The 50,113-nt window shown below is 73.4% G+C and carries 52 protein-coding genes (1 of these 52 running past the window's edge); 25 read left to right on the forward strand and 27 right to left on the reverse strand.

Going from position 1 to position 50,113, the window contains the following annotated elements; genetic code table 11:
• From kdpA to IMZ35_RS30935, 3 genes are all read right to left on the reverse strand, one after another.
• Window positions 1-990: the 5' portion of a potassium-transporting ATPase subunit KdpA gene (gene kdpA / locus IMZ35_RS22525; RefSeq protein ID WP_199443133.1), read on the reverse strand. 633 nt of this gene lie to the left of the window's left edge; only the first 990 of its 1,623 coding nucleotides appear in the window; it begins with the start codon at window positions 988-990; its stop codon lies beyond the left edge, outside the window.
• The gene (gene kdpF / locus IMZ35_RS22530; RefSeq protein ID WP_199443134.1) at window positions 990-1,091 is read right to left on the reverse strand and encodes a K(+)-transporting ATPase subunit F; all 102 of its coding nucleotides are present in this window, start codon (window positions 1,089-1,091) and stop codon (window positions 990-992) included. Before kdpF ends, kdpA begins: the two co-directional genes overlap by 1 nt.
• A gap of 336 nt (window positions 1,092-1,427) precedes the next feature.
• Window positions 1,428-1,742, reverse strand: coding sequence for a hypothetical protein (locus IMZ35_RS30935; RefSeq protein ID WP_307868617.1), 315 nt, complete (start codon window positions 1,740-1,742; stop codon window positions 1,428-1,430).
• Here IMZ35_RS30935 and IMZ35_RS30940 point away from each other — a divergent pair.
• Entirely contained in the window at window positions 1,687-1,944 is a 258-nt protein-coding gene (locus IMZ35_RS30940; protein WP_229373027.1) for a hypothetical protein, read from the forward strand. The genes IMZ35_RS30935 and IMZ35_RS30940 overlap by 56 nt on opposite strands.
• A 79-nt stretch (window positions 1,945-2,023) precedes the next feature.
• Here IMZ35_RS30940 and IMZ35_RS22540 read toward each other — a convergent pair whose 3' ends face one another.
• A complete protein-coding gene (locus IMZ35_RS22540) occupies window positions 2,024-2,980 on the reverse strand; it encodes a magnesium transporter CorA family protein (RefSeq protein WP_199443206.1) in 957 nt (318 codons plus the stop codon).
• A gap of 150 nt (window positions 2,981-3,130) precedes the next feature.
• On the opposite strand from IMZ35_RS22540, the gene IMZ35_RS22545 reads away from it, so the two are divergent.
• Complete coding sequence (locus tag IMZ35_RS22545; RefSeq protein WP_199443136.1) at window positions 3,131-3,889, forward strand: alpha/beta fold hydrolase; 759 nt, start codon at window positions 3,131-3,133, stop codon at window positions 3,887-3,889.
• Window positions 3,890-4,023: 134 nt separating this feature from the next.
• The gene (locus IMZ35_RS31525) at window positions 4,024-4,491 is read left to right on the forward strand and encodes a calcium-binding protein (protein ID WP_307868607.1); all 468 of its coding nucleotides are present in this window, start codon (window positions 4,024-4,026) and stop codon (window positions 4,489-4,491) included.
• Window positions 4,492-4,627: 136 nt separating this feature from the next.
• Here IMZ35_RS31525 and IMZ35_RS30950 read toward each other — a convergent pair whose 3' ends face one another.
• Window positions 4,628-5,077: an MmyB family transcriptional regulator gene (locus tag IMZ35_RS30950; RefSeq protein ID WP_307868608.1), complete on the reverse strand. Its 450-nt coding sequence runs from the start codon at window positions 5,075-5,077 to the stop codon at window positions 4,628-4,630.
• On the opposite strand from IMZ35_RS30950, the gene IMZ35_RS30955 reads away from it, so the two are divergent.
• Complete coding sequence (locus tag IMZ35_RS30955) at window positions 5,060-5,476, forward strand: SDR family NAD(P)-dependent oxidoreductase (RefSeq protein ID WP_307868609.1); 417 nt, start codon at window positions 5,060-5,062, stop codon at window positions 5,474-5,476. The two genes, IMZ35_RS30950 and IMZ35_RS30955, sit on opposite strands and share 18 nt — an antisense overlap.
• Window positions 5,477-5,559: 83 nt before the next feature.
• Here IMZ35_RS30955 and IMZ35_RS22560 read toward each other — a convergent pair whose 3' ends face one another.
• Both IMZ35_RS22560 and IMZ35_RS22565 read right to left on the reverse strand, forming a co-directional pair.
• Window positions 5,560-5,883 carry a Rossmann-fold NAD(P)-binding domain-containing protein gene (locus IMZ35_RS22560; protein ID WP_199443211.1) on the reverse strand — a complete coding sequence of 108 codons (324 nt, stop codon included), beginning with the start codon at window positions 5,881-5,883 and terminating at the stop codon, window positions 5,560-5,562.
• A gap of 128 nt (window positions 5,884-6,011) precedes the next feature.
• Entirely contained in the window at window positions 6,012-6,473 is a 462-nt protein-coding gene (locus tag IMZ35_RS22565) for a VOC family protein (RefSeq protein ID WP_199443138.1), read from the reverse strand.
• Between the two features lie 557 nt (window positions 6,474-7,030).
• On the opposite strand from IMZ35_RS22565, the gene IMZ35_RS22570 reads away from it, so the two are divergent.
• Complete coding sequence (locus tag IMZ35_RS22570; RefSeq protein ID WP_199443139.1) at window positions 7,031-7,330, forward strand: DUF1540 domain-containing protein; 300 nt, start codon at window positions 7,031-7,033, stop codon at window positions 7,328-7,330.
• Between the two features lie 18 nt (window positions 7,331-7,348).
• Here IMZ35_RS22570 and IMZ35_RS22575 read toward each other — a convergent pair whose 3' ends face one another.
• The 3 genes from IMZ35_RS22575 to IMZ35_RS22585 all read right to left on the reverse strand — a co-directional run bounded on the left by IMZ35_RS22575 (window position 7,349) and on the right by IMZ35_RS22585 (window position 13,467).
• A complete protein-coding gene (locus IMZ35_RS22575; RefSeq protein WP_199443140.1) occupies window positions 7,349-10,444 on the reverse strand; it encodes an amidohydrolase family protein in 3,096 nt (1,031 codons plus the stop codon).
• Between the two features lie 253 nt (window positions 10,445-10,697).
• Window positions 10,698-12,587 (reverse strand): sugar phosphate isomerase/epimerase and 4-hydroxyphenylpyruvate domain-containing protein, encoded by a 1,890-nt coding sequence (locus IMZ35_RS22580; RefSeq protein WP_438816892.1) that lies wholly within the window; start codon window positions 12,585-12,587, stop codon window positions 10,698-10,700.
• A complete protein-coding gene (locus tag IMZ35_RS22585) occupies window positions 12,577-13,467 on the reverse strand; it encodes a shikimate dehydrogenase (protein ID WP_199443141.1) in 891 nt (296 codons plus the stop codon). The genes IMZ35_RS22580 and IMZ35_RS22585 overlap by 11 nt, the downstream gene beginning before the upstream one ends.
• 115 nt (window positions 13,468-13,582) lie before the next feature.
• On the opposite strand from IMZ35_RS22585, the gene IMZ35_RS22590 reads away from it, so the two are divergent.
• Complete coding sequence (locus IMZ35_RS22590; RefSeq protein ID WP_199443142.1) at window positions 13,583-14,230, forward strand: TetR/AcrR family transcriptional regulator; 648 nt, start codon at window positions 13,583-13,585, stop codon at window positions 14,228-14,230.
• A gap of 220 nt (window positions 14,231-14,450) precedes the next feature.
• A complete protein-coding gene (locus IMZ35_RS22595; RefSeq protein WP_307868610.1) occupies window positions 14,451-15,794 on the forward strand; it encodes an MFS transporter in 1,344 nt (447 codons plus the stop codon).
• A 54-nt stretch (window positions 15,795-15,848) separates the two neighbouring features.
• Here IMZ35_RS22595 and IMZ35_RS22600 read toward each other — a convergent pair whose 3' ends face one another.
• The gene (locus IMZ35_RS22600; RefSeq protein ID WP_199443144.1) at window positions 15,849-16,265 is read right to left on the reverse strand and encodes a peptidase inhibitor family I36 protein; all 417 of its coding nucleotides are present in this window, start codon (window positions 16,263-16,265) and stop codon (window positions 15,849-15,851) included.
• Between the two features lie 226 nt (window positions 16,266-16,491).
• Between IMZ35_RS22600 and IMZ35_RS22605 the strand changes: the two genes are divergently transcribed.
• From IMZ35_RS22605 to IMZ35_RS22615, 3 genes are read left to right on the forward strand one after another with little or no spacing between them, the layout of a single operon-like run.
• A complete protein-coding gene (locus tag IMZ35_RS22605; protein WP_199443145.1) occupies window positions 16,492-16,935 on the forward strand; it encodes a helix-turn-helix domain-containing protein in 444 nt (147 codons plus the stop codon).
• The gene (locus tag IMZ35_RS22610) at window positions 16,932-17,435 is read left to right on the forward strand and encodes a hypothetical protein (RefSeq protein ID WP_199443146.1); all 504 of its coding nucleotides are present in this window, start codon (window positions 16,932-16,934) and stop codon (window positions 17,433-17,435) included. Before IMZ35_RS22605 ends, IMZ35_RS22610 begins: the two co-directional genes overlap by 4 nt.
• A complete protein-coding gene (locus IMZ35_RS22615; protein ID WP_199443147.1) occupies window positions 17,428-18,522 on the forward strand; it encodes an MAB_1171c family putative transporter in 1,095 nt (364 codons plus the stop codon). The genes IMZ35_RS22610 and IMZ35_RS22615 overlap by 8 nt, the downstream gene beginning before the upstream one ends.
• On the opposite strand, the gene IMZ35_RS22620 is transcribed toward IMZ35_RS22615, so the two are convergent.
• Together IMZ35_RS22620 and IMZ35_RS22625 are read right to left on the reverse strand one after the other, a co-directional pair.
• Entirely contained in the window at window positions 18,495-18,863 is a 369-nt protein-coding gene (locus IMZ35_RS22620) for a GNAT family N-acetyltransferase (RefSeq protein ID WP_199443208.1), read from the reverse strand. The genes IMZ35_RS22615 and IMZ35_RS22620 overlap by 28 nt on opposite strands.
• Window positions 18,864-19,016: 153 nt before the next feature.
• On the reverse strand, window positions 19,017-19,388 hold the full coding sequence (locus tag IMZ35_RS22625) for a YidH family protein (RefSeq protein ID WP_199443148.1): 372 nt from the start codon (window positions 19,386-19,388) through the stop codon (window positions 19,017-19,019).
• Between the two features lie 241 nt (window positions 19,389-19,629).
• Here IMZ35_RS22625 and IMZ35_RS22630 point away from each other — a divergent pair, with 241 nt between their 5' ends.
• Complete coding sequence (locus tag IMZ35_RS22630) at window positions 19,630-20,202, forward strand: choice-of-anchor C family protein (protein ID WP_199443149.1); 573 nt, start codon at window positions 19,630-19,632, stop codon at window positions 20,200-20,202.
• A 76-nt stretch (window positions 20,203-20,278) separates the two neighbouring features.
• On the opposite strand, the gene IMZ35_RS22635 is transcribed toward IMZ35_RS22630, so the two are convergent.
• The 3 genes from IMZ35_RS22635 to IMZ35_RS22645 are packed head-to-tail and all read right to left on the reverse strand — an operon-like array spanning window position 20,279 to window position 22,556.
• Window positions 20,279-21,280, reverse strand: a complete 1,002-nt coding sequence (locus tag IMZ35_RS22635) for an ABC-2 membrane transporter-related protein (RefSeq protein WP_199443150.1) — start codon at window positions 21,278-21,280, stop codon at window positions 20,279-20,281.
• Window positions 21,277-22,158 carry an ABC transporter ATP-binding protein gene (locus tag IMZ35_RS22640; protein ID WP_199443209.1) on the reverse strand — a complete coding sequence of 294 codons (882 nt, stop codon included), beginning with the start codon at window positions 22,156-22,158 and terminating at the stop codon, window positions 21,277-21,279. The genes IMZ35_RS22635 and IMZ35_RS22640 overlap by 4 nt, the downstream gene beginning before the upstream one ends.
• A gap of 5 nt (window positions 22,159-22,163) precedes the next feature.
• Entirely contained in the window at window positions 22,164-22,556 is a 393-nt protein-coding gene (locus IMZ35_RS22645; protein WP_307868612.1) for a GntR family transcriptional regulator, read from the reverse strand.
• Window positions 22,557-22,642: 86 nt separating this feature from the next.
• Here IMZ35_RS22645 and IMZ35_RS22650 point away from each other — a divergent pair, with 86 nt between their 5' ends.
• Window positions 22,643-23,098, forward strand: coding sequence for a GNAT family N-acetyltransferase (locus IMZ35_RS22650; protein WP_199443152.1), 456 nt, complete (start codon window positions 22,643-22,645; stop codon window positions 23,096-23,098).
• Between the two features lie 46 nt (window positions 23,099-23,144).
• Here IMZ35_RS22650 and IMZ35_RS22655 read toward each other — a convergent pair whose 3' ends face one another.
• Together IMZ35_RS22655 and IMZ35_RS22660 are read right to left on the reverse strand one after the other, a co-directional pair.
• The gene (locus IMZ35_RS22655) at window positions 23,145-26,237 is read right to left on the reverse strand and encodes a discoidin domain-containing protein (RefSeq protein ID WP_199443153.1); all 3,093 of its coding nucleotides are present in this window, start codon (window positions 26,235-26,237) and stop codon (window positions 23,145-23,147) included.
• Window positions 26,238-26,424: 187 nt separating this feature from the next.
• Window positions 26,425-28,068, reverse strand: a complete 1,644-nt coding sequence (locus tag IMZ35_RS22660; RefSeq protein ID WP_199443154.1) for a glycoside hydrolase family 27 protein — start codon at window positions 28,066-28,068, stop codon at window positions 26,425-26,427.
• A gap of 175 nt (window positions 28,069-28,243) precedes the next feature.
• On the opposite strand from IMZ35_RS22660, the gene IMZ35_RS22665 reads away from it, so the two are divergent.
• Window positions 28,244-28,927 (forward strand): HAD family hydrolase, encoded by a 684-nt coding sequence (locus tag IMZ35_RS22665; RefSeq protein WP_199443155.1) that lies wholly within the window; start codon window positions 28,244-28,246, stop codon window positions 28,925-28,927.
• A 9-nt stretch (window positions 28,928-28,936) separates the two neighbouring features.
• On the opposite strand, the gene IMZ35_RS22670 is transcribed toward IMZ35_RS22665, so the two are convergent.
• Genes IMZ35_RS22670 through IMZ35_RS22690 form a run of 5 tightly spaced genes read right to left on the reverse strand, consistent with a single transcriptional unit; the run spans window position 28,937 to window position 34,754 of the window.
• Complete coding sequence (locus IMZ35_RS22670) at window positions 28,937-29,950, reverse strand: alcohol dehydrogenase catalytic domain-containing protein (RefSeq protein WP_199443156.1); 1,014 nt, start codon at window positions 29,948-29,950, stop codon at window positions 28,937-28,939.
• 3 nt (window positions 29,951-29,953) lie between these two features.
• Complete coding sequence (locus IMZ35_RS22675; RefSeq protein WP_199443157.1) at window positions 29,954-31,222, reverse strand: aspartate aminotransferase family protein; 1,269 nt, start codon at window positions 31,220-31,222, stop codon at window positions 29,954-29,956.
• A complete protein-coding gene (locus tag IMZ35_RS22680) occupies window positions 31,222-32,649 on the reverse strand; it encodes a trehalose-6-phosphate synthase (RefSeq protein ID WP_199443158.1) in 1,428 nt (475 codons plus the stop codon). The genes IMZ35_RS22675 and IMZ35_RS22680 overlap by 1 nt, the downstream gene beginning before the upstream one ends.
• A gap of 24 nt (window positions 32,650-32,673) precedes the next feature.
• Entirely contained in the window at window positions 32,674-33,582 is a 909-nt protein-coding gene (locus IMZ35_RS22685; protein WP_199443159.1) for an SDR family oxidoreductase, read from the reverse strand.
• Complete coding sequence (locus IMZ35_RS22690; protein WP_199443160.1) at window positions 33,579-34,754, reverse strand: MFS transporter; 1,176 nt, start codon at window positions 34,752-34,754, stop codon at window positions 33,579-33,581. Before IMZ35_RS22690 ends, IMZ35_RS22685 begins: the two co-directional genes overlap by 4 nt.
• Before the next feature lie 118 nt (window positions 34,755-34,872).
• On the opposite strand from IMZ35_RS22690, the gene aroB reads away from it, so the two are divergent.
• The 5 genes from aroB (at window position 34,873) to IMZ35_RS22715 (ending at window position 40,374) form a co-directional block, all read left to right on the forward strand.
• Window positions 34,873-36,030, forward strand: a complete 1,158-nt coding sequence (aroB, locus tag IMZ35_RS22695; RefSeq protein ID WP_199443161.1) for a 3-dehydroquinate synthase — start codon at window positions 34,873-34,875, stop codon at window positions 36,028-36,030.
• A complete protein-coding gene (locus IMZ35_RS22700) occupies window positions 36,027-37,979 on the forward strand; it encodes a TIM barrel protein (RefSeq protein WP_199443162.1) in 1,953 nt (650 codons plus the stop codon). Before aroB ends, IMZ35_RS22700 begins: the two co-directional genes overlap by 4 nt.
• 4 nt (window positions 37,980-37,983) lie before the next feature.
• Complete coding sequence (locus IMZ35_RS22705; RefSeq protein WP_199443163.1) at window positions 37,984-39,081, forward strand: sugar phosphate nucleotidyltransferase; 1,098 nt, start codon at window positions 37,984-37,986, stop codon at window positions 39,079-39,081.
• 163 nt (window positions 39,082-39,244) lie between these two features.
• A complete protein-coding gene (locus IMZ35_RS22710; RefSeq protein WP_199443164.1) occupies window positions 39,245-39,418 on the forward strand; it encodes a hypothetical protein in 174 nt (57 codons plus the stop codon).
• Window positions 39,415-40,374, forward strand: coding sequence for a sensor histidine kinase (locus tag IMZ35_RS22715; protein ID WP_199443165.1), 960 nt, complete (start codon window positions 39,415-39,417; stop codon window positions 40,372-40,374). Before IMZ35_RS22710 ends, IMZ35_RS22715 begins: the two co-directional genes overlap by 4 nt.
• A gap of 159 nt (window positions 40,375-40,533) precedes the next feature.
• Here IMZ35_RS22715 and IMZ35_RS22720 read toward each other — a convergent pair whose 3' ends face one another.
• The gene (locus IMZ35_RS22720) at window positions 40,534-41,013 is read right to left on the reverse strand and encodes a MarR family winged helix-turn-helix transcriptional regulator (protein ID WP_199443166.1); all 480 of its coding nucleotides are present in this window, start codon (window positions 41,011-41,013) and stop codon (window positions 40,534-40,536) included.
• Between the two features lie 98 nt (window positions 41,014-41,111).
• Between IMZ35_RS22720 and IMZ35_RS22725 the strand changes: the two genes are divergently transcribed.
• Window positions 41,112-42,014 (forward strand): NAD-dependent epimerase/dehydratase family protein, encoded by a 903-nt coding sequence (locus tag IMZ35_RS22725; protein ID WP_199443167.1) that lies wholly within the window; start codon window positions 41,112-41,114, stop codon window positions 42,012-42,014.
• Window positions 42,015-42,474: 460 nt separating this feature from the next.
• Window positions 42,475-42,861, forward strand: coding sequence for a hypothetical protein (locus IMZ35_RS22730; protein WP_199443168.1), 387 nt, complete (start codon window positions 42,475-42,477; stop codon window positions 42,859-42,861).
• Window positions 42,862-43,143: 282 nt separating this feature from the next.
• On the opposite strand, the gene IMZ35_RS22735 is transcribed toward IMZ35_RS22730, so the two are convergent.
• Complete coding sequence (locus IMZ35_RS22735; protein WP_199443169.1) at window positions 43,144-43,317, reverse strand: CsbD family protein; 174 nt, start codon at window positions 43,315-43,317, stop codon at window positions 43,144-43,146.
• A 515-nt stretch (window positions 43,318-43,832) separates the two neighbouring features.
• Here IMZ35_RS22735 and IMZ35_RS31895 point away from each other — a divergent pair.
• The gene (locus tag IMZ35_RS31895; RefSeq protein ID WP_199443170.1) at window positions 43,833-44,342 is read left to right on the forward strand and encodes an SsgA family sporulation/cell division regulator; all 510 of its coding nucleotides are present in this window, start codon (window positions 43,833-43,835) and stop codon (window positions 44,340-44,342) included.
• 116 nt (window positions 44,343-44,458) lie between these two features.
• Entirely contained in the window at window positions 44,459-44,944 is a 486-nt protein-coding gene (locus IMZ35_RS22745) for a DUF3455 domain-containing protein (protein WP_199443171.1), read from the forward strand.
• A gap of 173 nt (window positions 44,945-45,117) precedes the next feature.
• Here IMZ35_RS22745 and IMZ35_RS22750 read toward each other — a convergent pair whose 3' ends face one another.
• Complete coding sequence (locus IMZ35_RS22750) at window positions 45,118-45,696, reverse strand: TetR/AcrR family transcriptional regulator (protein WP_199443172.1); 579 nt, start codon at window positions 45,694-45,696, stop codon at window positions 45,118-45,120.
• Between the two features lie 73 nt (window positions 45,697-45,769).
• On the opposite strand from IMZ35_RS22750, the gene IMZ35_RS22755 reads away from it, so the two are divergent.
• Complete coding sequence (locus tag IMZ35_RS22755; RefSeq protein ID WP_199443173.1) at window positions 45,770-47,083, forward strand: alpha-amylase family glycosyl hydrolase; 1,314 nt, start codon at window positions 45,770-45,772, stop codon at window positions 47,081-47,083.
• Here IMZ35_RS22755 and IMZ35_RS22760 read toward each other — a convergent pair.
• Window positions 47,067-47,645: a hypothetical protein gene (locus IMZ35_RS22760; protein WP_199443174.1), complete on the reverse strand. Its 579-nt coding sequence runs from the start codon at window positions 47,643-47,645 to the stop codon at window positions 47,067-47,069. The two genes, IMZ35_RS22755 and IMZ35_RS22760, sit on opposite strands and share 17 nt — an antisense overlap.
• 30 nt (window positions 47,646-47,675) lie before the next feature.
• Here IMZ35_RS22760 and IMZ35_RS22765 point away from each other — a divergent pair, with 30 nt between their 5' ends.
• Together IMZ35_RS22765 and IMZ35_RS22770 are read left to right on the forward strand one after the other, a co-directional pair.
• Entirely contained in the window at window positions 47,676-48,356 is a 681-nt protein-coding gene (locus tag IMZ35_RS22765) for a response regulator transcription factor (protein ID WP_199443175.1), read from the forward strand.
• Window positions 48,353-49,636, forward strand: a complete 1,284-nt coding sequence (locus IMZ35_RS22770) for a HAMP domain-containing sensor histidine kinase (protein WP_199443176.1) — start codon at window positions 48,353-48,355, stop codon at window positions 49,634-49,636. The genes IMZ35_RS22765 and IMZ35_RS22770 overlap by 4 nt, the downstream gene beginning before the upstream one ends.
• The last annotated feature ends 477 nt before the right edge of the window (window positions 49,637-50,113 follow it).

Here is a 50,113-nt window from a genome sequence, read left to right on the forward strand (position 1 = left end):
GACCGCGCCGGTGGACGTGGCCGTGGTGGTGTTGGCGAACAACGCGCTCGACGGGATGCCGAAGCGGAGTTCCTTGCCCTCCAGGGGGCGCAGGCCGCTCGCCTCCGCCGCCCAGATCACCCCGAGCACCGCCGTCCACAGCACGCCCATCACGCCGAGCAGGACGTGGCCCTGCCTGCGGTCGCCGACCATCGTGCCGAACGTGCGGGTCAGCGACACCGGGATCAGCAGGATCAGGAAGACCTCGATCAGGTTGGTCCAGCCGCTGGGGTTCTCGAAGGGGTGCGCGGAGTTGGCGTTGAGGACACCGCCGCCGTTGGTGCCCAGCTCCTTGATCGCCTCCTGGCTGGCGACCGGCGCGGTGGCGACGGTGTGCCCGTCGACGTCCACACCGGACTCCAGGCTCATCACCACGCCCGAGGCCACCAGCACGATCGCGAACACGAACGCCACCGGCAGCAGGACGCGCAGGGTGCCTCGGGTCAGGTCGACCCAGAAGTTCCCCAGCCGGTCGGCCCGGCTGCGGGTGAACCCGCGGACCAGTGCGACGGCGACCGCCATGCCCACGGCGCCGGACACGAAGTTCTGCACCGTGAGACCCACCATCTGCACGGTGTGGCCCATGACCGTCTCGGGCACGTAGGACTGCCAGTTGGTGTTGGTCACGAAGCTGATCGCGGTGTTGAACGCCGTGCTCGTCGGAACGTCGCCGCGCCCGTGGTCGAACGGGAGGACCGACTGGGTCCGTTGCAGGACGAACAGCAGGACCACACCGACGAAGGAGAACCCGAGCACGGCCCTGGCGTAGGTTCCCCACCTCTGCTCGGAATCGGGGTCGACCCGCGCGACGCGGTAGACCGCGCGCTCGATCCTCGTGTGCTCGGAGCCGGTGTAGACGCGGGCCACGTGGTCGCCGAACGGCCGGTGCACCACGGCCAGGGCGACCACCAGCACGCCGACCTGGAGCAGGCCGGCCGCGGTCGAGGACATCAGAACTTCTCCGGCCTGATCAGAGCGACGAACAGGTAGCCGATCAACACCAGGGCGAGCACGCCGCCGACGACGTTCGCCACCGTCCCCGTGCCGTTCACAACTTCTCCAGACCGCGCACCGTCAGCGCCAGCAACAGGAACACACCGATCAGCAGCAACGCGTAGGCCAGGTCGGCCACGACCGCGCTCCCTTCCGACTCCGAGCGGTTCACCCGATGAACCGCAACGCCGAAAGAGTGCGGCACGACGTGCGTCGTCCCGGATCGCCTGACGGGTCCTTGACGCCGTCACGCAGGACCTTTGCGCCGTGTTGACGGCCGAGCGACGTGGGTCACCCGGTTCCGCCGCCCGCGGACTCGCGCCGCGACCGCTGCTCGGTGGTGCCGCGCCGGGGAGGAGCGGACCCCGGTGCGCGGGTGCCCGGCCTCCGCCGGGTCAGCGCACGGTCGGCAGCCCGGCCGCGGTGGCGGCGATCGTGCGCCGCAACGTCGGCCGGAACGGCGGGAACACCCGTGCGATCTCCGGTTCGCGGTCGTACAGCTGCCGCAGCGCCTCCGGGGGGCGGGTCAGCGGGAACAGCTTCGCGACGAACGCGCTGGCGGCCATGACCAGGGAAGCTCCGTCAGCGCTGGTCAGCTGCGGGCAGGCGACGGCGATCTGCTGACCGACGGTGAAGTAGGTGTGCTTCGGCGCGATGACCTTCGACGTGTACGACCGGGTGATCGACGAGGTCCGCGGCCGGGCGACGATCCGGTGGGCGTGCCGGCTGGACCTGACCGGGACGCGCGGTCGGCGCGCGCTGCCGCCGCTGCGGTGGTTCGCCCGCCTCCGCCACGGCGGCCGTGTGCAGTGGCACGGCCCGGACGTCTTCCACGTGGACACCGCCGGAAGGATCACCGGCAAGTTCACCTGCGCGACCTTCCGCCTGCCGCTCTGGGAACGGGGGCACTGACGCCGATCGCGCCCACCGGGACGGACGTGGCGCGGGCGGGGCTCGCCGAAGTCCTCCGGAGGAGCGCCGGCGGTGACCTTCACAGCCAGTCGCGGCGCTTGAACATCGTGTACAGGCCGCCGGAGACGACGACCAGCAGCGTGGTGGAGGCCCAGAAGCCCCAGGGCTGCTCCGCGCCGGGATAGGGGACGTTCTGGCCGTAGAAGCCGGTGATCGCGGTGGGGACGGCGATGATGGCGGCCCATCCCGTCACCCTCTTCATGATCATGTTGAGACGGTTGCTCTGGATGTTGAGCTGGGTCTCGCGGATCGTGGCGACGAGTTCGCGCAACGACTCCGTCCACTCGGTCGCGCGCAGGACGTGGTCGTAGACGTCCTGGAAGTAGGGGCGCATCTGCTCGTCGACGAGGTGGTGGTCGCGGCGCATCACCGTGTTGACCACCTCGCGCATCGGCAGCACGACCTTGCGCAGCGTCACCAGCGACTTGCGCAGGGCCAGGGAGCGGCGCTGCACGTCGGTGTTGTCGACCTGCTCGGAGAACACGCTCTCCTCCAGGTCCTCGATCTGCCCGTCGAGGGACTGCACCGCCTCGAAGTGCCCGTCGACCACGTAGTCCAGCAGGCCGTGCAGCAGGAACCCCGTGCCGCCCTTGGCGAGTTCGGCGGAGCCGTTCCAGCGGGAGACGACGGCCTCGATGTCGAAGTGGTCGTCCTTGCGCACGGTCACCAGGGCGCGCGGGGTCAGGAACGCGGCCAGTTCCGAGGTCACCAGGTGCCCCGAGCCGGCGTCCAGGCGCACCGCGTAGGCGGTGAGGAAGGCGTGGGAGTCGTAGAGGTCGAGCTTGGGACGCTGGTGCTCGTGCACGGCGTCCTCCACGGCCAGGGCGTGCAGGCCGAGCTCCTCCGCGATCACCGCCAGGTCGGCTTCGGTGGGAGCGCAGAAGTCCATCCACACCGTGGCGTCCGGATCTCGCAGGTGCTCGGAGGTGTCGGCGACGGGGAAGTCCTCGGACTCCAGAACACCGTTGCGGTACAGACGCGTGCGTGCCACGGGAGCGGATCGTAGTCCCACCGGCGCACCACCCGGCACGACAGCACCCCCACGGCCGCGGACGAGGTCGGTGCGGTGCGACACGACCCGCCGCCGTGCTTGACGGGTCGTCGCCCGCTCGCCAGACTCCCGGCCATGACACCTCGCCCCGTCGTCGTCGGGACGGGCCCGCGGCACGTCCTCGCCCTGCACGGCTGGTTCGGTTCCGCGACCGGGTGGGGCCCGTTCGCCGAACTGCTGGACGGCGACCGGTACTCCGTCGCCTTCGTCGACTACCGCGGGTACGGCGCTCGACGAGGCGAGACCGGTTCCTTCACGCTCGCCGAGATCGCGACCGACGCCCTGGCCGCGGCCGACGGACTCGGGTGGTCGGACTTCGCGGTGATGGGCCACTCCATGGGCGGGACCGCGATGCAGCGCGTGCTGGCCGACGCGCCGGACCGGGTGCGCGGCCTGCTCGGCATCAGCCCCGTCCCGTCCACGGGTGTGCCGTTCGACGACCGGGGCTGGCAGCTGTTCAGCAGCGCCGCCGAGGACCCGGCGAGCCGGTACGCCATCGTCGACCTCACCACGGGCAACCGGCTGTCCCCGACGTGGATCGACCGCGTGGTGCGGTTCTCGCTCGCCCAGTCCGACGTCTCCGCCTTCGCCGCCTACCTGGATGCCTGGGCGAGGACCGACTTCGCCGACGAGGTGAACGGCAACCCCGTGCCGGTCCAGGTCGTGGTCGGCGAGCACGATCCCGCCCTCGGCGCGTCCGTCGTGGAGCAGACCTTCCTCCAGCAGTTCCCGAACGCGGCGCTCGAAGTGCTGCCCAACGCCGGGCACTACGCGATGTTCGAGACGCCGGTCGCGCTGCTGACCTGCGCCGAGCGGTTCTTCGACGGGCTCTGACGAGCAGGGGCACGCACCCCGCCGCGCGCTGGCCGCTGTCGCGCCACGCCGGCTGTCGACTCGTCACGCGCCCGTAACGCCGCGCGGAACACGCTGTGGTCGTCCGAATTCCGGGGGACGAAGTGGAGGACGACGTGCGACGTCGACAGCTGTACCCGATCCTGGCCGCGAGCATCCTGGCGCTGGGCGGTGTCGCCGGCGCGGGCAGCGCCTCGGCCGCCACCCCGTGCACCATCGGCCCCGGCGTGACGCAGAACGACACCACCGTGTTCGGTTCCGGCGGCAACGACACGATCGACTGCACCAGCGCCGATCCCGGCAAGACCGTCCACGGCGGCGGCGGCAACGACACCATCACCGGCACCGCCTACCGCGACACCCTCAACGGAGGCGACGGCAACGACACCCTCACCGGCGGGGTCGGCAACGACACCCTCAACGGAAACCTCGGCATCGACACGCTCAACGGCTCGGCCGGCAACGACACGCTCAGAGGCCCCGGCGGCGACTCCGCCGAGGACACCCTCAACGGCGGCGACGACACCGACTCCTGCGGTCCCGTCGGCGTTCCCCCGGACCTCCGCACCAGTTGCGAGTCGTAGCACCGGGGATTCGCGCAGAGGCTCACCCGGCCGTCACGTGTGCCGGCCGGGTGGGCCTCGTCGTCGCGGGCGGTGCGGCGGGGACCGGTGACGACCGGCGGCCGAGGTCCTCGACGGCGGCCCCGCACCCGGCTCGTCAGGGCGTTCCGCTCGCGGTGAAGCTCTCGGCTCCCAGCACGTTCAGCAGAGCCGGGGCCTCGGCGTCGCGAGATCCCGGCGGCGCGCTGTGGAGCACGAGACGCTGGTCCCGGTCGGCGAGTGCGAGTGCGTCGCAGTCGACGGTGATCTCCCCGACGACCGGGTGCCGGAAGGTCTTCCTGAGCATCGGCCCCGCGTGCACGTCGTGCCGCTCCCACAGCCGCGCGAACTCCGGGCTGCCGTCGCGCAGTTCGTCGACGAGGCCGGTCACCACGGGGTCGCACGGGTACCGCGCGAGCATCCGCGCCGCGGTCGACCGCGTCGAGGAGCTGTACGGACGGCTCGACGGTGCCTTCGACAACGGCGCGGCGCTCCAGCGGCCCGGCCGCTCGACACCACCGGCGACGAGGACGTCGACGAGCAGTTCGCGGTGAACTTCCGGGCGCACTGGACCGCCACGACCTCCGAGGCCGCGCTGATGCGGCGCAACGGCGGCGGGGCGATCGTCAACAACTCCAGCATCGGCAGCCGCCGCGCGAACCCGGAACTGCCCGCCTGCGGGGCCACGAAGCGCGCGCTCAACAGCATCACCGAGACCGCGGCCGTGACCCGGGCCCGCGAGGGCGTCCGCGTCGACGGCATCACGCCGGGTGGTACCGCGACGGCGATGTTCGACGCGTGGGAGACGGCCACCCCCGGTGTCGTCGCACGCGTCAGCGCGTCGACCCCGCTCGGCCGGATGGCCGAGCCGCGCGAGATCGCCGACGCTGCGGCGTGGCTGCTCAGCGACCGGGCGTCGATGGTGACCGGCGCGATCCTGCCGGTCGACGGCGGCCTGGGCGCCTGAGAGGTCCGTCCGGTTCGTGCCGCGGCGCCGAGCTCCACGAGCCGATGCGGCCCGTGGAGTTCCGCCGGCCGTCCGCGCGGAGGTCACCGGACGTGCATCGATCGCCACGCCCGGTGACCCCGCCACCAGGGGACGACGCCGTCGTCCTGGAAGAACGAGCCGGTCGGGCCGCCGTCTGGCGGGGTGGCGAGCCGGATCGCCGCGGCCGCGCCCCGCTCGGGGGTGCGGGGCGCCCGGAAGCCGGTGAAGGTGGGCGCGGACCACGAACTGCTGGGCGGCTCCTCGACGCCCACGCCGCCGAGCCCGGTGCGGCCGAGGTCGAGGTGCTGCTGTGCGGGATCGGCGAGCAGGGGCAGCTCGTGCGCGACGTCCCCGCGTCGGCCCGTGCCCGGCTGCGGGCGGGGCACGCCGCCGTCCCCCTGATCGACGCACCCGACGTCACCACCCCCGTCATCGGGCCGCCGCGCAGCCGCTCCCCCGCCCTCGCCGGGTTGATCCGCACGGCCGCCGGTTGCGAGACAGCGGTCGAGGCCCGTCAGTCCAGGCAGAACTCGTTGCCCTCGGGGTCGGTCATCACGATGTGACCGGCGCTCGTCGGAGGAGCGGGCTCGTGGCGGCTCACCCTCGTCGCGCCCAGCGCGACGAGCCGTTCGCACTCGGCCTCCAGCGCCGTCATCCGCTCCTCCCCCCGCAGCCCCGGAGCGGCGCGGACGTCGAGGTGGACGCGGTTCTTGGTGACCTTGTCCTCCGGCACCCGCTGGAAGAACAGCCGCGGGCCGCTCCCGTCCGGGTCCTCGACAGCCGAACTGGTGTTGCGCTGCTCCTCCGGAACGCCGAGCCGCGCGAGGAAGTCGTCCCAGGCGGCGAGCGGATCGGCGCCCTCGGGCAGGTCGACTCCGGGCGGGGCGGGGTGCACGTAGCGCAGCGCGTCGCGCCAGAAGGAGGACAGCGCACGCGGGTCGTGGGCGTCGAAGGTGATCTGGACCTGACGGCTCATCGGGTTGCTCCGTTCACAGCGGGGTCGTGTGCGGCCGGGACCAGCCTGGCACCTCCAGCGGACGGGAACGGTCCGCGTTCTCCGGGAGGACGGGCGGCGTGGACGGCGAGCGGGGTAGGACGGCGCGGGGTCCTGCCCCACGGCCCGGTCGCCTCCGACCGGCGCTGGTACCTCTGCGCCCGCGACCTCGACGCCGTCTCCTGCCCGTGCTCCGGGCTGGTCCCGGTGTGCGCGGACGTGCGCGCGACGAGCTGCTCTGACGAGCCGGTCACCGTGCCCGAGGCGTCCCGGCCGCGAACGTCGTCAGAACACCTTTCCAGCGGGAAAGGAGAACACGGCAGCACTGTTCCACGATCGGGTGAAATGAGATTTCCGCACGGTGATCCGCTACTCGGCCGTTGACCATGCACACCGGGCTTCACCTGCACCGACGCGACAACTGAATGACGTTGTGCGCATTTGTGAGGACAGCCTTTCCTCAGTGGTTCCGTGTTGCGACGGCACCACCGCGGTGTCACGGTTTCGTCCACTGACGCCCACCAACACGAGGAGCTGTCGTGACCACCACCGAAATGCCCGCGGTCAGCGAGTGCACCGTCACCGGGTGCTCCTACAACCACGACGGCTGTCACGCCTACGCGATCACCATCAGCGGCACGAACGGCGCCGCCGACTGCGGGACGTTCATCCCGCTGTCCAGGAAGGGCGGCCTGGAGAAGGTCGTCGCCCAGGTCGGCGCGTGCTCGCGGTCCGACTGCCGGTTCAACGCCGAGCTGGAGTGCACGGCGTCCGGCGTGCGCGTCGGACCGGGAGCCGACGCGCACCCGGCCAACTGCCTCACCTACAGCCCCGTCTGAGCGACGCCGGACACCGCCTCAGCCGTCCGCGCAGCAGGCGTGCCGGCCGGACTCGACCCAGTGCGGGTCGTGCCACCAGTGGCCCGCCTCCGCCCAGCGGTCGGGCAGCGGCGGCAGCACCTCGTTGCGCGGTGCGGTGCGTGCCACCGGCGTGGACTCGTAGGGGGCCAGCAGGTCGTCGACGGTGTGCAGTTCCCCGTCTGTCATGACCTGCCGCACGTCGGCCGCCGCCGCGATGTCGGTCAGCGGATCGCCGCCGAGGAGGGTCAGGTCCGCGTAGCAGCCCGGCGCGATCCGGCCGAGCGGCCGGTCCAGGACCTCGCCGGGGATGCGCGTGGCGGTGCTGAGGGCCTCGTGCGGGGTGAAGCCGCCGTCGACCATCGCCCTCAGGTTCAGGTGCGTGCTGATGGCGGTGGGCGTGAGCGGCGCGTCGGTGCCGGTGACGACGGTCCCGCCACCGCGCAGCACCCGCAGCGCGTCGGCGACCTGGGCCGACAGGATCGCCTGGTTCGCCGTCTGGTCGGTGGCCCGCGCCGCGGCCACGTAGGCCTGGAGCGAGGCGTACTCCCACGGCGGGTAGAGCGCGCGGACGCGCCGGTCGACGGCCAGGGCGTCGTCGCGGGCGACCAGCGGTTGCAGGACGAAGAAGGTCGGCGTCAGCGACGCTCCCGAGCGGACGAAGAGGTCGGTCACCTCCCCGTAGGCGCGGCCCAGCGGACTGACCGTGCGCGAGTAGCCGAGCCGGTTGGTCGCGCCGAGGTGCTCCATGCCGTCGCCGCCGAACGCGAGCGCCGGGTAGTGGTAGTGCGAGGTCACCGGCACCCCGCGGCGGTGGGCCAGCTCCACGACCCGCCGGTGCAGGGTCACCGGGAGCCGCACGTAGGCCTTCACCAGGTCGTAGTCCAGCGCCCACGCGCGTTCCAGCTCCAGCGCGAGCTGCCGCTCGTCGTGGGTGGGGCGCATGAAGTTGTAGTAGATCCGGGAGCCGTCGATCGCCTCGCCGGTGGCGAAGTAGCGCGGCCCCAGTCGTGCGCCCGACTCGATCGACTCGCGCTCCTCCACCATGTGGTAGGCCGGGCTGCCCGGCGAGCGGGTCGTCGTGATGCCCAGGGACAGCCACAGCCGACCCTGCCGGGCGCCGTAGGCGTAGCCCTGCAACTCGCGGTGGTGGTGCATGTCGACCAGGCCGGGGATCACCACGGAGTCCCGCGCGTCGACCACGCGGCCGTCGTGGCGCGTGCCTCCCGGAGCGACCGCCGCGATGCGGTTGCCCTCCACCACGACGTCGACGTCGTGCCGCAGCTCCCCCGCGACGCCGTCCCACATCCGGCCCGCGCGCACGACGGTGCGACCGCGGGGCCGCGCCGTGGTCCACGACAGGGACACCGGCACCGGCACGGGCCGCCCGCCCGCCGCCGGGACGAGCCGCAGACGCCCGTTGCTGAGGTAGAGCAGCCGCGTCGAGTCACCGCTCCAGCTCGGCGCGTCGGTGACCTCCTCGGTGATCTGCCGGGGCGGTCCCACCGGGGTGCCGTCCGGCCGCACGTCGACCACCTGCAGGACGCTGGCGACCACGAAGGCCATCCTGGTCCCGTCCGGCGACCACACCGGTCCGTCGTCCCCCCTGGTCTGGATCGACCGGCCGGGCAGGGTGTCGACGTAGCGGGACGCGCCGGTGGCGACGTCGACCAGCAGGATCTTGCTCAGGCCCTCGCGGAAGCGGGCCGAGAAGGGCACCACGGCCGCGAGGGCGATCGTCGTGCCGTCCGCGGACCACGACGGCCGTCCCGGTTCGAACGTCGCCGCGTGGACGCGGCGCACCGCCCCGGTCGCCACCTCGACGGTGTGCAGGGCGCCGGTCTGGTCGAGGAACGCCAGGTGGGTGCCCGTCGGCGACCAGCTCGCCGAGAGGACCGCCCGGTCGGGCAGGTCGGTGAGCTGGCGGTCCTCGCCGGTGGCGAGGTCGCGGACCCACAGGTCGAGCGTGCCGCCGCGGTCGCTGGAGTAGGACAGCCGCGTGCCGTCCGGCGACCACGCGGGGTCGCACTTCCAGGACGTGTCGCCGGTGAGCGGGCGGGGCGGCTCACCGATCGTCATCGTCCACAGGTCGTTGAGCGCGCGGAACGCGACGCGACGCCCGTCCGGCGAGAGCACCGGGCTGCCGATGCCGACCACGGGGCGGGGTGCCGCGGAGTCGACGTCGCGGTGCCGGCGGCGGTAGCGGGGCGGGGCGACGCTCACCGCGGCGGTGAAGCCGATCTCCCGCGCCGGGCCGCCCGCGAGCTCTCGGCCGCGGATGCGGCCGTCGGCGGTGTAGAGGAACTCGGTCCCGCGCCAGGACACCGGGAAGGGGAACACGTCCTCGCCGGTGACGACCGGGCCGCCGGTGCGCCACAGCTCGCTGCGCGCCGGTGCCGCCGCGGTGAACAGCACGTCGTCGCCGTCGGGCGTCCAGCTCGGCGCGCGGAAGGTCGTCCCGGCCGGCGCGGTGGCCAGCGTCCGCCGGTCCCCGGTCGCCACGTCGACCTCCTCGATCCGGGTGCCGCCGGAGACGAACGCGATCCGGCGGCCGTCCGGCGACCACGCCGGGTCGTACTCGTCCGCGGCGCCGCCGGGCAGCGCGGTGATCTCGCCGGTGGCGGTGTCGACGAGGTGCACGGCGTAGCGGCCGGAGCGGTCGGAGGAGCACGCGATCCGGCGGCCGTCCGGGGAGAACCGGGGTTCGCGGTGGTCGAACAGGCCGCTGGTGAGCTGCCGCGGCGCCGAGCCGTCGAGCGGCACCGTCCAGAGCTGGAAGGTGCCGTCCCGGTAGGACTGGAACACCAGCGAACGCCCGTCCGGCGCCCAGGAGGGCTGCGCGGCGTCGAACACGTCGTCGGTCAGCCGCCGGGCCCGGCCGCCCTCCGCCGGCAGCACCCACAGCACGCCGAACAGGTCGACGGCGATGCTGGCGCCGTCCGGCGAGAGCCGCGCGGCGAGGTTGGTGCCCTCGCGCAGCGGCAGGACCCGCTCGGACGAGCCCTCCTCCGCGGCACCCGCGTACGGGGCCGTGCCGAGCAGGACCGTCGCTCCCGCGACCCCCCTGAGCAGTTGTCGCCGACCGATCTCGACCATGACGATCCCCCGATCTCGCGCACGCCGAGCAGGCGGCCGACCACGTACCGTAGCGCGGGTGAGCGTCGGCGGGCCGGAAAATTCCGGTGCGCGCGGCAGATTCGGGCGTTCGGCGGATCGCGACCGGCCCGGCGGGCGGCGCTCTCCTCGCGCACGCGCGGGAGGTCGCCCGGCGCGACCCGCCGCCGTCGCGGCACGGCCGGTCACCGTCGCACGAGAACGGTCTGCCCGGCTCCGGCGTACGCCGGAGCGGTCATCCGCCGTCGCGGGCCAGCCTGCCGCGGCGGTGCGCGGCCATCCCCACGGGCGCGTTCGCGGTGCCGGAGCCGCCGTAGCCGCCGATGCGCTGCACCACCTCGAAGAAGACGCGCGAGCCGAGCACCTCGGTGCAGAAGTGCAGGTACTCCCCGTCGGCGTCCCGGTCGTAGAGCACTCCGCACTCGCGCATCGCCGCCAGCAGCGCGCGATCGGGGGCGAACCGGGCGTCGAGGTCGTCGTAGTAGTTGTCGGGGATCGCCAGCAGCGGAGCGCCCGCGGCCCGTGCCGCCTCGGCGCAGGCGATCACGTCGTCGGAGGTGAACGCCACGTGCTGCGGCGCGGGCACGGCCGGAGCCCAGTCGCCCCGGCGCAGCAGCGCGGCGGAGAGCACGAAGCGCACGCCCCCGCCGCCGACCGTGCGGCTGCGCATCAGCCCGAAGGGCGCGGCGACCTCCGCGACCGCCTCGGGGGCGAGTCCCAGCACGGACCGGTAGAACAGCGCGGCCTCGTCGAAGTGGTCGAAGGGCTGGGTCAGCGACACGTGGTCGGTCCCGGTGATCGCCGTGCCGCCGCGCGCTCCCGCGGGGGTGAAGTCGGCGAGCCACCCGTCGGCTCCGGGGCGGCAGAAGAACAGCGACGTGCCGTCGGGTGCGGCGACCGCGGCGAGGTCGGCCTCCCCGGCGCGGTGCTCGCGCGGCAGGACGGGCGCGAGCAGGGCCTCCGCGCGCCGGGCGGACCGGGCCGGGTCGGCGCTGTCCACGGCCAGCGCTCCCACCTCGGCGACCCCGGCCTCGGGAGCCGACGAGTTGACGAGCACCCGCGCGTCCCCCTGCTCCCACAGCTGCACCGGCTTCGACCGGTGCTGACCGGTGTGCGCGAAGCCCAGTGCCGCCAGCGCGGCGCGCACCCGCGGCGCGGCCGCGTCGCCGACGACGACCTCGGTGAAGGCGTGACCGCCGAGTTCGGGTGCCGGGGGCACGCCGGGGCCGCGCAGCGTCTCGCGCACCCGCGCCGGGCCGCGCCCGGCCACGGCCTCCCGCAGCGCGCGCAGCGACCGCATCGCGTCGACGGCCGCCCGCCCCGGATCGGCCTGGCGGAACACGTCGTTGAAGACCTCCAGCGACAGCGGGCCGGTGTACCCGGCGGCCAGCACGTGTCCCAGGAACGCGGGCAGGTCGAACGCGCCCTGACCGGGGAACAGCCGGTGGTGACGGCTCCACCGGAGCACGTCCGCGCTCAGGTGCGGCGCGTCGGCGAGCTGGAGGAAGAACAGCTTCTCCGCCGCGATCTCCTCGATCAGCGCCGGGTCCGAGCCTCGGGAGAGCACGTGGAAGCTGTCCACGCACAGGCCCAGCGCGGGGTGGTCGGCACGCCGGACCACCTCCCACGAGCGGTCGACGGTGTTGACGAACCTGCCCCAGGCCAGGGCCTCGTAGGCGACGCGGACGCCGTGCCCGGCCGCCCGCTCGGCGAGCAGGCGCAGCTGCGCCGCCGCGAGTCCGTCGTCGTCGATCGCGTCCGGGGAGACCGAGGAGCACACCAGGACCAGGTCGGCGCCCAGCTGCTCCATCAGGTCGAACTTGCGTTCCGCGCGGCGCAGGTTCGCCGCCAACACGTCGTCCGGCACGGCCTCGAAGTCGCGGAACGGCTGGTACAGGTCGATCGTCAGGCCCAGGTCGGCGCACAGCTCGCGCACCCGGGCCGGTGAGCGCGGCGAGGCGATCAGGTCGTTCTCGAAGATCTCCACACCGTCGAACCCGGCCGCCGCCGCCGCGGCGAGCTTGTCCTCCAGCGTGCCGGACAGGCACACCGTGGCGATGCCGGTGCGCGGTCCGCGCGTGGTCGTTCCCGTGCCGGGCAGCTCGATCGACGTCTCAGCGGACACCGGGGTGCCCTCCCTCCACCACGTCGGCGCCGACGAGTTCCTCGAAGTGGCGCAGCATCCGGTCGGCGTCGGGCTCGACGCCGGTGAACAGCCGGAACGCGTCGGCGGCCTGGAACACCGCCATGTCGCCGCCGGGCAGCACCCGGCAGCCGCGGGCCGTCGCGGCGGCCACCAGCGCGGTGCGCAGCGGCCGGTAGACCAGGTCGGCCACCCACAGACGGGGCAGCAGCAGGTCCTCGGGCACGGGGTTGCCGGGGTGCGCGGCCATGCCGGTGGGGGTGGCGTGCACCAGGCCGTCGGCGTCGGCCAGGTGCGCGGCCAGGTCGGCGCACCGGCCGGCGACGGCCCTGGTGTCGCCGAACCGGGCGCGCAGGGACGCCGCCAGCTCCCCGGCGCGACGCTCGTGCAGGTCGAGCACGCGCACCTCGCCGGCGCCGAGGGTGAGCAGCGCGTGGGCCACGGCGGCGCCTGCTCCGCCCGCGCCGAGCAGCACCACGCGCTCCAGCTCCACGTCGGGCAGGCCGCGGCCGACGCTGCGGGCGAAGCCGGACCAGTCGGTGTTGTGGCCCACCGCGCGTCCCTCCTGCAGCACGACCGTGTTCACCGCGCCGAGCGCCCGCGCGTCGGGCGACAGCGCGTCGAGGTGCGGGATCACCAGCTGCTTGCAGGGGTGGGTCACGTTCAGGCCGTCGTAGCCGGCGAGGCGGGTCGCGGCGAGCACCTCGCCGATCGCCGCGCCGGGCAGGCCGAGCACGTCCAGGTCGAGGCGGCGGTAGAGGTAGCGCAGACCCAGCCGGTCGGCCTCGCGCTCGTGCACGGCCGGGGTCAGCGACGGGCCGATGCCCGAACCGATCAGGCCGATGAGGTGCCCTTCGCGCACGTCCCCTCCCTCAATGGACGAACTGGTGAGTTAGTTGTACCTCGCGGCACGCCGTCGCGGAAGGGCGCCGGCCGCAGTTCTAAGGTTGGGGTGTTCCGACGCGAGAGGACCCGACGTGGCAGCACCCCGTGCCGAGGGCCAGGACAGGCAGCGCGACGCGGAGCGGACCCGCGCCGAGATCCTCGACGTGGCGACCCGCGAGTTCGCCGACCAGGGCTACACCGGTGCGCGGGTGGACGAGATCGCCGCGAAGACGAGCACCACCAAGCGGATGATCTACTACTACTTCGGCGGCAAGGAGCAGCTCTACGTCGCCGTGCTGGAGCGGGCCTACTCGGTGATCCGCGCGGTCGAGCAGGAGCTGGACGTCGAGCACCTCGCCCCGGTCGAGGCGATCCGCGGCCTCGCCGAGCTGACCTTCGACCACCACGAGTCGCACCCGGACTTCGTGCGCCTGGTGAGCATCGAGAACATCCACCGCGCCGAGCACATCGCCACGTCCGCGACGCTGGCGAACCTGGCCAACCCCGCTCTCGACGTGCTGGCCCGCATCCTGGAGCGGGGCCGCGCGGACGGCGTGTTCCGCCAGGACGTCGACGCGCTCGACGTGCACATGGCCATCAGCGCGTTCTGCGTCTTCCGGGTCGCGAACCGGTACACGTTCCGGGCGATCTTCGAGCGGGACATGCTGGACCCCGGTCGGCGCGAGCACCACCGCCGGATGCTCGGCGACGCGGTCGTGGCGTACCTGACCGCCCGCTGACCGCGTGCCGCAACACGCCCTTGACAGCGACGGGCGACTCAACTCACCATCTGGTACGTAACCAACTAGTACATTAGCGGCGGGCGACACCTCCCGGCGCACGCGACTGCTCCCGGACCCGGACGACCTCCGCGTCCGGCCGTTCCCGCACGCCCGCACCCCTCCCGGCATGCCGATCGCCCCCCGTCTTGCACCGGCGCAATTCGCAGAGGAGCACACCGTGCCCACTCCCCCGGCAGGTCCCGTACCGCAGGCTCAGCCGCGCAGGGCGGCGGTGGCCGCCTGGATCGGCAGCGCACTGGAGTACTACGACTTCTTCATCTACGGCACGGCAGCCGCCCTGGTCTTCGGCAAGATCTTCTTCCCCGCCTCGGACCCGGCCACCGGCACGCTGCTCGCACTGGCCACCTTCGGCGTCGGCTACCTCGCCCGCCCGCTCGGCGCCCTCGTCCTGGGCCACGTCGGAGACCGGGTGGGACGCAAGAAGGTCCTGGTGTCCACGCTGCTGCTCATGGGCGCGGCCACCTTCCTGGTGGGCTGCCTGCCCACCTACGACGACATCGGCGTGCTCGCGCCGGTGCTGCTCGTGACGATGCGCCTGCTCCAGGGCCTCTCGGCGGGCGGCGAGCAGGCCGGCGCCAACTCCATGACGCTGGAGCACGCCCCGGACGAGCGGCGCGCCCACTACACCAGCTTCACCCTCAGCGGCACGCAGGCCGGGCAGATCCTCGCCACCGCGATCTTCCTGCCCGTCGCCGCCCTGCCGGAGGAGCAGCTGCTCAGCTGGGGCTGGCGCGTGCCGTTCTGGCTCAGCGCGGTGGTCGTCGTCGCGGGCTTCCTGATCCGCCGCACGCTGGAGGAGACGCCGGTCTTCCAGCGCGAGGCCGGGCGCGACGACCTCGCCGAGCTGCCGGTCGCCGTGCTGTTCCGCGAGCACTGGGCGGACGTGCTGCGGGTCGTCGTCGCGGCCGTCATCGCCTCCGTCAGCACGATCTTCACCGTCTTCGCCCTGTCCTACGGGGTGAACACCGTGGGGCTGGACCGCACGCCGATGCTGTGGGTCGGCGTGCTCGCCAACGTCGTGGCGCTCGTCGCGATCCCGCTGTGGGCCGGACTGGCCGACCGGATCGGGCGCAAGCCGGTGTTCATCGGCGGCTCGCTGGGGTGCGCGGTGCTGATGTTCGGCTACCTGTGGGCGATCTCCGCGGAGAACTACCCGCTGGTCTTCGTCATCGGCATCACGATGTTCGGCGTGGTCTACAGCGCGGTCAACGGCGTGTGGCCCTCGTTCTACGGCGAGATGTTCAGCGCCAGGGTCCGCATGTCCGGCACGGCCATCGGCACGCAGATCGGCTTCGCCGTGGGCGGGTTCGCCCCCACGATCGCGGTGGCGCTGGCCGGGACCGGCCGGGAGAGCTGGCTGGGCGTCGCGGCGTTCACCGCCGTGCTGTGCCTGGTGAACGTCGCCGCCGTCGCCACCGCGCGGGAGACCCACCGCGTGCCGACCGACGACCTGGGCACGCGCCGCGCGGCGTCGGCCCCCGCTGCGTCCTCCGGGCCGTGACGCGCCGGCGGCGTCCGCGGTCCACTGTGGACCGCAGACGCCGCCGCCGTGCGATCAGAGGAACTTGTGCGAGGCGTTGTTGTCGTAGGTGTTGGTGAGGTTGCCGGAGGTGCCGGGGGCGAACGTGTCGTAGGTGCCGCCGTAGTTGCTGTTGAAGTACACCCGGACGCTCCTGGAGCTGCGGTTCCAGGCCGATCGGGCGTCGTTCTTGACGCACAGGCCCTGGCCCGTGCCGGCCGACTTGAAGTCGTAGCAGCTCGGCTGCGACGCGCCGTAGTTGGAGATCGACGTGGTGAAGTCCGACAGCGATCCCCCGAAGTCGTCCAGGTAGTAGAGGCAGAACTCCCCCGGTTCGCAGATCCCGTTGCGCGGTGTCGCAGCCGATGCGGCCGTCGCACCCGCCAGCACCAGGGCGGCCGCTCCGGCCACCGCCGTCGCCGCGCGCACGAACCTCGTCCTGAACGTGGTCATGTCCTCGTCCTCCCTGTTGTGGTCCTGCGATTCCCCGAACGGACGCGCCCCCGAACCCCCAGGACCGCGGGCACCCGGCCACGCCGATTCCGTTCACCCCCCGGCCTCTTCACCACAGTTGATGAGGCCTCCATCACCGTAAGCTCAGCTGAAGATCTCGTCAACTGACACAAAGGGGTGACACCATCGGTGTTCACCTGAGCTGGTGAACGGTTACTCTCGTGCCATGCCCGAGAACGCCGGTGACGGGGCCCTCGCCGCGAAGGTGGACCACCTGTTCCGCACCGTGCGCCCGCGCACGGGCGGTGAGCACACGTTCGAGGAGGTCGCCGAGGCCATCCGGGCGAGGGGCGGCCCGACCATCTCGGCGACCTACCTCTGGCAGCTGCGCAAGGGCCTGCGCGACAACCCCACCAAGCGGCACCTGGAAGCGCTGGCCGGGTTCTTCGGCGTCCCGCCCGCGTACTTCTTCGACGACGCGGAGGCCGAGCGCATCGACGCCGAGCTGGCACTGCTCACCGCGTTGCGCGACGCTCCCGTCCGGCAGATCGCCCTGCGCGCCAACGGGCTGTCCGCCAAGAGCCTGGAGGCCATCGCGGAGATGGTCGACCGGGTGCGCGAGCTGGAGGGCCTGCCCCGCCCGACGCCGCCGCCGGACGCCTCGCGATGACCGGACCGGACCGGAAGCACCTGCGCAGGCGGCACGCCGCTCTGCTGCGGGAACTGCCGGTGCCGGTACCCTTCGACGCCCGCGCGCTGTGCGAGCAGGTCGCCGCACGGCGCGGACGGCCGATCCGGCTGCTGCCGATGGCCGGGCTGACGGGGGTGTGCGGCCTGTGGATCGCCACCGACACCGCGGACACGATCTGCTACGAGCGCGACACCACTCCCCCGCACCAGGAGCACATCGTCCTGCACGAGCTCAGCCACCTGCTGTGCGACCACCACCCGGCCTCGCTGCCGATCGACGTGCGGACCCGGCTGCTGCTGCCCGACCTGGACCCCGCGATGGTCCGGCGGGTCCTGGGCCGCACCGGCTACTCCACCGCCGAGGAGCGGGAGGCCGAGGTGCTGGCCTCGCTGATCCGGCAGCGCGTGCCCCCGACCCACGCCGGCAGCACGCTGACCGACCGCCTGCGCGCGGCGCTGGACGACGACGGCCGTGGGTGAGCTGCTGCGCCAGTGGGGACCGCCGGTCCTGGCCTGGGCGCTGTTCCTGACCCGCCGGCGGAGCGAGGACGGCGCGCGCCGCTGCGTGAGGTGGGTGCTGCTGGGGCTCGCCGTGTCGCTGACGGCCCTCGTCCCGGCGGTGTACGCGGCGATCGGACGGCTCACCGGGGATCCCGACCTGGGGCGGCTGATCGGGCACGGCGGCATGCTGTTCGTCGCGTGGGCCGCGCAGGAGTTCCTGGCCCGGCTGACCGGGCTGCCGCGCGGGCCGCGGTGGCACGCCCGGTGGGTCGCGGGGGCCTTCTCGGTGCTGTGCCTGCTCTTCGCCCTCGCACCGGACCTGCGCCCCCAGTCGCCGTGGGTCCTGGAGTACTGCGTGGTCTACGCCGCGGGGCAGGCACCCGCCTTCGGCAACGTGGTCCGGCTCGGCCTGCGCTACGCCCGCGCCGCGAGCGATCCCGCCCTCCGCGCGGGACTGCGCCTGGTGGCCGTCGGCACGACGGGCGCACTGGTCTACCTGGTGCACAAGGCCGTCCTGACGGCGTCCGCCCGCTTCGACTTCCCCCACCCGCTGGGGCAGACGGCCCTCGTCGGCAAGGTGCTGCCGGTCACCGCCCACCTGCTGGTCCTGCTGGGCACGGTGACGCCCGCCCTGCTGCACTGGTCGCAGCGGTACCGCCTCTACCGGCAGTTGCGCCCGCTGTGGCACGCCCTCTACCGCGCGGACCCCGCCATCGCGCTCGACCCGCCCGCCGTCGCGGACCTGCTGGCGCTGCGCGACCTGCGGCTGCGGCTGTACCGGCGGGTGATCGAGATCCGGGACGGCCTGCTGGCGCTCCAGCCGTACCGGGACGCCGGGGTCGCGGACGCCGCCCGCGCCCGCGCGGCCGGGGCGGGGCTGCGCGGTCAGCGGCTGGAGGCGGAGGTCGAGGCGGCCACCGTCGCCGCCGCGCTGCGCGCGCGGGCGCTGGGCACGCCGCCCGCCGAGCCGGAGATCCGCGTCGCGGGTGGCGACGACCTCGACAGCGACACCGCGTTCCTGGGCCGGGTCGCCCGCGCCTACCGCGCGCACTCCGGCGGGCGGTGACCGGGCCGGTCGGCGCGGTGGACGACGTGCTCCCGGTCGTCCACGGGGTTGTCCGGTGTCAGCTCGCCCTCGGCGACCCGCCGCAGACCGGCCTTCTCCAGCGCCCGCCAGGACGCGCGGCTGGCCGCCGACACCGCGACCACCACGGCCGGCGCCGCGGGGTGGTCGGTCCAGGTGGCCTCGACGACCGCGCGGACGATCCGCGTGCCCGGGCCGTGCCCGACGAGCTCCGGATCACCGACGAGGTAGTCGATGCTCACGGCGTCCGGCTCGATCGCCAGGACCGGCGCGAGTTCGGCGAGGTGCTCGGGGTAGTCGGCGTACCGGTAGCGCTGGACCAGGCCGACCGGGACGCCAGCGCGCCACGTGCGGCTGCTCCAGCCACCGCCGCAGCAGCGGGAAGTCCGCCTCGGTCAGCCGGCGCCACGTGATCTCCCGCTCCACCGGACGGACGCCAGTCCCCGTGCAAGCGGGGAACCACCGGTTTTTGCGCGTCACGGACCGAGCAGGATCAGCACCAGGGTCACCCCGATCGCCGTGCCCACCACCGCGAGCAGCAGCAGCGGCAGGCGGCTGCGCGGCAGCGGCCGCCCCGCGCGGATCGCCTCGTCCACCGCGATCCACCTGCGGTAGGCGGCCGCGCTCAGGACGAGGGCGAAGCACACCAGTCCCAGCCCCAGCGCGAGCCGCAGCGGCCGCGGCCCCAGCTCGGGCAGGAGCTGGGTGATGGCGGCGCCGCCCGCCAGCAGGGCGAGCGCGCTGCGGATCCACGCGAGGTAGGTGCGCTCGTTGGCGAGGGTGAACCGGTAGTCGGGCTCGGACGCCCCCGCCGGTTCCCCGTCTCCTGCGGACGGTGGGCCGGTCATGGGCGCAGACCGTAGCGAACGCCGCGCGCGCAGGCCCGTCGGCACGTCTCGCGGACAGGGCCGCTGAAACACGATCGTGTGCACTTCTCACTCGTAACGCGCGCAAGAACCGTTGCCGTGCAACAGAACGCGACTCAGCCTTTCAGGCTCTACCACCGTCGGCGCGAGGTGCGCGATGCTCTGTTCACCGACAAGGTCTACGACGAACGGAGCAGTCGTGCGAGGAGAACTTCGACGCCGGGTGGCACGCGCGCTCGCCGGTGTGGCGGCGGCCGCCCTCGTGGTGGCGACGGCGGCTCCGGCGAGCGCCGTCCAGGCCTTCGACGGCGACTTCGAGACGCCCGTCGTCGCCCCGGGACGGCTCGTCACGTACTCGACCGGTCAGCACGCCGGTCCGTGGACGGTGGTCGGCGGCACCGTCGACCAGCTCGGTGCCGGGTACTGGCAGGCCGCGCGCGGCGTCCAGTCGATCGACCTCAACGGGGTGACCAGCGGCGCGATCGAGCAGACGTTCTCGTCGCCACCGCTGGCCGTGCACCGGGTGAGCTTCTCCCTCGCCGGCAACCCCGGCGACGCGCCGTCGGTGAAGACCGGTCAGCTCCTGGTCAACGGCGTCGTGATGCGGGACTTCTCCTTCGACACGACGGGCAGGTCCCGCACGGACATGGGGTACGTGCGGCTGCACACGGTGTTCTTCTCGACCAGCACGTCGATCACCCTGCGGTTCGCCAGCACCTCGCCGTCGAACGCGTGGGGCCCGGTCGTCGACGACGTCGAGGTGGAGTCGTGCCCCCTCGCGCTGTGCTCGGCGTGACGAGCACGTCCCGCGCGGAGTGACCGGCGAGGTTCCCGGTGCGCGAGCGCACCGGGAACCTCGTGGGCGACGCGGTTCAGCTGATGCGCCGGGTCCGGCGCAGGGTGAACCACGTCAGCAACCCGGCCAGGGCCAAGTAGAGGGCGGTCTCGGTCCACTGGAGAGTCCAGAACCGGCTGTCCGGCTGGTGGACGACGCGCTGCTGGTAGCCCTCGGCGACCAGGCGGCCGAAGCAGGCGTCCCGCGCCTCGCGAGTGCCCACCCCTCCCGCAGACGCGGCGCTGTCCAGGCCGCCGGGGAACAGGCACTCGAAGAACCAGGCGGGAGCGGCGACGGGGTTGCCGTTCCGGTCCACGGTCTGCTGCGCCAGCACCCAGGAGTGCTCGGGGACCGACGTGTGGAGTTCGAACGACTCGCCGCCACCGTTGATGTAGAGGATCGTGTCGTCGGCAGAGATCTGCTGGATCTGCTGCTCCGGCGGGAGCAGCTCCGGACGGACCAGGTTCAGCGCCGCGACCTGGAAGACGGTGAAGAGCACGAGCGTCACCGCCATGGCCGGGACCGTGCGGCGCAGCAGGACGCTCGCGGACACCCCCAGGGCGAAGGCGAAGACGGCGTGGGCGACGGGCACGACGCCGCGAGCACCGAAGATCATCGGCTCGATCCGCAGGGCGGCGGGGCCGTTCTCGGTCGCGATCGCGTCGACGGGACTCGCCCACCACGAGACGAGCAGGCTGAGCAGACCGGTGACGACCACCACGGCCAGGGCGATCAACCCCGCCTTGGCGAGCAGCCAGCGGGTCCGGGTGACGCCCTGGTTCCACACCAGCCGGTGCGTGCCGCTCTCCACCTCCCGGCTGATCAGCGGTGCGCCCCAGAACGCGCCGATGATCGCGGGGAACACGTGCAGGACGACCAGGCCGAGGTAGTAGTGGGTGCTGTCGTCGGGGGTCAGTCCCGGACCCCCGACCGTGACGACCGGTCTGCCCGCGGCCAGCAGCGCGGCGGCGACGACGGCGAGCAGGGCGGACACGGCGAGAGCGGACAGGCGGAACTGGCGCAGCGTCAACCAGGTCACCGGAGGACCTCCAGGGCGGGGCGGGGCGTCGCGGTGGCGGGCGAGTCCAGGTAGGCGAGGACGAGGTCCTCGAGCCCGACCTCGCTCACGGTCCAGGCGGGGTCGATGATCGGTGACCCGGTGCGCACGAGCAGCGTGGTCTGCCGGTCGGTGTGGCTCGCGGCGACGACGTGCTGATCGGCGGGCAGCGTCGACGGGTCGCGCCGGGGTCCGGTGAGTCTGCGGTGGGTGGCGAGCAGGTCGTCGATCTCCCCGGCGAGCACCACGCGGGAGCCGACGAGGGTGACGAGGTGGTCGCAGACCCGTTCGACGTCGGTGATCAGGTGCGAGGAGAGGACGACGCCGACCCCGTGCTCGGCGACGGTCTCCATCAGGTCCTGGAGGAACCCGCGCCGGGCCAGCGGGTCGAGGGCGGCGACCGGCTCGTCGAGCAGCAGGACCTCGGGACGCTTGGCGATGCCGAGGGTGAGGGCGAGCTGGGCCCGCTGCCCGCCGGAGAGCCGCCCGGCCCGCTGCACCGGGTCGAGGCCGAGGTGGTCGATCCGCTCGCGCGCGAGGTCGGCGTCCCAGCCGGGGTTGAGCCGGGCGCCCAGGCGCAGGTGCTCGGCGACGGTCAGCCCCGCGTAGGTGGGGGTGTCCTGGGCGACGAACCCGACCTTGGCCAGTTGGGCGGGGCCGCTGCCGGGCCGTCCGCCGCACACCTCGATCTCCCCCGCGGTGGGAGTGGTCATGCCCGCGGCCAGGCCGAGCAGGGTGGACTTGCCCGCGCCGTTGGGGCCGACCAGGCCGACGACGCGGCCCGCCGGGATCTCCAGCGCGCAGTCGGACAGGGCCCAGCGCTGCCGGTACCTCTTGCCCAGTCCTCGGGCTCGCAGCATGGTGTTCACGCCGTGTCCTCCGTCGCCGTGGTCCGCACGGTGTTCGCGAAGAGCGCTTCGACGCTCTCGTCGTCCAGCCCGGCGAGCCGGGCCCTCGCGACCCAGCGGCGCAGGTCCCGGCTCAGCGGACCGAGCACTCCCGGCGCCACGGCGGGCAGGGTCTGCGCGACGAAGGTGCCGACGCCGGGACGGGCTGCGACGAGACCCGTGTGCTCCAGCTCGCGGTAGGCCTTGAGCACCGTGTTGGGGTTGATGGCCAGCTGCGCGACGACGTCCTTGACCTTCGGCAGCTGGTCGCCCTCGCGCAGCAGGCCGAGCCGCAGCGCGTGGCGCACCTGTTGGACGAGCTGCTGGTAGGGCGACAGGCCCGACCCCGCGTCCAAGTGGAACTCGATCACGACTTCCTCCATTTAACTAGCTGCCTAGGACTATAGGCACCTGGTCTTAAGGCGGCAACGGGCCCTCGGTTCCGCCGTGCGACACGATGAGCCTCGTGATCGAGACGAGCGTTCTGACCGAGTCCGACCGCGCCGACCGGGAGGTGCTGGCCCGAGGCCACCACGGGCACTTCGGCGAGGAGGTCGACGACGACGGCTACGAGCGGACCTGGCGACGCCTGCTCGACGACGGGCCGGTGCGCGGAATCCTCGCGCGGCTGGACGGCCGGGTGGTCGCCGTCGCGCACCACGTCTTCCACGCCGGTGTCTGGTCGGACGACAGGTGCTACCTGGCGGACCTGTTCGTGGTCCCGGAAGCCCGGCGGCGCGGTGTGGCGACGGCGATGATCGAGCGGGTGGCGCGGGACGCCGAGGAGCACGGTTTTCCGCGCCTGTACTGGAACGCGCTGGAGGACTCCCCCGCCCGCGAGCTGTACGACCGGGTGGCCGACTGCCGGGGGCTCGTCGTCCACTCCTACCGGCGCGACGCGCACCGGGACTGAGGAACCGCCGCTCCGGCCGCCGGGTCCGGCGGCCGGAGCGGCGGTCTCACCAGCCGATCAGACCGGCTCCGTACGGGTAGAGCGGGGTGCCGTAGGTGCTGGGCACGCTCTGCCCGGCGTCGATCCTCGCCCGGATCTCGGCGCGTTCGGCCGGGGTGGCGCCGAGGTCGTAGGGCAGGTCCCAGTGCTCCGTCGCGTCGGCCGGGACGTCCGTGCCGCCGGGGCGCAGCACGTCGGACAGCGAGCGCGGCAGCTGCCAGGGCAGCTTCCCGCTCGGCGCGTGGTCGCCGAAGAGCAGGCTCGCCACGGCCGGTCCCATCTCCTCGCCGCCGCGGTAGGTGAGCAGGACCGCGCTGGCCAGGTCGTGCCACTCGGTGATGACGTACGGGCGCGGCATCACGAGCACCACCACCACGGGTATCCCCCGCCGCTGGAAGTCCCGGATCAGCCCGAGCTGGTCCGGCGGCAGGTGGGGCTGCTCCTTCACCCAGCTCGTCGCGTGCGTGTAGGAGGGTTCTCCCGCCACCACGACGGCCAGTTCCGGTGTCGGCGCGTCGTCCTGGTGCACGGTCACGCCCGCCCGCGCCGCGCGGGCCCTGATCGCGTCCAGCACGCTGAGCGAGCCGTACTCCTGGTGGAAGAAGCTGGTCCACACGCAGCAGGCGCCGGTGTCGGTGGCGCGCTGCCCCGCCACCACGACGTCGCTGCCCGCGGGCAGCCGCACCGGCAGCGCGCCGGTGTTCTTCAGCAGGGTCAGGGCCTCGCGGGACGCCTGGTTGGCCAGCGCCGCGTACTCGGGCGTGTGGAAGCGGTACGGCCCGTTGACCGGGTCGCCGTAGGGGTTCTCGAAGATCCCCAGCTGGAACTTCAGCCGCAGCACCCGGCGCACGGCGTCGTCGATGCGCGCGGCGGGCACGGCGGCGGTGAAGTCCGCGACGCTGAACCCGGCCGCACCGGGATCGGCGCCGCCCATCACGTCGGAACCGGCTCTGGCCGCCCCGATCCACGAGCCGGTGGGCAGCCAGTCCGTCGTGATCAGCCCGGTGAAGCCCAGGTTCTGCCGCAGGTAGGCGAGGATCTTGGCGCTGTCGCCCGCACCGGGACCGCCGGGGTCGAGCAGGGAGCTGCCCGCGTAGCCCGGCATGATGTTGACCGCGCCGGCCTCCATCGCGGCCCGGAACGGGATCATGTGGTACTTGATCGTCACCTCGTCGTGGACGATGAGCGCCTCCCCGCCCGCGCCCTCGCCCGGCCAGTGCTTCACCGTGGCCAGCACGGACGACGGGTTCAGCTCGGGACCGCCCTGAAGACCCGAGACGAGCGCCCTGACCTGGGCGGCGGCCACGTCGGCGTTCTCGCCGTTGCCCTCCTGGATGCGCGGGTAGAGCACCTTGGTGCCGACCTCGGCGAGCGGACCGAGCACACCGCGGGTACCGACCTCCAGCTGCTCCCGGCGCTGCACGTCGCCCAGCCTGTGGTCCAGCGGGTAGTTCTTGGCCGCGGCGAGCGCGCTCTGCGTCGGGTAGGTCGTCTTGTAGCCGCTGACGGTGTCGCCCGCGGACACCGGCGGGACGCCCAGCCGCGTCCCGGACGACGCGAGCAGCACGGCGTGCAGGTCCTGCGCCTCGGCGGGCCCGAAGTGCCAGCCCGACCTCGGGAAGACCTGGGCGTTGTAGAACATCTGGTACGCCTTCTCCTCGGTCGTCATGCGACCGAGGAGGTCGTCCACCCGCGCCTGCACGGGGCGGCGCCAGTCCTCGTAGGGCTCGATCGCGCCGTTGCGGTTGAGGTCGCGGCTGCCGCCGACGACCCCGACGCCGTCGTCCACCGTCTCCAGGGTCGGCAGGTAGAGGCCGAAGGTCCGGATCGCGGAGGCACGGCCCGCGTTCGGGCCGTCCGCGGCGACGACGAACCACCGGTAGGTCCAGCGGTCGGTGATGTCCCACGTCGGCGTGTAGCTGGTGCCGGTCGGTTCGGCGACCTTCGTGTGCAGGTCGAGCAGGTTGCCGGAGGCGGTGAAGTCGTAGTCGGTGCGGCTGACGTTGATCCACACCTGGTAGCGGGTGGTCCCGGCGACACCGGCCCAGGAGAGGGTGGGCCGGCGGGTGGCGGTGATCAGCGCGCCGTCGGCCGGTGCGGTCAGCGCGAACGCGCCGGTGTTCGCGGGAGCCCTCGTCGGCGGCGAGAGCAGCGGCGGCGTGGTGGCGGCGGTGTCGAGGGTGCCGAGGACCTCCACCTCCCACAGGGAGTAGCCGTACCCGGTGGCGCGGGCCGTGCCGTGCAGCCGCACGTACCGTCCGGTGCCGCTGACCGCGAGCCGCTCGGTGCCGCCGGTGCCGGTCGTGGTGGAGTGCACGGTGGTCCAGGAGGTGCCGTCCGCGGACACCTCGACGCGGTAGCCGGTGGCGTGGGCGGCCTCCCAGGCCAGCACGACCCCGGTGAGCGTCGCCGTGGCGCCGAGGTCGATCCGCAGCCACTCCTGGTCGCTGCCGAACCGGCTGGACCAGCGGGTGTTCGCCCGGCCGTCCAGCGCCGCGGCCGGTGCGTTGCCGCCCTCCCACGAGGAGGCGGTCACCTGCTTGAACCGCGAGATCGGCGCGGTGGTGCCCGGATCGGTGGTCCGCGGCGTGCCGAACACCCGGAACTCCCACAGGGAGTAGCCGTAGCCGGTGGCGCGGGCCGTGCCGAGCACGCGGACGTAGCGGCCCGATCCGGTCACGGCGACGGTCTGCGTGCCGCCGGTGCCGCCGGTGGTGGTGTGGACGGTCGTCCAGGTCGCCGCGTCGGCCGAGGTCTGGAGCTGGAAGCTCGTGGCGTGAGCGGACTCCCAGTCCAGGACCACGCGGTCGACGTCGGCGGTGGCGCCGAGGTCGACCTGCAACCACTGCGGATCGTCGAACCGGCTGGACCAGCGGGTGCCGGTGTCGCCGTCCGTGGCGGCGGACGCGGGCGTCCCGGCGTTCTCGACCGACGAGGCGCTCGTCGGCCTGCCCTGCGACAGCAGCGTTCCGGCCGCGGAGGCGGGCCCGGCCGTGGCCGTGAGACAGGTGGCGAGCAGTGCGAGGAGGACGAGGCCGATCACCGGCCGCAGGGGCGGTCGGGGGCGGGAGGCGTGGCGGACGGGGGACGTGGCGGGCATGGCGACTCCTGGCAGAGCGAGAGCAGGAGCCGACGCCGCCGAGGACCGCGACGGGGATCGACGGCGTTGTCGACGGGGAGGGTGGGAGAGCGCTCTCACCGAGGGTCGTGCACCCCGGCACCGGTCGTCAAGCGATGCGGGGACCGGTTTTTTCCGCTGTCCGCGGCGGATCGGGCGGACAGCGGGCTCACCGCCGCGTCCAGCGCTGGTCCACGCCGCCGTTGCAGGTCCGCAGCAGCAGGGGCGTCTCGCCGACGGCCCCCGTCCCGTCCAGGCACAGTCCGGAGTGGACGCCGCGGATGCTGCCGTTCGCGGCGAACGTCCACCGCTGGTTGTCCTGACCGTTGCAGGTCCAGGTGACCACCCTGGTGCCTTCTGCCGTGCCCCGGTCGACGGCGTCCAGGCACAGGGAGCCGAAGACGCGGACCTCCCCGTTGCTCCACCTGGTCCACAGCTGGTTGGCGGCGCCGTGGCAGTCCCAGAACAGCGTGGTCGTGCCCGGAGCGGTGGAGAAGTCGTCGACGTCGGCGCACAGGTTGGAACCGACGCCGCGCAGCACGGAGGTGCTGCTGGGCGTGGTGCGTCCACCGCTGACCCGGAACGCCGTGACGCCGTGCGCGGGGACGCTCGCGGAGATCTGCCCCGACGTGCGGGAGGTCTCGCCGGTCCACAGGTCGGTCAGCGCGAACGCGCTCCCGGTCAGGCCCACCTGCTCCGCCGTGGTGGTGACGGTCGTGGTGTCGCCTCCCCGGTTGAACAGGCCGACCGCCACCGAGCCGCCGCTCAGGGGCTTGGCGAACACCTCGACGTCGCCGTCGTCGCGCACCCGCCGCCCGCCCGCGCCGAGCGGGTCCTGGTTGACCGCGAGCAGGCGCGGGTTGCGCAGGATCTCGCTGACCTCGGCGGACATGGTGCGGATGTCGTTGCCCGCCATGAGCGGCGCGGCCATCAGCGCCCACAGCGCGAAGTGCGAGCGGGACTCCGTCAGCGACAGTCCCGGACGGCCCACGACCAGCATGTCCGGGTCGTTCCAGTTGCCGGGGCCGTTCTGCGCGGCCAGCGGGACGGTGACGTCCACGACGTTGCCCACGCCCATCGGGTAGCTGTTGACGTGGTCGTTCTGCCAGATGTCGAGCAGGTCCTCCGTGGTCCGCCACAGGTCGGCGACCTCGCCCCAGTGGTACTCGTCGCCGGTGACCGCGTGGTAGCTGTTGGGGTTGATGCTGTAGACGACGGGCCGTCCGGTGGCGCGCAGGGCGTCGCGCATCAGCGAGAAGCGGGCCACCTGCTCGTCGCGGCTGCCCTCCGGGGAGCACCAGTCGTACTTCAGGTAGTCCACGCCCCACGCCGCGAACTGCCGCGCGTCCTGCACCTCGTGGCCCGCGCTGCCGGTGGAGCCGGGATAGGTCCCGGTCCGCTGCGCGCAGGTCCGGTCGGTCGGCACCTGGTAGAGACCGAACTTCAGCCCTCTGCTGTGGACGTGGTCGGCCAGCGCCTTCATGCCGCTGGGGAACCGGACCGGGTCGCCCCGCAGGTTCCCCTCCGCGTCGCGCTGCGGGTCGAACCAGCAGTCGTCGACCACCACGTACCGGTAGCCGGCAGCCCGCATCCCGGAGGACACCATCGCGTCGGCGGCCTGGCGGACGAGCGTCTCGTCGATGGCGCAGCCGAACGTGTTCCAGGTGTTGAAGCCCAGTGGCGGGGTGAGGGCCGCGCTGCCGGGAGCGGCCGTGGCCGGCACGGGGGCCGGTGGCACGAGCAGGACCGCGGCGCCCGCGATCACCGCGGCGAACAGGCTCAGCAGTCGTCCGTGCAAGCGAGTGGGCGTCATCGCCCCTCCTCGTCCGTGTCGCGCTGCGCCGACCTGGAGACCAGCTCGACCGGACCCTCGACGCTAATCACGCCGCCGCCGCCACCTCTACCTCCGCACGAGTGCATCGCGGTGGCGGTCTCGTCACTCCGCCGATCGCCTGCGCGCCGTTCGCGTCGCCGCTACGGTCGAGGACGTGGATCACGACCGCGGTGGGCCAGAGGCCGTCCTGTTCGACTTCTCCGGAACGCTGTTCGACGACACGTCCGTGCTCGATCCCGCCGACCTGGAGGCCCGTGCTCGGCGGCGTGGCGCGGACCTCGGCGGGCTGTCCGGGGCCGAGCTGATCGCCGCCGTGCTGGCGCACGTGGACTCGGCGGAGGGGATGCGCGCGAGGGTCGGGTGCGACCTGTCGGCGCGAGTGCACCGGGAGGTCTGGACGCGGCTGATCGCCGAGGCCGGGCCGTTCGGCGGCGATGTCACCGACCTGGTCTACGAGGCGCTGACCGATCCCGCCGCGTGGAAGCCCTACCCCGACGTCGCCGCCGTGCTGGGCGCGCTGCACCAGCGCGGCACGCGCCTGGGGGTGCTGAGCAACATCGGCTGGGACATCAGGCCCGCGCTGGCCGACGCGGGCGTGCTGGAACTGCTCGACGCCGTGGTGCTGTCCTGCGAGCACGGCCTGGAGAAGCCCGATCCCGCGCTGTTCGCGCTGGCCTGCGAGGAGCTGGCCTCACCGCCCGGCCGGGTGCTCTACGTCGGCGACGACCCGGTCAAGGACGGCGCGGCGGTGCGCGCCGGGATGCCGGTGTACCTGCTGCCCACCGACCGCTGGTCCGACCGGGAGCGCGGGCTGTCGGCGGTGCTGCGCCTGGCGTGAGCCGCGGCGTCACGGGCGCACGAGCACCTTGCCGAGCTGGCGGGTGGTGGTGATCGAGCGGAGCACGCCGGGCAGTTCCGCCAGGTCCACCACCCCCGTCACCAGGCGCTCCACCCCTGGTCCTCGGCCGTTCGCGAGCGTCGTGAGCGCCAGGCGGAAGTCCGCGGTGCTGGTGCCGTAGCTGCCGCCCACGACGACGGGCTGGCCGTGCCACAGCGCGGTCGCCGACCGCTCGCCGCGGCGCACGGCGTCCAGGTCGCAGTCCAGGCCGTCGAGCCGGTCGCCCGCCCTCGTCCCGCCGTAGAGCATGACCAGCCCGCCCGGCCGCACCAGGCGCAGCGCCCGCTCCAGCACGTCGGGGAAGACGAAGCTGGTCGCCACCACCACGACGTCCTGGCTGCCGTCCGGAGCGGGGCGGTCCACCTCGTCGCGCAGCACACCGCGCTCGCGCAGGAAGTCGAGCCGGTCCGCCTCGCGGTTGCGCAGCGACACCACCGCGCCGCCGGCCGCGGCCAGCCCGGCGATGAGGACGCCCGCCGTGCCCGCGCCCAGCACGCACACCGCGCGCCCGCGCACCTCCTCGCCCCGGTGGCGCACGGCCATCGTGAGGCAGTGCGCCGCGCACGCGGCGGGTTCGGCGAACACCAGGCGCTGCGCGCTGCCCCCGGACGGGGCGACGGGCAGCGCGGTGGCGACGTCGTCCTCGGCACCGGTCACCCACATCCAGCGGGCGAAGCCGGTGCCGCGCCGCACGGGGACGTTCGGGTCCAGGCACACCCGCTCCCCCACCGGCAGCCGGCCGGTGGTGCTGCGCACGACGCGGCCGACCAGTTCGTGCCCGAACTGGCTCGGCCCGCCGCGCACGCCGGACAGCTCCTTGAGGTCGGAGCGGCACACCCCCATCAGCTCGGTGCGCACGAGCACGGCGTGCGGACCGCCCGGCGGCGCGGCCACCGGCTCGTGCGACAGGACGGGGCCCGTCGCGGTGAGTTCGACGCTGAGCTGCTCGATCGGCTCCTCCACCGGCTACAGCGCCTGGAGCGCGTCGCCGAACCGGTCGGCGATCAGGTGCGCGTCGGCGGGCGTCAGCACCAGCGGCGGCCGCAGTTCGATCACGTTGCCCTCTCCGTGCTCGGACACCCTGGTGATGACGCCGCGGTCGGCCAGCGCCGTGCTCAGCGCCGCGGCCAGCCGCGGCGAGCGCGACCCGTCCGGTTCGGCCAGCTCCACGCCGAGCATCAGCCCCACGCCGCGGACCTCGTCCAGGCAGGGGTGGTCGGCGCGCAGCGCGGTCAGCCGGTCGAGCAGCACGGCGCCGGTGGCGCGCACGTTCGCCAGGAACTCCGGCTGCCGCACGATCTCCAGGGTGACCGCGGCCGCCGCCGCGGACAGGGTGTGACTCCCGTAGGTGAAGCCGTGCATCGAGCGCGGCATCCCCACCAGGTCCTCGCGGGTGAGGATCGCGGCCAGCGGCAGTCCGCTGCCGGTGAGCCCCTTGGAGATCGTCATGATGTCCGGTGTGACGCCGAAGTGGTCGGCGGCGAACAGCTGACCGGTGCGGCCCAGCCCGGTCTGGTTCTCGTCGAAGATCAGCACGATCCCGCGGTCCCGGCAGAACCGCTGGAGCGTCGGCAGGTAGTCCGGTGGCGGGACCACGTTGCCACCCACCCCGCTGATCGGCTCGACGATCATCGCCGCGACGCTGCCGGAGGAGGCGTAGGTGATGAAGTCCTCGATCCGGTCCACGCACCACATGCCGCAGCTGTCGGGGGTCTGCCGGTAGAAGCAGCGGTGGCAGTACGGCTCGGGCACGTGCACCGCGCCGGGCAGCCGGTTCGGGAACGGCGCCCGCATCCGCGACGTGCCGTTGTAGCTGGTCGCGGCGATGCTCTGCCCGACGTGACCGCGGAACGGCACGATCACGTCGCGCGCGCCGGTGTGCCACTGGGCGATCTTGATGGCCCCCTCGTTGGCCGTGGAGCCACCGGAACTGCGCAGGTTCACCCTCGTCAGCCCGGCGGGACTCAGCTCCACCAGCTGCCGCATCACCTCGTTGGTGGGCCCGGTCTGGAACGACGAGCTGGCGAACACCAGGTCGTCCACCTGTCCCTTGACCGCGGCGACGACGGCGGGGTGGTTGTGGCCCAGCACGAGGTTGAAGGTGCCGGACACGCAGTCGAGGTACTCGCGGCCGGTGGAGTCCCACACGCGCACGCCCTCGCCGCGCACCAGCAGCGCGTCGCCCAGCTCGTAGTAGGCGTGGTCCTCGGGGTTCAGGCCGGTGAGCGGGTCCATCAGCGCAGTCCCAGGCTGGTGAGCTGGTCGTCGACCCAGCGCTCCAGCGTCCACGGCTGCGCGGTCTCCCGGCGCAGCCTCGCCGCGCGCGCCCGCTCCTCCGGCGGCGCGAGCAGCCCGGCGGCGATGGCCTCGGCCTGTTCGGCGACGTCCTGGGGGTTCACCGTCCGGCACACCGGGGCGAGGATCTCCGCCGCACCGGCCATCTCCGACAGGACCACGTCGGCGTCGCGCTCGTTGACCAGCGGCGCCTCGAACACGCTGAGGTTCTGACCGTCCACCGTGGAGTTGAAGATCAGCAGGTCCGCCCGCTCGAACGCGCCGAAGCTGTGGTTGACGTCGTTGTCGCAGTGCACCCGCACGGTGTCGGCGCCGAGGACGGCGTTGGCCTCCTCGACGGCCTCCTCCACCCGGCGCACGTAGTCGGCGTTGGCCTCCACGTACAGCCGGTTGGGGTTCATCCGCACCAGCATCCTCGTGCCGCGCAGCTCCGGGTTCTGCTGCACGGCGAGCATGAACGCGCGCACGGCCCGCCAGCCGTTCTTGATCGGGTCCGTCCGTCCGGAGTGGACGACCAGGCGCTCGTCCCCGGCCCACTCGGCGATTCCGCCGGGCAGCGCGGAGTTCCTGCGCCGCAGCGTCTCCGGGCTGTAGCCCAGCGGCTGGGTGCGGACGCGGGCCACCCGGCCGCGCCAGGTGACCGTGCCGGCCGCGTGGTCGACCTCCGCGTCGGGCAGCAGGTCGGCGACGCAGGCCAGGAAGTTCCTCGACCAGCGCTCGGTGAAGAAGCCGATCACGTCCGCGGCGAGCATCCCCTCCAGCACTCCGGTGCGGATCTCGCGGGGCAGGATGCGCCAGTAGTCCGCCGAGGGCCACGGGATGTGCACGAACAACAGGATCGGCGCGTCCGGGCGGTGCGCCCTGATCTTCGCCGGGACGCACACGAGCTGGTAGTCGTGCACGAGGTAGACGGGTTCGGGGTCGTCGGCCGAGCGCAGCAGCATCTCGTTCGCGAAGTCGTCGGTGAACTCGCCGAACAGCCGCCAGGCGCGGCGGGTCTCCTCGCCGAACGACGGCGTCGTCCAGCGGTCCCAGCCGTAGTTGTTCCCGGCCCACATCAGCTCGGCGGTGAAGAAGTCCTGCACGACGCGGAAGGTCACGCGGTCGTGGCGCAGGTGGTGCACGCGCACCTCCCGGCCCGACGGCAGCTCGGTGACCATCCCGTCGGGGTTCTGCTCGGCCGCGCGGTGGTCGTCGTCGGTGTCGGCGCTGACGATCCAGGACACGTCGAGGTAGCCGGCCTGCTCGGCGACCACGTTGCCGGTGCCGCCGGGGGCGAGCCACCCGCGCAGTTCGCCGGTGTCGGCATCGGGGGCGTAGGTGACGACGGCTCGCTTGCTGGCCAGGAACAGGTGCTTGTTCGTCAACGTTCCTCCACTGCTCGATCTGCGTCAGGTCGGTCGGTCCGTGTCGGCCGCCGCGATCGCCGACAGCCTCAGCGCGCTCTCGTCCACCCCCGCCGGTTCCAGGCCGGTGAGCTCCGGCAGTTCCGCAGCCCGTTCGCTGTGCAGGCAGGCGTTGACCGGCCGGCACGCGTAGGCGCTGCGCTCCCTGGGCACCGCGCGCACGCCCGTGTCGTCCAGGTCGAGCGCAGCGGCGATGCGCCGCGCCCAGGCGTGGCGGCTCAGCCGCTCCGGGCCGCCCAGGTGCAGCAGGCCGGTGCGACCGGCCAGCAGCAGGGCGACCGACCACGCGGCCACGTCGTCCACCAGGACGGGGGTGTTCCAGTGGTCGTCGGGCACCTCCAGCTCCCGCCCGGCGCGCAGCGCGCGGGCGCAGGTGGTGAAGAAGTTGGGGCGGATGCCGTCGGGGTCCCAGCCGTAGACCAGGCTCACCCGCAGCGCGAGCGCCGTGCCGGTGTCCAGCAGGGTCCGCTCGGCGGCGAGCTTCGCCGCGCCGTAGGCGTTGGCGGGGTTCACCGCGTCGGACTCGGCGCTGCTGGTGCGCTCGCCGTCGAAGACGTTGTCGGTGGAGATCAGCAGCACCGGGCGGCCGTCGGCCGCGGCGGCCAGGTTCCGCGCCCCGGCGCCGTGCGCGGCCATCGCCTCGTCCGGGTTCTGCTCGCACCAGGTGATGTCCGACGGTCCGTGCACCACGACCAGCGCGTCCGGCGCGACGTCCCGCACGATCTCCCGGCACGCCAGCGGCGAGCGCACGTCCAGCTCGCGCCAGTCGAGCCCGCTGGCGGACGCCGCCCCGGGGCGGCGGCGCGAGGACAGCACGGCCTGCCCGCCGAGCGCGCGCACCCGGCCGCCGATCGTGCCGCCCAGGTAGCCGCTGCCGACGACCAGCGCCCTCACCGGGCCACCACCGCCGGGGCGGGCGCGGGGATCAGCGCGGCGGACACGGCCACCAGCACACCGCCCGCGGCGACGACGCCGAGCGCCGTGCTCAGACCCCAGCCGCCCGCCATCGCCCCGACGACCGGCGGACTGACCAGGAAACCGAGGTAGGAGATCGTGGTGACGGTCGCGATCACGTTCGGGCGGTGCTCGTCGTCCGCGCTGCGGCCCGCCAGTCCGAGCAGGGTCGGCACGGCGGGCGCGAGGCCGACACCGGCGACGGCGAACCCGGCGAGCGCGAGGGCGGCGGGCAGGTCGGCCGCGGCGGTGAGGACGGCCAGCGCGAGCCCGGCCGTGCCGAAGCCGCTGCCGAACAGCACGAGCGTCAGGCCGGAGTACCGCTCGCCGCGCCACTGCGCGAGCAGGCGCCCGAGGAACAGGCCGATCATGTAGCTCGCCGGGGCCGCGCTGCCCAGCAGCGGCCCGGCGCCGAGCCCCTGCTCCAGGTGGATCGCGCCCCACTGCTCGACGGCGTTCTCCATGAACAGCACGACCGCCGCGATCAGCCCGAATCCGATCAGCACCGGCGTCAGCGTGCGGCGCGGGCCGGGGGCGGTCTCCTCGTGGGGGGCGCGCCAGCCGGAGCGGTCCACGGCGAGCAGTGCGCTGAGCGCGACGGCGACGGCGACGACCAGCAGCACCTGCCACGGACTCGCGCCCGCCTGCCGGGCGAGGCCGACGGTCGGCGCGGCGAGCACCATCGCCAGCGGGGTGGCGGCGTGGACCTTGTTGAACAGCCGGGTGCCGTCGCGCGCCTCGTGGGCCGCGGTGGTGGCGTTGAGGGCGACCTCGATGGCTCCGGACGTCGCCCCGACCAGGGCCAGGGCGGCGGCGAAGGCCCAGGGCGAGCGCGCCAGGCCGGGCAGCAGGCAGGCCACGGCGAAGACCGCGAGCACCACCGGCAGCGTGCGCGACCGCAGGCGTCTGGCCAGCGGCCCGGTGAGCACCATCGCGGGCAGCGCACCGAGCGGGATGCCGAACAGGGCGAGCCCGAACTCGGTGTCCGTGGCTCCGATCTGGTCCTTCACGTCGGGAAGCAGGGCGGCCCAGCCGCCCCAGAACAACCCCCAGCTGCTCGCTGCGGCGATCAGACCCGTGGACCCCGGACGTCGTACGGCGGCCTCCTGCACGCGCTGCCCTCCCTGACAAAAGCGACCACTGTCCGTCAACAACTTGTCAACAGGAAGTTACTCTGGCACGTTCGAGTTGCCAACATTCCCTTTTCGGGTGACCCCCGAGAGGAGAACCATGGAGAGTCGTGCCCATCTGATCAGCGACGAGATCCCCCTTCCGGTGGAACAAGCCGTCCTCCAGGTCGACGTCACGAGGGAGGACTCCTACCGCATCCACGTCGTAGCGGACGTGCCCGACGCGATCGAGGCGCTCGTCGCCGAGCTCGACGGCCGCCGCGCCGCGGTGATCACCGAGAACGTCGTGGCGGACCTGCACGCGGACCGGATCGTCTCGGCACTGGCCGAGCGCGACCTGCTCATCGGCACCACGTCGATGCAGGCCGGCGAGAAGAGCAAGTCCCTCACCACCGCGTTCGAACTCATCGACTGGCTGGCGGAGGTCGGGTTCGCCCGGCGCGACGTCGTGGTGGCCCTGGGCGGCGGGGTGGTCGTGGACACCGTCGGCTGGGTCGCCAGCGCCTACATGCGCGGCGTGCCCTACGTCAACGTCCCCACCACGCTGCTCGCGCAGGTCGACGCCGGGATCGGCGGCAAGGTCGCCGTGGACCACGCCGAGGCCAAGAACCTCGTGGGCGCCTTCTACCAGCCGCGCGCGGTGATCTCCTGCCTCGCCTACCTGCGGACGCTGGACGGGCGGCAGGTCCGCGCCGGGCTCGCCGAGGTGGTCAAGAAGGCGGTGATCGCCTCCCCCGCCCTCTTCGACTTCATCGAGCAGCACGTCGACGACCTGGTCGCGTGCGCCTCGCCCGCCGTGGACGTGCTGGTGCACGCGGCCGGGGCGATCAAGACCGAGCTCGTCGGCCGCGACCCCTACGAGGTCGACCTGCGCAGACCGCTGAACTTCGGCCACACCGTCGGGCACGCCGTGGAGACCGTGACCGGCTACGGACCCGTGCTGCACGGCGAGGCGGTGGCCTTCGGCATGGCCGTCGCGGTCGACGTCGCCAGGGCCAGGGGGCTGGTCGTGCCCTCCGTGGCCGACCGGGTGACGGCGCTGATCCGCCAGCTGGGCCTGCCCGTCGCGCTGTCGGAACTGGGCGCGCAACCGGCGGTCGACGACGTGCTCGGCGCGCTGACGAAGATCCGGCAGATCCGCGACGGCAGCCTCCGCTTCGTGCTCCCGATGGCGCTCGGCACGACGGTGATCGCCGAGGACGTCACCGAGGACGAGGTGAGGCGGGCGCTGCTGCGCGACCGCGGGGACGTGCGGTGAGCCGGCTGTGGACGGTGGACGCCGGTGGCAGCACCACGACGGTCACCGGCCCCGCCGGACGGCGCGCCCACGGCTCGGTCAACCCCGCGTCCGCGGGTGCGGACGCGGCGGACGCGACCCTGCGCACCGTGCTGGGCGACCTCGCCGCCGCGCTGGCCGGGTCGCCGGGGCACGGGTGGGTCGCGACGGCCGCGCTCGACCCGCTCGACCCGGAGCCCGAACTGCGCCGGTTGCGCCGCGCGGCCCTGGAGGCCGGGCTGACCGGACGGGTGGTGGTGTCCAACGACGCCGTGCCCTGGCTGCTGGCGCCCCCGCTGCACGGGCGGGGCGTGGCCGTGGTGTGCGGGACGGGGTCGGGGTTCCTGGCCGGGGGCGGGGAGAACCCGCCGGTCCGCGTCGGCGGGTGCGAGTACCTCGGCAGCGACGAGGGCAGCGCGTTCGACCTGGGACTGGCCGGACTGCGCGCCGCCGTGCGCGCGGTCGACGGCCGGGGGCCCGAGACGGCGCTGACCGGGCTGCTGCGGCCCGATCCGGCCGCGGTCGCCAGGGACCTCGCCGCGCGGGCGTTCCCCAAGGCGGCCGTCGCCGCGCTCGCGCCGCTGGTGTGCCGGGCGTGGCTCGACGGCGACGCGGTGGCGGCGAGCCTGGTGGCCGGGGCGGTGGGCGAACTCGTCCTGGGGATCGACGCGGCCGCGCGCGGCGCCGGACTCACCGGGCGCTGGGCGGTCGCCGCCGGTGGCGGGGTGTTCACCGGCTGCCCCGAGCTGCTGGCGGAGCTGGAACGCGCGCTGCTGGCCGAACTGCTGGTCAGCGAGGTCGTCGCGGTGACGGACCCGAACTCCGCCGTGCGTGCCGCGCTGGAGTCCTGCGTGGAGGGCGACGTGCTCGCGCTCCCTCCCGCGGTGGCCGGGCACTGCGCGTGGACGCTCGACCTCGTCCCGCGCGTCGTGGTCCCGGCGCCGCGCCCCGCCTCCACCGACGCCCCGGTCGCGCTGGGCCTGTGCCTGGCCGCGTGGGGCGGCGCCGGGCTCCCCGCCGCCGTCGACGCCGCGCGCGCGATCGGCGTGGACGGCGTCGACCTGCCCACCGACACCACCTCGCACCTGCTCGACGCCGACCGCTGGAGCACCGACGCCGGCTACCGGGCCGACCTGCGCGCCGTGCTGCGGGACGTGACGGTCACCTGCGTGAGCAACAGCCGCGACACGCAACTGCTGCTCGGCCCGCACGGTCCGCACACCGATCCGGTCCTGTCCGGCACCCCGGCGGAGAAGCGGGCGCACGCGCTGCGGCACGCGGAGCACGCCGTGCGCGTCGCCGCCGACCTCGGCGTCCCGCAGGTGCGGCTGATGTTCGGCGTGCCCGACCTGTCGCGCTGGTTGTCCTGGTGGCACAGCGACGTCAGCTGGGCCGACAACGTCGACGCCTGGTGCGAGGCCGCGGCGCCCGTGCTGCGACTGGCCGCGGAGCACGGGGTGGAGGTGCTGGTGGAACCCCACCCCAAGCAGGTCGCCCACGACCCGGAGAGCACCCGCGCGCTGCTCGACGCCGCGGCGGTCGCGGTGCCCGAGGCGACCGTGCGGGTGTGCCTGGACGTCGCCAACGTCGCGGCCACCGGGCACGACCCGGTCGAGGCCGTGCGCGGCTGGGGCCACCGGTTGGGTGCCACCCACGCGAAGGACCTCCAAAGGTGGAACCGCGCCAGCCCTCCCCCGGGGGCGGGCTGGTCGCGCTACGGTCCAGGTCCGCCCGTTCGCTTCCGCGCGCTCGGCGGTGGTGACCTGCCGTGGCCGGGCATCGTGGCCGCGCTGCTCGACGAGGGATTCTGCGGCATGATCTACGTCGAGCACGAGGACGCTCTGCTGCCGCGGCAGCAGAGCGCCGCGAACTCGGCACGACTGCTCCGCGCACTGCTTCCCGACCGCACACCGCAGGGAAGGACCTGGTGATCCGATGCACGAGGTGAGGGCCGCGCTGCTGGCCGGTGGACTCGGCGAGCGCATGGGGCGGCTGACCGATCGGACGTGCAAACCGCTCGTGCCCTACGCGGCGTCGTGCCGGCTGGTCGACTTCAGCGTCGCCAACGCCGTGCGCTCGGGCATCCCCGAACTCGTGCTGATGTCGCTGCACCGCGAGCGGGACCTGATCGACCACCTGCTGCGGCACTGGGACGGCGCCGGCATCCGCGTCCACTTCGGACCGCACGACGATCTCGTGCGCGGGGGCGAGTCGATCGGCGACCTGCCGGAACGTCCGCCGGAGCGCGGCACGGCCGACGCGCTGCTGGCCAACGCCGAGTACCTGTTCGCCCCCGGCGCGCGGGACCTGCTGGTGCAGCACGCCGACCACGTCTACTCCTACGACTACGGCGCGATGCTCGCCGCGCACCGCGACAGCGGAGCCGACGCGACGATCGGCGTGCAGCGCATCGAGCGGCGCTACGTGCGCCTCTTCGGCATGGTCGAGGTGGACGACGAGCTGGTGGTGCGGCGGCTGGTGGAGAAGCCGGACGAGCCGACGTCGGACCTGGTCTTCACCGCGTTCTGCCTGTTCCGGATCGACGCGCTGACCGAGGTGCTGGGCGAGCTGAGCGCGCTGGGCGAGGACGGGTGGCAGCACGACATCAGCCGCGACGTGCTGCCCGCGATGATCGCCTCGGGACGGCGCGTGCTGGCGCACCCCGTTCCCGGCTACTGGGCGGACATCGGCACGGTGGAGCGCTACCACGCCGAGCAGCTCAAACTGCTGGACCACCCGCACCCGCTGCCGCTGCGCAGCTTGCCCAGGACGCTGACCGGTGTTCCCCCGGTGTACTCCCCCACGGAGGACAGCCTGCTGAGCACGGCCGTCCCGCGGGGCACGGAGGTGCGGTCCAGCGTGCTGTACGCGGGCTGCACGATCGAACCCGGCGCGCTGGTGCACCGCTCGATCGTGCTGCCGGGTGCGGTGATCGCGGCCGGGGTCGAGGCCCGCGACACCGTGGTGACCGCCGGGGAGCGGCTGACCGAGTCGCGCAGCGGAGTGGCCGAACTGGAACCGTCCCACCGCTGAGCACCGGCGTCCCCGCACGACGAGTTCCCCTCCCGTCCGGGTGAGCTTCCGAGCCAGGAGGCCACCCGAACGGGAGGTGCACCCCCGCCGACCTGGCACGACGTCCGGCAGGGCGGTCCTCGCCGCACGCGCGCGCGTCCTGCTCGTGTCGTAGCCTGGCGTCATGCACTCGGCAGCCGTGGTGGACAGCGCGCGGAGCGCCGGTCCGGACGAACACCCGCGCCGGCGCCACGCGCACCTCGTCGCCCGGCGCAGGACGCGCCGTCCGTTCCCGGCGGTGTCCGCCCACGGCCGCGACGACACCGGGGACGGCCCGCGAGCGGAGCGAGTCGCGTGAGCGCGCCCGCCGGCACCCGCCACCGCGGCTACGACCACGCCGCCTTCTACTACAGCTCCCACGAGGAACTGCTGTCCGTCGCGACCCCGTTCCTGCTGGACGGGGTGAACGCCGGTGAGCCGACCGTGGTGTCCCTCGCACGGGACAAGGCCGATCTGCTGCGCGCAGTGCTCCCGGACTCGCCGCACCTCGCGTTCCTCGGCACCGACGGCCTCTACGCCCGCCCCGCCACCGCGATCAGGACCTACCGCGAGCTGATGGCGGAGTTCGTGGCCGGTGGCGCGCGGCAGATCCGCATCGTCGGAGAGGTCCCCCCGTCGGGGTTGCACGACACGTGGGACTGGTGGGCGCGGTACGAGTCGGCGGTGAACCACGCCTACGACGACTTCCCGCTGCGCAGCATGTGCGGTTACGACACGCGCGTCACGCCGCGGCACGTGCTCGACGACGTCGCGCGGACGCATCCCTTCGTCGTCTCCGCCGAGGGCTGGCTCCCGGCCCGCGAGCGCTACGTCGACCCCCCCGTCTTCCTCACCGCGGCACGGCCGGTGGCCGACCACCCGATCCAGCGCACGCCCGCGCTGGTCGACCTGGTCGATCCGTCCCCGGTGGCCGCTCGCCGGGCCGTCACCGAGGCCGATCGGTCCGGCCTCCCCGGAACCGAGATCGGCAACCTGGTGCTGTCGGTGAGCGAGGTCGTGACCAACGCGCTGCGGCACGGACGCGGGCCGGTCCGCTTCCGGGTCTGGTCCGCGCCCGGACAGCTCGTCGCCACCGTCCACGACCGCGGCACCGGACCCGCCGACCCCTTCGCCGGTCTGCTGCCCGCGTCGAACAGCCCCAGCGGCGGGTTCGGCCTGTGGCTCGCGCACCAGCTGTGCAGTCACGTCACCCTCGACCGCGGTGCGGACGGCTTCACCGTCCGGCTGACGGCCGGAGATCCCCGCCGGTCCTAGAACCGACCGGCCGCGGACCTCCACCCGGTGTCCGAGCGGTCGGCGACCGCTCGGACACACCGCTTCGACGCCGCAGGACCGGTCCAGCCGTCCTCCCAGCCGCGCGAGGCGGTCCGGAACAGGATCGTCGAGGCCGACGCGCGCCGAACCCGGCCGGGTTCAGCGCCCGCTCGGGCGCTCCGCGGCACCGACGAGGGTCGCGGTGATGCGGCGCAGGGCGTCGGCCAGGACGGGGATCGCCTCGGCGGGGACGTGGTCCAGCACGCGGCGGTGCGCGCTGGTGAGGTGCTGGGGCTCGGCGGCGCGCATCCGCGCGAGTCCCTCGCCGGTCAGGACGGCGACGTTGCCCCGCGCGTCGGACCGGTCGCGCTCCTTGTCGACCAGGGAACGCGCGCGCAGACCGTTGACGACCCTGGTCATCCGGCTCGCCGTCAGTCCCGTCGCGGTGGCGAGCTCGGCCATGCGCATCCGCTGGCGCGGGGCCTCGGACAGGACCAGGAGGACGGCGAAGTCCGTCATGGTCACGCCCGCGGTCTTCGTCATGTCGTCCTCCAGCACGCGGGGCAGGGCGTGCACGAGCCGGCCCAGTTCTCGCCAGAGCTGCTGTTCGTGCGCGGTGAGCGCCTCGACGTCTGCCATGCCCACACCCTTCCTCATCTTTCTTGCCCAGGCAAGCAAGATGGTGTAGTACTTGCCCAAGCAAGTTCTGTCTCGCAGCACCACCCCTGGAGCCCCCCGTGAAGATCCTCGTCACCGGCGCGACCGGCTACACCGGTTCGCGCACCGCCGCCGCTCTGCGCCGTGCTGGTCACACCGTTCTGGGCCTGACCCGCGACGCCCTGAGCCCGCGCGCCCGCGCCCTGGCCGCGCACGAGGTCCAGCCGGTCACCGGCGAGCTCGCCGATCCCGGCAGCTACCGGCACCACCTCGACGACGTGGACGCCGTCGTGCACGCCGTCCTCGACCTGAACGACCCCGTCGGCAGCGACCAGAAGCTGTTCGCCGAACTGCTCGCCGCGCAGGAGCGGACCGGGCGCGGCCGTCACCTCGTCTACACGACCGGGATCTCCAGCTACGGACGGACCGGCGTGTCACCGATGGACGAGGACACCCCCGGCGATCCCGCCTCCCCCCTGCACTTCCGCATGGTGCTGGAGGCCGAGCTCGCCGCGACCGGCCTGCCGCACACCGTGATCCGCCCCGGCTTCGTCTACGGCGGCGAGGCCAGCACCTCGATGACCGCGCAGTGGTTCGCCGCCGGCGCCGCCGGGCGCGTCACCTTCTACGGCGACCGCGCGAAGCGCTGGACGTGGGTGCACGTCGACGACCTCGCCGCCTCCTACGTCGCCGTCCTCGCGCGCACCGACGTGGCCGCCGGCCGGGTCTTCGTCGTCGGTGACGACCAGCAGCCGACCGCCCTGGAGGTGTGCACGGCCTGCGCTCGTGCCGCCGGGCACACCGGCGAGATCACCTTCGAGCCGGCCGAGGCGGGCGGGATGCTCCAGACCGCGGCCGACCAGGACGAACTCGTGATCAGCGCCAGGACCCGCACGCTGCTCGACTGGACGCCCCGCCACTCCGGCGTCCTCGCCGACCCCGCCGCGCTGCACCGGGCGTGGCCGGCCGCACGGGCCGCGTGATCGCCCGCGCGGACCGCGCGACGGACAGGAGGCCGATCTCCAGCGCCGTCCCGACGCCGAGGTCGCCCCACCCCCGCACAGCGCCCAGAACAGGTCCGGATCTGCCCGTGCGGTCACGTGCCGGTGCTCGGGTGCCGCCGACGACCCCGACGTGCGGTGCCGGACCGTGCGGTGCCGGAGCGTGCGGGGGGGGGCGGCCTCGACCACGCGCGGACCGTGCCGCGCACCCCCGACCCCGGCGGCGTCGAGATCCGGCACCGGCGGTCGTTTCCCGCAATCACCTGCACCATTGCCGGGGCAATACACACGATGGTGTTACCAGGTGGCTTCCAGATCTTGTGCCGTGTACGTTCGTGACACGGCAGTCCAATTCGTTTCAATCACAGCGGTCTCCTCATGGTTGAGCTTGTATTGATGATTGCCGCCCACTCGCCAAACGTGACTCATCAAGGGGTTATCTGTGTTCAAGAAGCTTGGTGCCATTGTGGCGGCGACTGCTGCTGGCACCGTGATGCTCGGTGGCATGGCTTCGGCTACCGAAGGCTGCCACGACGTCTGTGACGACGGTCACCACGTCGGCAGTCAGGACAGCGTCGACAACAGCGACCACGCGCAGGTCGGCCTGGTGAACCTGAACAACACCGACATCCTGCACAACGTCAACGCGGTCATCGGCATCTGCGACAACAACATCAACGTCCTGGGTGTCCAGGTGCCGGTGGAGGACGTCCTCAACGGCGTCAACCTGCCGGTGCTCTCCCCCGGCGAGAACGAGGCCGAGGGCAACGCCGGGGAGCTGTGCGCCACCGGTGGCGTGCTCGACGGTGGTTCGGGCCAGAGCAGCTGACTCGGTCGGGTGAACAGCTGACCAGTGCGGGTGATATTTCGACGCGGGACTTCAGAACTCCGTCCAGTGTTCTGCTCGTGATGAATCCGATCCGGCGCTGACCGTCTCTTCACCCGGCAGCGGGAGAACAGCACAGTGAGAGAACAGTGGGGCGGGACCCGAATTCGGGTCCCGCCCCACTGTCGCGCGTTCAGGGTCGATTTCCTCAGCGCAGTCGCGCGAGCGGTCCCGAACACCGCGGTGGCCGGACGACACGACGTCGTCCGGCCACCGCGCACGCCATCACTTCTTGAAGGCGTCCTTGACCTTCTCGGCCGCCTGCTTCACGTTGCCCTTGACCTGGTCGCCCTTGCCCTCGGCCTCCAGGTCCGGGTCGTCCGTGGCACGGCCGGTGGTCTCCTTGGCCTTGCCCTTGAGCTCGTCGGCCTTCGCGTCGAACTTGTCGTCGATACCCATGTGCCCGTCCTTCCTCGAGATGAACGCCACGACAACCACGTTCCGCTCGCGGTGCGGAGGGTTCGCCCCTCCCCCACCGCGCGATCTCGTGGGCGGCTCGTTCTCACAGCGATCAGCGAATGCCCCGCAGCCACCCGGTCGAAACATGCCCCCGGTAGACATCACCGAGCGTCACTCCGGTGGCCGCCGGTCCGTCGTGGGGTGGACCACGGACGGACCAGCGGACCGGACGGCCGCGAACGCGTCGATTCCGGTGAGTCCGGCCGACAGCGTGCGGCCGTGTCACCGTGCCGCCGTGCCACCGGGGTGCACCGGTCACGGCCGCGCGCGTCGAGGTGGTCGGCGACGGCGGCCGACCGGGAGCGGCACTTCGCCGCCGGTGATCCACGCCCGCCCCGGTCGTGACCGCCTGAGCTGGTGCGACGCACGATGAACCGTTCGCGTCCCGCAGCCGTTGTGCGAGGTGGAGGGGCCCCGCCGGGGACTCGGTCTGCTCGACGACGAGGAGGACGGCCGTGTACGACCTCGACGTGTACGACCAGCACCAGGGGGACGAGCGGCACTGGATCATCAGGTCCGGCGCCGCAGGACGCCACACCGTCGACGGCGGGACCACCGACAGCACGCTCACGATCCGGGTGACCGACCTGGACGGGAAGCCGGCCGAGAGCACCCGCACGGGCTTCCTCGTCGCCCTGGGCTGGAGCTCCGACGACCCGTTCACCACCACCATGCAGATCCACGACGAGTCGTCGGACTCCGCGTCGACCTGGATGTTCGCCCGTGAACTGCTGCTGCACGGCGGCGGTGTCGGCGACGTGCGCATCGAGCACGGCGAGGCCACGACGATCACCCTGGACACCCCCACCGGCCACGCCGAGATCAGCGTGCCGCGGCACTGGGCGCTGGCCGTCGCCGACCTCACCCAGCAGGTGATCCCGCTGGGCGAGGAACCGAGCCTGACGGACCTCAGCGACGCGCAGTGGCACGCCCAGATGCCCTGGTTGTCCGAAAACTCCTTCTGAGGCCAGAAGGACCGCGCCACCGGTCAGTTCGAGCAATCCCTGAACCGCGTGCGCTCCCCCGCCGTATCCGGTCACGAAGACCACAGCGGACTCGACGCACAGGGGAAGACGACACCATGACCGTTCTGCGCACGACGGCACTCGCACTCGGCGTTCTGGCCCTCACGAGCACCACCGCCGGGAACGCCGCGGCGGCGTCCCCCCTGGACGTTCCGGCGGGCAACCAGGTCCTCACCTCGTTGCGCGGCACCGGTGTGCAGGTCTACCGCTGCACCTCCGGGGCCTGGACCTTCGTCGAGCCCGCCGCGATCCTCACCGACCGCGGCCGCACCGTCGGCCTGCACTCCCGCGGCCCGAGGTGGGCCTCGCTGCGCGACGGCAGCACGGTCTCCGCGACAGCCGTCGCGAACGTACCCCGCACCGGCGCCGTTCCCGAACTGCTCCTGAAGGCCACCGGCACCGAGGGCGGTGGCGTGTTCGGCCGGGTGACGTTCGTCCAGCGCCTGGCCACCCGCGGCGGTCTGGCGCCGACCGGCGCCTGCGCCGAGGGCGCCAGCACCGCGGTGCCCTACGTGGCCGACTACGTGTTCTACGGTGCTTGACGGCCGCTCCTGCGGAGACGGCGGTTCGGGTGCTCTGATCCGATCGCACCCTCGCGCTGAACCCGCTTCGCCGCACATCGCCCACCCCCGGCGCGGTTTCCCGCTCGGGCACCGCGAGCGGCCCCTTCGAGCGCCGCGGGGTGGGCTCGTGGACGTCGCGGGGCGGGCCCCGGTCAGCGGTCCAGGTCGTGCAGGGAGCCTCGCAGCGCTCCTGCTGCCAGGGCCGCCAGCGTTGCCGGCTCCAGCTCGGCCGGGTGCTCCAGCCAGCGCACCGTGATCGCGTCCACGTAGGACAGGTAGCCGTGCAGCGCCATGTCCAGTCCCGGTGTCCGCTCGCGGTTCAGCGATCTCGCCAGGCGGTCCGCCACGGCCGTTCTCGCCTCGTCCAGCAAGGTGGCCACCTCGGGGAACGTGCGCTCGTGCTCTCCTCTGACCAGCGCCAGGTAGGCACAGCGGTGCTCGGCGGCGTACCCGAGGTGCACCAGGACGCTCGCGATCAGCTGCTCCTGGCCCGGCGGGCCGGGTAGCGCGTCGTGTCTCGCCAGCAGTTCCGCCACGCCCGCGCGCAGGCACTGCACGTACAGCTCGCGCTTGCCGCCGAAGTGGAACGCGATGAGCGCGGTGGACGCCCCCGCCTCCGCCGCCACGTCCTCCAGCCGCACCAGGTGGTAGGGCTTCCCGGCGAACGCGCGGTGAGCGGCGTCCAGCAGCTCGGCACGCCGCCGCTCGGGACTCAGCCTGCGACGCGACACGGTCGTCACCGTAACCCGCTTGCTGAACCGCGGTCCAGTAACGTCCTCGCCGAACAGCGAATCGGGAGGCACGGTGTCCGACTGGACGAGGCACGTCATCTGGTGGCACGTCTACCCGCTGGGCTTCACCGGCGCGGAACCCACCGCCGCAGCGGCCCCGCCCCGGCCGGTTTCCCGCCTGCGAGCCCTCGAACCCTGGCTGGACTACCTGCTCGACCTCGGCTGCAACGGGCTCGCGCTGGGCCCGGTCTTCGCCTCGCGCTCCCACGGCTACGACACGACGGACCACTTCCGCGTCGACCCGCGCCTGGGCACCGAGGACGACCTGCGCTGGCTGTTCGACACGTGCCGCGCGCGGGGCGTGCACGTCCTGCTCGACGGGGTCTTCAACCACGTCGGCCGCGACTTCCCGCAGTTCCGCGACGTGCTGGAGCACGGTCCGTCCTCGCGCTGCGCCAACTGGTTCGACCTGGACCCGAGCGCGGGCGGACCGGACGGGTTCGGCTACCGCGACTTCGAGGGGCACCACGAACTCGTCGCGCTGAACCACGGCGAGCCGGAGGTGCTCGACCACATCACCTCGGTGATGAACCACTGGCTCGACGCGGGGGCGAGCGGGTGGCGCCTGGACGCCGCCTACGCCGTCCCCCCGCCCGCGCTGCGGGCGGTCGCCGACGCGGTGCACGCCGCGCACCCGGACGCGTGGCTGGTCGGCGAGGTCATCCACGGCGACTACCCGTCGTTCGTGGCCGAGGGCGGCCTGGACTCGGTGACGCAGTACGAACTGTGGAAGGCGGTCTGGAGCGCGCTGAACGACCGCAACCTCTTCGAGCTGGGCTGGGCGCTGGAGCGGCACGACGCGCTGCTGACGGACTTCGCGCCGCTGACGTTCGTCGGCAACCACGACGTGACCCGGCTGGCGAGCAGGCTCAGCGAGCCGGACCTCGTCGGGCACGCGCTGGCGGTGCTGTTCGGCGTCGGCGGTGTGCCCAGCGTCTACTACGGCGACGAGCAGGCGTTCCGCGGCGTGAAGGAGGACCGCGCCGGGGGCGACGACGCGGTGCGTCCGGCGTTCCCCGCGACCCCGGACGAGCTGGCGCCGCACGGCCGGCCGGTCTTCCAGACGCACCAGGAGCTGATCGGCGTGCGGCGGCGCAACTCCTGGCTCGCTCGCGCGCGCACCACCGTGGACCACCTGACCAACGAGCAGATCGCGTTCACCAGCCGCGGCGGCGAGGGCGAGGACGTGACGGTGCTGCTCAACATCGCCGAGCAGGAGCAGCGCTTCCCCGGCGCGGGTGGCGAGGTGCTGGCCGCGAGCCGTCCCTCCGGTGATCCGCTGCTGGTGCCCGCGCGGTCGTGGAGGGTGCTCAGGGCTCCTCGATGAGCTTCCACTGCGGTCCGTCGGCCCAGAACGCCTCCAGGCGCGACAGCCGCTCCGGCGACCGGAAGTTCACGACCAGCGGCCCGCCGGGCTGCTCGACCGCCACCGAGAAGCCCGAGCGCGGGGTCGCCGAGATGGCCTCGGTGGTCTGCGGGGTGAACCGCACCGCCACGTCGCCGCCGCGCAGCGCGAAGCTGCGGATGTAGACCGGCCCGCCGTCCTCCTGCACCCACGTGCCCTCGTCGGTCGCGGCGTCCGTGCTCGCCGCGACGAGCGGCGTCGTGGTGGTCCTCGCGGGCGGGGTGGTCGTGCTGCTGCTGGTCTCCGGGGTCGTGGACGGCGCGGACGAGGTCGTGGACGGGATCTCGACGTCGGTGGTGGGCGGCGGCGGCGGTGGTGTCGCCGGAGGCGGGGCGGCCGACGCCTGCTGGCTCATCTCGACGACCAGCTCGGGCCGGGTCGGGGCGCCCGCGTCGAGCACGGAGCGCACTCCGAGCCAGGACACCCCGACGGCGGCGGCGGTGCACAGCACCCACGCCGTCACGTACCTGACGCTCTGACCCATTCGGGTAATCCTGCCAGTAACCTCCCGCCCATGCCCTCGGTGCTTCTGGTGGAGGACGACGACGTGGTGCGCGCGGCGGTCACCCGTGCCCTGACCGATCTCGGTCACGAGGTGCTGGCCGTCGGCACCGCGATCGACGCGCTGCGGGAGATCCCCGGCGGCCGGTTCGACGCGGTGGTGCTCGACCTCGGACTGCCCGATCTCGACGGTGGTGACGCGCTGCGGATGATGCGCGGCCTGTGCGACGTGCCCGTGGTCGTGGCCACGGCGCGCGACGACGAGGCCGAGATCGTCCGGCTGCTCAACGCGGGCGCCGACGACTACCTGGTCAAGCCGTTCTCCAGCGAGCACCTCGCCGCGCGCCTGTCGGCCGTGCTGCGCCGGGCCCGTCCCGGTGAGACGCGGGAACCGCTGCGCGTGGGCGGGCTCGCGGTGGACGTGGAGCGGCGGCGGGCGACCCTGGACGGGTGTCCGTTGTCGCTGACCCACAAGGAGTTCGAGCTGCTGGCCCACCTCGCCGCCCGGCCGGGTCAGGTCGTGCAGCGCGCCGAACTGCTGGAGAGCGTGTGGCAGCTGCCGAGGGGCCAGGACGACCAGACGCTGGACGTGCACCTGTCCTGGCTGCGGCGCAAGCTCGGTGAGCGCGCCGCGCAACCCCGCTACCTGCACACCGTGCGCGGTGTGGGCGTCAAGCTGGTCTCGCCCCGGTGAGGCGGTCGCTCGCGATCGTGGCGCTGGCCGTCACGTCGATGGTGGCGCTCGCGTTCCTCGTCCCGCTCGCGATGGTGGTGCAGCAGCTCGCCGAGGACCGCGCGCTCGTGGAGGCGGAGCGGCAGGCGTCGGCGCTGACCCCGGTGCTCGCGATCACCGACGACACCGCTCAGCTGCGCCGGGCGCTGGCGAGCACGCAGTTCGGCACCGACGTGCGGCTGGCGGTGCACGTGCCGAACCGGGAGCCGCTGGGCACGACGCACGTGTCCGAAGGCCAGCTCGCCACGGTCGTCTCCGAGTCGCGGGCGGTCACCCTGGACACCGGTGACGGCCGGGTGTACTTGCAACCGATCGCCCTGGCGCCGGGCCGCACGGCCGTGGTGGAGGCGTACGTGGCCGAGCGGGAGCTGTCGCGCGGAGTGGTCCAGGCGTGGCTGGCGCTCAGCGGCGTGGCGGTGTGCCTGGTGCTGGGGTCGGTGCTCGTGGCGGACCGGCTCGGCGCGCGGGTGGTGCGCTCGGCGAGCGACCTGGCCGGTGGCGCGGCGGCGATGGGCCGCGGCGACCTCTCCGCGCGGGTGCCCGTGTCGGGTCCCGCGGAGCTGGCCGCGGCGGGCCGGGCGTTCAACGGCATGGCGGAGCGGGTGGCGCAGCTGCTGGCCGCGGAGCGGGAGCTGGTGGCCGACCTGTCGCACCGGTTGCGCACGCCGCTGACGGCGCTGCGGCTGGACGCCGAGACGCTGGGCTCCGACAGCGGCGCGGGCCGCATCCGGCAGGCCGTGCGGGCGCTGGAGCGCGAGGTCGACGAGATCATCCGGACCGCGCGGCGGGGCCTGCCCGAGGAGGGGCGGGAGACGTGCGACGCGACGGAGGTCGTGCGGGACCGCCTGGTCTTCTGGTCCGCGCTGGCCGACGACCAGGACCGCACGTGGAGCCTGCGCGGCGCCCACCGCCCGGCCCCGGTGCCGCTGGGGCGGGCCGAGCTGACCGCGGCGCTGGACGCGCTGCTGGGCAACGTCTTCCGCTACACGCCCGAGGGCACGCGCTTCGCCGTGTCGCTGTTCCACCAGGCGGAGCGGGTCACGATCGTCGTGGAGGACGCGGGTCCCGGCATCGCGGACAGGGGAAGCGCCCTGCAACGCGGTTCTTCGGGGGCCGGTTCGACCGGACTGGGCATGGACATCGCCCGCCGGGCGGCGGAGTCGACCGGCGGCGGACTGCACGTGGACCGCGGCCCGCTGGGCGGAGCGCGGGTCCAGCTCCGTCTCGGCCGCTCCGTCTGAATTCGCCGTCACGAATTCACGAGCGGTGTGGCGAGAAGTGTTCGGCGGGCTCGGCCCTCGTCGCGGCCGGCCGGTGACGGCGGCGTCCGCCCGGAATGCGACGCCCCGACCGGGAGTCTCGCCGTTCCGTCCCGTTCCGCCGCGATTCCGCTGTTCGACCGCACCCGGTCCACCGGGCGGCCCGATCCGCGCCGGGTCGGGCGGTCGGTTGCCGGAACAGCTCGGCCGGGGTCCCGGTGTTGATCGCACGCACGGCGATGCGGTCGCGGTCGATCGGCAGCTCCTGGAATTCCCGGTGGACGTCGGGAACGGCGTCGATGAGCGACCGAGGCGGCCCGCGGCCTTCGACGCCGACGCGGCGCTCCGGGAGGCGGTGAAGACCGGTGGCGGGGGGGGGGGGGGGGCGCGCCGCCCCCCCCCCGCGGGGGGCCCCCGTGGGCGGGCGGGGCGGGGGAGCCGGGCCGGCGCGGGGCCGGC

It is taken from the genome of Umezawaea beigongshangensis (genome assembly GCF_016464305.1).
Classification (GTDB): Bacteria; Actinomycetota; Actinomycetes; order Mycobacteriales; family Pseudonocardiaceae; genus Umezawaea_A; species Umezawaea_A beigongshangensis.

Bases quoted from the DNA above. Each gene is read 5' to 3' on its own strand.
- IMZ35_RS30940 (WP_229373027.1), top strand. From the start codon at position 1,687: ATGACCTTCGACGTGTACGACCGGGTGATCGACGAGGTCCGCGGCCGG.
- IMZ35_RS22545 (WP_199443136.1), top strand. From the start codon at position 3,131: ATGACACCTCGCCCCGTCGTCGTCGGGACGGGCCCGCGGCACGTCCTC.
- IMZ35_RS22565 (WP_199443138.1), bottom strand. From the start codon at position 6,473: ATGAGCCGTCAGGTCCAGATCACCTTCGACGCCCACGACCCGCGTGCG.
- IMZ35_RS22575 (WP_199443140.1), bottom strand. From the start codon at position 10,444: ATGGTCGAGATCGGTCGGCGACAACTGCTCAGGGGGGTCGCGGGAGCG.
- IMZ35_RS22600 (WP_199443144.1), bottom strand. From the start codon at position 16,265: ATGACCACGTTCAGGACGAGGTTCGTGCGCGCGGCGACGGCGGTGGCC.
- IMZ35_RS22605 (WP_199443145.1), top strand. From the start codon at position 16,492: ATGCCCGAGAACGCCGGTGACGGGGCCCTCGCCGCGAAGGTGGACCAC.
- IMZ35_RS22610 (WP_199443146.1), top strand. From the start codon at position 16,932: ATGACCGGACCGGACCGGAAGCACCTGCGCAGGCGGCACGCCGCTCTG.
- IMZ35_RS22625 (WP_199443148.1), bottom strand. From the start codon at position 19,388: ATGACCGGCCCACCGTCCGCAGGAGACGGGGAACCGGCGGGGGCGTCC.
- IMZ35_RS22640 (WP_199443209.1), bottom strand. From the start codon at position 22,158: ATGCTGCGAGCCCGAGGACTGGGCAAGAGGTACCGGCAGCGCTGGGCC.
- IMZ35_RS22650 (WP_199443152.1), top strand. From the start codon at position 22,643: ATGAGCCTCGTGATCGAGACGAGCGTTCTGACCGAGTCCGACCGCGCC.
- IMZ35_RS22655 (WP_199443153.1), bottom strand. From the start codon at position 26,237: ATGCCCGCCACGTCCCCCGTCCGCCACGCCTCCCGCCCCCGACCGCCC.
- IMZ35_RS22660 (WP_199443154.1), bottom strand. From the start codon at position 28,068: ATGACGCCCACTCGCTTGCACGGACGACTGCTGAGCCTGTTCGCCGCG.
- IMZ35_RS22675 (WP_199443157.1), bottom strand. From the start codon at position 31,222: ATGGACCCGCTCACCGGCCTGAACCCCGAGGACCACGCCTACTACGAG.
- aroB (WP_199443161.1), top strand. From the start codon at position 34,873: ATGGAGAGTCGTGCCCATCTGATCAGCGACGAGATCCCCCTTCCGGTG.
- IMZ35_RS22705 (WP_199443163.1), top strand. From the start codon at position 37,984: ATGCACGAGGTGAGGGCCGCGCTGCTGGCCGGTGGACTCGGCGAGCGC.
- IMZ35_RS22710 (WP_199443164.1), top strand. From the start codon at position 39,245: ATGCACTCGGCAGCCGTGGTGGACAGCGCGCGGAGCGCCGGTCCGGAC.
- IMZ35_RS22720 (WP_199443166.1), bottom strand. From the start codon at position 41,013: ATGGCAGACGTCGAGGCGCTCACCGCGCACGAACAGCAGCTCTGGCGA.
- IMZ35_RS22735 (WP_199443169.1), bottom strand. From the start codon at position 43,317: ATGGGTATCGACGACAAGTTCGACGCGAAGGCCGACGAGCTCAAGGGC.
- IMZ35_RS22745 (WP_199443171.1), top strand. From the start codon at position 44,459: ATGACCGTTCTGCGCACGACGGCACTCGCACTCGGCGTTCTGGCCCTC.
- IMZ35_RS22760 (WP_199443174.1), bottom strand. From the start codon at position 47,645: ATGGGTCAGAGCGTCAGGTACGTGACGGCGTGGGTGCTGTGCACCGCC.
- IMZ35_RS22765 (WP_199443175.1), top strand. From the start codon at position 47,676: ATGCCCTCGGTGCTTCTGGTGGAGGACGACGACGTGGTGCGCGCGGCG.